Annotated in this window: 40 protein-coding genes and 1 other RNA gene (2 of these 41 only partly in view); 23 read left to right on the top strand and 18 right to left on the bottom strand. The window is 49.2% G+C overall.

Translation table 11 applies throughout. The features are described 5' to 3' along the window. From murG to rnpB, 11 genes are all read right to left on the bottom strand, one after another. On the bottom strand, positions 1-155 hold the beginning of the coding sequence (murG, locus tag B0D95_RS10615; RefSeq protein ID WP_078043879.1) for an undecaprenyldiphospho-muramoylpentapeptide beta-N-acetylglucosaminyltransferase. 949 nt of this gene lie to the left of the window's left edge; 155 of the gene's 1,104 nt are visible here — the first part of the coding sequence; its start codon is at positions 153-155; its stop codon lies off the left edge, out of view. Further along, positions 152-1,348 carry a putative lipid II flippase FtsW gene (ftsW, locus tag B0D95_RS10620; RefSeq protein WP_371453663.1) on the bottom strand — a complete coding sequence of 399 codons (1,197 nt, stop codon included), beginning with the start codon at positions 1,346-1,348 and terminating at the stop codon, positions 152-154. The genes murG and ftsW overlap by 4 nt, the downstream gene beginning before the upstream one ends. Then, positions 1,348-2,688 (bottom strand): UDP-N-acetylmuramoyl-L-alanine--D-glutamate ligase, encoded by a 1,341-nt coding sequence (gene murD / locus B0D95_RS10625; RefSeq protein WP_078043881.1) that lies wholly within the window; start codon positions 2,686-2,688, stop codon positions 1,348-1,350. Before murD ends, ftsW begins: the two co-directional genes overlap by 1 nt. A gap of 42 nt (positions 2,689-2,730) precedes the next feature. Next, entirely contained in the window at positions 2,731-3,813 is a 1,083-nt protein-coding gene (mraY, locus tag B0D95_RS10630; protein ID WP_078043882.1) for a phospho-N-acetylmuramoyl-pentapeptide-transferase, read from the bottom strand. Further along, positions 3,813-5,204: a UDP-N-acetylmuramoyl-tripeptide--D-alanyl-D-alanine ligase gene (murF, locus tag B0D95_RS10635; RefSeq protein ID WP_078043883.1), complete on the bottom strand. Its 1,392-nt coding sequence runs from the start codon at positions 5,202-5,204 to the stop codon at positions 3,813-3,815. The genes mraY and murF overlap by 1 nt, the downstream gene beginning before the upstream one ends. Next, positions 5,201-6,778: a UDP-N-acetylmuramoyl-L-alanyl-D-glutamate--2,6-diaminopimelate ligase gene (locus B0D95_RS10640; RefSeq protein WP_246841573.1), complete on the bottom strand. Its 1,578-nt coding sequence runs from the start codon at positions 6,776-6,778 to the stop codon at positions 5,201-5,203. The genes murF and B0D95_RS10640 overlap by 4 nt, the downstream gene beginning before the upstream one ends. Continuing rightward, the gene (locus tag B0D95_RS10645; protein WP_078043885.1) at positions 6,778-8,637 is read right to left on the bottom strand and encodes a penicillin-binding protein 2; all 1,860 of its coding nucleotides are present in this window, start codon (positions 8,635-8,637) and stop codon (positions 6,778-6,780) included. Before B0D95_RS10645 ends, B0D95_RS10640 begins: the two co-directional genes overlap by 1 nt. Next, a complete protein-coding gene (ftsL, locus tag B0D95_RS10650; RefSeq protein ID WP_078043886.1) occupies positions 8,634-8,993 on the bottom strand; it encodes a cell division protein FtsL in 360 nt (119 codons plus the stop codon). Before ftsL ends, B0D95_RS10645 begins: the two co-directional genes overlap by 4 nt. A gap of 87 nt (positions 8,994-9,080) precedes the next feature. Then, on the bottom strand, positions 9,081-10,010 hold the full coding sequence (rsmH, locus tag B0D95_RS10655; protein ID WP_078043887.1) for a 16S rRNA (cytosine(1402)-N(4))-methyltransferase RsmH: 930 nt from the start codon (positions 10,008-10,010) through the stop codon (positions 9,081-9,083). Positions 10,011-10,018: 8 nt separating this feature from the next. Then, positions 10,019-10,459 carry a division/cell wall cluster transcriptional repressor MraZ gene (mraZ, locus tag B0D95_RS10660; protein WP_078043888.1) on the bottom strand — a complete coding sequence of 147 codons (441 nt, stop codon included), beginning with the start codon at positions 10,457-10,459 and terminating at the stop codon, positions 10,019-10,021. Positions 10,460-10,835: 376 nt separating this feature from the next. Next, positions 10,836-11,218: RNase P RNA component class A (gene rnpB, locus B0D95_RS10665), an RNA gene on the bottom strand. A gap of 259 nt (positions 11,219-11,477) precedes the next feature. Here rnpB and B0D95_RS10670 point away from each other — a divergent pair. The 6 genes from B0D95_RS10670 (at position 11,478) to B0D95_RS10695 (ending at position 21,706) form a co-directional block, all read left to right on the top strand. Then, positions 11,478-13,859, top strand: a complete 2,382-nt coding sequence (locus tag B0D95_RS10670; protein ID WP_078043889.1) for a TonB-dependent receptor — start codon at positions 11,478-11,480, stop codon at positions 13,857-13,859. 143 nt (positions 13,860-14,002) lie between these two features. Then, positions 14,003-14,989, top strand: a complete 987-nt coding sequence (locus B0D95_RS10675) for a DMT family transporter (protein WP_244904857.1) — start codon at positions 14,003-14,005, stop codon at positions 14,987-14,989. A 113-nt stretch (positions 14,990-15,102) separates the two neighbouring features. Then, positions 15,103-15,807, top strand: a complete 705-nt coding sequence (locus tag B0D95_RS10680; RefSeq protein WP_078043890.1) for a heavy metal response regulator transcription factor — start codon at positions 15,103-15,105, stop codon at positions 15,805-15,807. Continuing rightward, positions 15,800-17,176, top strand: a complete 1,377-nt coding sequence (locus B0D95_RS10685) for a heavy metal sensor histidine kinase (RefSeq protein WP_078043891.1) — start codon at positions 15,800-15,802, stop codon at positions 17,174-17,176. The genes B0D95_RS10680 and B0D95_RS10685 overlap by 8 nt, the downstream gene beginning before the upstream one ends. A gap of 152 nt (positions 17,177-17,328) precedes the next feature. Next, the gene (locus tag B0D95_RS10690) at positions 17,329-20,544 is read left to right on the top strand and encodes an efflux RND transporter permease subunit (RefSeq protein ID WP_078043892.1); all 3,216 of its coding nucleotides are present in this window, start codon (positions 17,329-17,331) and stop codon (positions 20,542-20,544) included. Further along, the gene (locus tag B0D95_RS10695; RefSeq protein WP_078043893.1) at positions 20,537-21,706 is read left to right on the top strand and encodes an efflux RND transporter periplasmic adaptor subunit; all 1,170 of its coding nucleotides are present in this window, start codon (positions 20,537-20,539) and stop codon (positions 21,704-21,706) included. The genes B0D95_RS10690 and B0D95_RS10695 overlap by 8 nt, the downstream gene beginning before the upstream one ends. Positions 21,707-21,917: 211 nt before the next feature. On the opposite strand, the gene B0D95_RS10700 is transcribed toward B0D95_RS10695, so the two are convergent. Continuing rightward, positions 21,918-22,121, bottom strand: a complete 204-nt coding sequence (locus B0D95_RS10700; RefSeq protein WP_078043894.1) for a hypothetical protein — start codon at positions 22,119-22,121, stop codon at positions 21,918-21,920. 40 nt (positions 22,122-22,161) lie between these two features. Between B0D95_RS10700 and B0D95_RS10705 the strand changes: the two genes are divergently transcribed. From B0D95_RS10705 to B0D95_RS10745, 9 genes are all read left to right on the top strand, one after another. Continuing rightward, positions 22,162-23,322, top strand: a complete 1,161-nt coding sequence (locus tag B0D95_RS10705; RefSeq protein WP_078043895.1) for an AraC family transcriptional regulator — start codon at positions 22,162-22,164, stop codon at positions 23,320-23,322. A 136-nt stretch (positions 23,323-23,458) separates the two neighbouring features. Continuing rightward, the gene (locus B0D95_RS10710) at positions 23,459-24,739 is read left to right on the top strand and encodes a glycosyl hydrolase family 18 protein (protein ID WP_168172435.1); all 1,281 of its coding nucleotides are present in this window, start codon (positions 23,459-23,461) and stop codon (positions 24,737-24,739) included. Between the two features lies 1 nt (position 24,740). After that, positions 24,741-26,300 (top strand): tryptophan halogenase family protein, encoded by a 1,560-nt coding sequence (locus tag B0D95_RS10715; RefSeq protein WP_078043897.1) that lies wholly within the window; start codon positions 24,741-24,743, stop codon positions 26,298-26,300. After that, complete coding sequence (locus tag B0D95_RS10720) at positions 26,297-27,868, top strand: tryptophan 7-halogenase (RefSeq protein ID WP_168172436.1); 1,572 nt, start codon at positions 26,297-26,299, stop codon at positions 27,866-27,868. The genes B0D95_RS10715 and B0D95_RS10720 overlap by 4 nt, the downstream gene beginning before the upstream one ends. Positions 27,869-28,231: 363 nt before the next feature. Beyond that, positions 28,232-31,297: a TonB-dependent receptor gene (locus B0D95_RS10725; protein ID WP_078043898.1), complete on the top strand. Its 3,066-nt coding sequence runs from the start codon at positions 28,232-28,234 to the stop codon at positions 31,295-31,297. Positions 31,298-31,408: 111 nt separating this feature from the next. Further along, positions 31,409-32,956, top strand: a complete 1,548-nt coding sequence (locus B0D95_RS10730; RefSeq protein ID WP_078043899.1) for a tryptophan halogenase family protein — start codon at positions 31,409-31,411, stop codon at positions 32,954-32,956. 70 nt (positions 32,957-33,026) lie between these two features. Beyond that, positions 33,027-34,130, top strand: coding sequence for an acyltransferase family protein (locus B0D95_RS10735; RefSeq protein ID WP_078045714.1), 1,104 nt, complete (start codon positions 33,027-33,029; stop codon positions 34,128-34,130). A gap of 207 nt (positions 34,131-34,337) precedes the next feature. After that, a complete protein-coding gene (locus B0D95_RS10740; RefSeq protein ID WP_246841574.1) occupies positions 34,338-35,921 on the top strand; it encodes a carbohydrate-binding protein in 1,584 nt (527 codons plus the stop codon). 188 nt (positions 35,922-36,109) lie between these two features. Then, on the top strand, positions 36,110-40,030 hold the full coding sequence (locus B0D95_RS10745; RefSeq protein WP_246841575.1) for a LamG domain-containing protein: 3,921 nt from the start codon (positions 36,110-36,112) through the stop codon (positions 40,028-40,030). A gap of 104 nt (positions 40,031-40,134) precedes the next feature. Here B0D95_RS10745 and B0D95_RS10750 read toward each other — a convergent pair whose 3' ends face one another. The 3 genes from B0D95_RS10750 to B0D95_RS10765 all read right to left on the bottom strand — a co-directional run bounded on the left by B0D95_RS10750 (position 40,135) and on the right by B0D95_RS10765 (position 45,019). Continuing rightward, positions 40,135-42,126, bottom strand: a complete 1,992-nt coding sequence (locus tag B0D95_RS10750; protein ID WP_246841576.1) for an LTA synthase family protein — start codon at positions 42,124-42,126, stop codon at positions 40,135-40,137. 225 nt (positions 42,127-42,351) lie between these two features. Then, positions 42,352-43,668, bottom strand: a complete 1,317-nt coding sequence (locus B0D95_RS10760) for a glycoside hydrolase family 5 protein (RefSeq protein ID WP_246841577.1) — start codon at positions 43,666-43,668, stop codon at positions 42,352-42,354. Positions 43,669-43,864: 196 nt separating this feature from the next. After that, positions 43,865-45,019, bottom strand: a complete 1,155-nt coding sequence (locus B0D95_RS10765; RefSeq protein WP_078043901.1) for an AraC family transcriptional regulator — start codon at positions 45,017-45,019, stop codon at positions 43,865-43,867. Between the two features lie 226 nt (positions 45,020-45,245). Between B0D95_RS10765 and B0D95_RS10770 the strand changes: the two genes are divergently transcribed. Then, the gene (locus B0D95_RS10770) at positions 45,246-45,740 is read left to right on the top strand and encodes a heme-degrading domain-containing protein (protein WP_078043902.1); all 495 of its coding nucleotides are present in this window, start codon (positions 45,246-45,248) and stop codon (positions 45,738-45,740) included. A 696-nt stretch (positions 45,741-46,436) separates the two neighbouring features. Here B0D95_RS10770 and B0D95_RS10775 read toward each other — a convergent pair. Continuing rightward, positions 46,437-48,521 carry a peptidase domain-containing ABC transporter gene (locus B0D95_RS10775; protein ID WP_078043903.1) on the bottom strand — a complete coding sequence of 695 codons (2,085 nt, stop codon included), beginning with the start codon at positions 48,519-48,521 and terminating at the stop codon, positions 46,437-46,439. A 49-nt stretch (positions 48,522-48,570) separates the two neighbouring features. Next, complete coding sequence (locus tag B0D95_RS10780) at positions 48,571-49,113, bottom strand: hypothetical protein (RefSeq protein ID WP_078043904.1); 543 nt, start codon at positions 49,111-49,113, stop codon at positions 48,571-48,573. Positions 49,114-49,205: 92 nt separating this feature from the next. Between B0D95_RS10780 and B0D95_RS10785 the strand changes: the two genes are divergently transcribed. The 5 genes from B0D95_RS10785 to B0D95_RS10820 all read left to right on the top strand — a co-directional run bounded on the left by B0D95_RS10785 (position 49,206) and on the right by B0D95_RS10820 (position 54,523). After that, a complete protein-coding gene (locus tag B0D95_RS10785) occupies positions 49,206-50,165 on the top strand; it encodes a hypothetical protein (protein WP_078043905.1) in 960 nt (319 codons plus the stop codon). A gap of 46 nt (positions 50,166-50,211) precedes the next feature. Further along, on the top strand, positions 50,212-51,876 hold the full coding sequence (locus B0D95_RS10795) for a hypothetical protein (RefSeq protein WP_149867899.1): 1,665 nt from the start codon (positions 50,212-50,214) through the stop codon (positions 51,874-51,876). After that, positions 51,860-52,282, top strand: coding sequence for a hypothetical protein (locus B0D95_RS10800; RefSeq protein WP_078043908.1), 423 nt, complete (start codon positions 51,860-51,862; stop codon positions 52,280-52,282). The genes B0D95_RS10795 and B0D95_RS10800 overlap by 17 nt, the downstream gene beginning before the upstream one ends. Before the next feature lie 781 nt (positions 52,283-53,063). Then, entirely contained in the window at positions 53,064-53,738 is a 675-nt protein-coding gene (locus B0D95_RS10815) for a glycosyltransferase family A protein (RefSeq protein WP_078043911.1), read from the top strand. Between the two features lie 17 nt (positions 53,739-53,755). Then, positions 53,756-54,523 (top strand): hypothetical protein, encoded by a 768-nt coding sequence (locus B0D95_RS10820; RefSeq protein ID WP_078043912.1) that lies wholly within the window; start codon positions 53,756-53,758, stop codon positions 54,521-54,523. Between the two features lie 220 nt (positions 54,524-54,743). Here the strand turns inward: B0D95_RS10820 and rsmI are convergent, their stop codons facing one another. After that, entirely contained in the window at positions 54,744-55,598 is an 855-nt protein-coding gene (gene rsmI / locus B0D95_RS10825; RefSeq protein ID WP_078043913.1) for a 16S rRNA (cytidine(1402)-2'-O)-methyltransferase, read from the bottom strand. A gap of 108 nt (positions 55,599-55,706) precedes the next feature. On the opposite strand from rsmI, the gene B0D95_RS10830 reads away from it, so the two are divergent. Together B0D95_RS10830 and B0D95_RS10835 are read left to right on the top strand one after the other, a co-directional pair. Beyond that, entirely contained in the window at positions 55,707-57,608 is a 1,902-nt protein-coding gene (locus B0D95_RS10830; RefSeq protein ID WP_246841578.1) for a penicillin-binding protein activator, read from the top strand. A 39-nt stretch (positions 57,609-57,647) separates the two neighbouring features. Then, positions 57,648-57,671: the 5' portion of a YraN family protein gene (locus B0D95_RS10835; protein WP_078043914.1), read on the top strand. Its footprint extends 426 nt past the window's final position; 24 of the gene's 450 nt are visible here — the first part of the coding sequence; its start codon is at positions 57,648-57,650; its stop codon lies off the right edge, out of view.

Raw genomic sequence — 57,671 nt, forward strand, 5'->3', positions numbered from 1 at the left:
GCTGGCACCAGGCGCGTTTCAATACCACGCGCTGTACCCAGCCAATTAATCTGTGCGCCGCGTGTACGCAACTCATCGGCAACGGCTAAGGCGGGAAACACATGCCCGCCGGTTCCTCCTGCCATAATCAACACTTGTAGCGTTTTTTGTGTCATACACTGGCCTCCATGAGGCGAGTGCGCGGCACTTTTGTTGGCTCCGGCACTTCGGGTACATAACCCGCCAATTCCCATTGCACTCTCATCACAAACGCCATCAGCACACAGCAAATCAACAAACTACTACCGCCGTAACTGATGAAGGGCAGCGTCAGACCTTTGGTTGGCAACAACCCGGAGGAAACGCCCATATTGATGAATACCTGGAATGAAAACAGAATCGCCACGCCAAAAGTAGCAAGTGCTGCGAACATTTTTCCGGCCGCCAGATTTTGTTTGGCCACGTTAAAAATTCGCATGATCAGTGCAGCAAATAAACCCAGCAATAACACTGCACCAACTAATCCGAACTCCTCCGCAATAATGGCGAAGATGAAGTCAGTATGGGCTTCCGGTAAAAAGAATAATTTTTGCAAGCTATTGCCCAAGCCCAAACCGAACCACTCTCCACGCCCGAATCCAATTAAGGATTGTGTCAATTGATAGCCGGTATTGAATTGATCTGCCCAGGGGTCAAGGAAGGTAATCAAGCGCTGCATGCGGTATGGCGATAACACAGCAACCGCAGCAAGGCCGCCGACACCAATGACGATCAGTAATAAAAAGTGCAGCATTCTGACACCGGCAATAAACATCATGGCGAACACTGTTGCACTTAACACCACCGAACTACCAAAGTCCGGCTCCAGCAATAACAATCCAACAAAAACCCCGACAACCATGAGTGGTTTAAGAAACCCTTGCCACCCAAAATGTAACTCTTGATAGCGACGTGCGAAAAAGCTGGCAAAGAAAACCACGGCACAAAATTTGGCGATTTCAGACACCTGAATAGATATAACACCCAGGCTGAACCACCGCTGACTTCCGTTGACTTTTTTGCCTATGCCTGGAATAAGTACAATCACCAACAGGAAAATAGTGAACAACAAAAAGTGACCCGCATATTTTTGCCACACACTCATGGGCACACATACCACGAACCCTGCCAGGCAAATGCCCATCAGCATATAAACCGCATGACGTTTGGCAAAAAACCAGGCATCGTTATAGGTCAACGCCGCAAAAGAAACTGAGGCGGAAGCCACCATAATCAAGCCAACCGACATCAATGCAAACCATAGGCACAGCAGCGGCCAATCAATGCGTTGACTTAATGGAATGGCGTTGATTGAGGTGGCGGAGGTCATCATGATGCACACAGCTCCCGCACAGCCGAGCAAAATTTCTCACCACGATCTTCGTAGTTTTTAAACATATCAAAGCTGGCACAAGCCGGTGATAACAATACGGCATCACCCGCATTCGCCAGCGCAAATGCTTTATTAACCGCATCCACTATTGAGTCGGCATGTACGGTTGGTGTGGCAGAGGAAATCGCCTGTTCGATTACCGGTGCATCGCGGCCAATTAATACCACGCGGCTATTAATTGCGCGCAGTGCAGGGGTTAGTTCTGTGAAGTCCTGCCCTTTACCTTCGCCACCTAAAATGACAATTAACTGATGAGGGTCGCGCGCCAGACCGGATATAGCTGCAAGGGTTGCGCCGATATTGGTGCCTTTGGAATCGTTGTAAAACTCCACAGCATTTTTTTCAGCAACAAATTCACAGCGGTGACGTAAACCGGAAAAGGTTTTTAATGTTGCGAGCATGGCATCCATAGGGATAGCTGCTGCATCGCCCAGCGCCAGTGCAGCCAAGGCATTATCCACATTATGGCGACCACGAATTTTCAGCTCGCTGGCAGCCATTAATGGCGTAAGGTTTTTAGCAAGCCACTCAACACCATCACGCTGTATTAGGCCAAAGCCACCAAAATCGGCACGACCACCAAAATAGATGGGCTTAACGCCTGCGGCGAGCGGTGGATGAGTGAGCAGGTCGTTGCGATTTACCACAATGGTTTCCGCCCCAAAATACACACGCAATTTGGCAAGAATATAAGCGCGCATATTTTCGTAACGATCCAGATGATCCGCGCTGATATTTAAAATGGTTGCCACTTTGGCGTTAAGTTTGGTCACTGTTTCCAATTGGAAGCTGGATAACTCCATCACATAGAGCTCAACAGCATCGTCCAATAATTCCAGTGCCGGCGTACCTAAATTGCCGCCCACCGCGACATGAATACCGGCCGTTTTAGCCATCTCACCGACTAGCGTGGTTACCGTACTCTTTGCATTAGAACCGGTAATCGCCACAATTGGTGCTTTGGCGTAGCGCACAAATAATTCAATATCACCTACTACCGGAATACCGGCCGCACGTGCTTGCTCGATAGCGGGTGTTGCGACAGCGATACCGGGGCTAACAATAATTTCATCGCAAGCCAACAAGGTATTTGGATTCAACTCACCACATTCAATACTGACGGTGGGGAACTCACGCTTAACCTGCTCCAGATTCGGTGGCGATGAACGCGTATCCAGCAGGATAAATGCCTGCTGTTGTGCCGCCAAAAAGCGGGCAACCGACAAACCGGTAATACCGGTGCCGATAATCGCTTTAATCTTACTGGTGGCAATCATTTGGGACACAGACACGCACTCCACTATTAAACAGAATAGAAATTAACGAATTTTTAAAGTTGCCAAACCAATCAGCACCAGTACCAGGGTAATAATCCAGAAACGCACAATTACCCGCGGCTCTGGCCAACCCTTTAATTCAAAGTGGTGATGGATGGGAGCCATGCGAAAAATACGACGGCCTGTCAATTTAAAAGAGGCAACTTGCAAAATGACCGATACAGTTTCCAGCACAAAAATGCCGCCCATAATAAAAAGGACAATTTCATGGCGAACAATCACGGCGATTAACCCAAGTGCCGCGCCGAGCGCCAGGGCACCAACATCGCCCATAAATACTTGTGCGGGGTAAGTGTTAAACCACAGAAAACCCAGCCCTGCGCCCACCAGAGCGCAGCAGAACACCACCAATTCTCCGGCACCGGGAATGTAGGCGATGTGCAAATACTGCGAAAATTGCGAATGGCCAGCCAAATAGGCAATCACCGCCAAAGCACCGGCCACCATAACGCTGGGCATAATCGCCAAACCATCCAAACCATCGGTCAGGTTTACTGCATTGCTGGTACCCACAATCACAAAATAGGTAAACACTATGTAGAAAATACCCAGATCGAGCGCAACGTTTTTAAAGAAGGGAATAAACAATTGTGTTTCTGCCGGCGTTTGCGCGGTGTAATACAAAAACACCGCCGCACCAAAACCAGCTATGGATTGCCAAAAATATTTCCAACGGGCAGGCAAACCGCGTGAATCGCGTTTGGCAACTTTGCGATAGTCATCCACCCAACCTACCGCGCCAAAAATTGCAGTAACAATTAACACAACCCAGACATAGCGATTGGATAAGTTAGCCCAGAGCAAGGTACTGATAAAAATGGCCGACAAAATTAACGCGCCGCCCATGGTAGGGGTACCGGATTTACTCAAGTGTGATTGCGGGCCATCGTTACGAATGGATTGGCCGATACGCAATTCCGTGAGGCGGCGAATGAACCAAGGGCCAAGCAGCAACGAAATACCTAGTGCGGTGAGCACACCTAAAATGGCGCGCACCGTTAAATATTGAAACACTGCAAAACTGCGCAGGTATTCTTGTAAGTATTCTGCTAACCAGTACAGCATCAGTGTTTGTCTCCTGCTGATACACAGAGCTCACGTACGACTGTGTCCATTGCGGCACTGCGTGAACCTTTAATAAGAATGGTGGTTTTTTTGTTGGCAATGGTTTTTAAATGTTCAACCAATGCCGCTTTATCCTTAAAGTGTTCAGCGCCAGCGCCAAATGCGGTAGCAGCATTTTCACTGAGGGTTCCCACAGTAAATAAATGACTCAGTTTTTTCGTACGGGCGTATTCACCCAGTTCGGCGTGCAACTGCGGCGCTTCCGTCCCCAACTCACCCAAGTCACCCAGAACCAATACGCTGTGTTTCTTTTGCGCCAGCACATCAATTGCAGCGCGCACTGAACCGGGATTGGCGTTGTAACTGTCATCAATCAGCGCAACTCCGTTGATACCAACATGACGACTCATGCGACCCGCTACGGGGGCAAAATTGGCAAGCCCCTGCTTAATTTTTTGCAGGTCTGCACCCACCGCCGATGCACAAGCGGCGGCCATTAAGGCATTGCGTACATTGTGTTCGCCCTGTGCATTCAAGCTAACTTGCATGGCCTGGCCTTGCAGGTTGATAGCAAATTCCAAACTGTTCGCACTGGTTTGAATATCCTGCGCAAAACAATCGGCGTCGGCATCTTTAAAGGACACGCGAATCACACGACGATTCGTGAGTGTTGCCAACCAGTCAGGTGCAAAGCGATCATCCAAATTCACCACCGCTACACCGGTGGTAGGCAGCGCGGCATAAATTTCACCTTTGGCACGCGCAACACCCTGGATGGAACCAAAACCCTGGATATGCGCGGCCATGACATTATTGATCATGGTAATTTGTGGTTTGGCGAGCGAGCAAAGATACTCAATTTCACCAGGGCCACTCGCGCCCATTTCGATCACCGCAAACTCGTGATGTGCTTCCAGTTGCAGCAGCGTTAAAGGCACACCGATATGGTTATTAAAATTGCCTTTTGTGGCATGGGTTGAACCACACTCAGCCAAAATGCCCGCCAGCAATGTTTTTACTGTGGTCTTCCCGCTGCTACCGGTAATAGCAATAACCGGGCGCGAAAATAAACTGCGATTGAGTGCAGCAATTTGCCCTAATGCCAGCAGCGAATCGCTGACCACTAATTGCGGCAAGGCAATCTCGGGGAAAAAGCGCTCAACTACCAGAGCGCAAGGCTTTTTAGCAACCGCGTCCTGAATAAAATTGTGTGCATCAAAACGTTCGCCGCGCAGCGCAATAAATAAATCGCCTGCATTCAAGGTGCGCGAATCAATACTGACAGCGGTAAATTCTGCATCGCCTTGATGGCATTTTGCAGTGACTGCACGCAAGGGTTTGTGCGCAGCAATAAACTCTTCAACCCACTTTAATGTAAGAGGCTTGATCATGGTGTAGCCCCTTGTGACCTGTTGTCGTTTTCAGATTTGGCGATGCGTTTTTGCAACGCAATACGCGCTTGTTTGGTATCGCTAAATGGCAGGGTTTGGGTGGCGAAGATTTGATAGTCCTCATGCCCCTTACCCGCAATTAATACTATGTCGCCCGCCTTGGCCTGCTGCACAGCAAAATCAATTGCCTGCGCACGATCTGCTATCACCAAACAACCACTGGGGCGATTCATGCCGCGCAGAATTTCTCCGGCAATAGTGGATGGTTCTTCCGAGCGGGGATTGTCGTTGGTGACAATTACGTAATCGCTCAGACGTTCGGCAATGGTGCCCATTAGCGGGCGCTTGGTTTTATCGCGATCACCGCCACAACCAAATACCGTCCAGATATTGCCAGCCTTGTGTTGCTGAATCGCACGCAGCGTATTTTCCAGAGCATCGGGAGTGTGGGCGTAATCTACAATTACTTGAACTTGTTGCGCCTGTTGATCAACCACCACCTGCTGCATTCGCCCGGGCGCCGGCAATAAATCGGGCACACAGGCAACAATCGCATCCAGTGCAAAACCCTGAACCGCCACTGCAGCAATAATGGCCAACAAATTGCTGAGATTAAACTCACCCAACAATGGCGATTGAATCTTCGCCTCACCCCAGGGCGTAACTAAATGAGCGGTAACACCGAAGGCATTTAGCTCAATATCCTGAGCGTAAATATCTGCTGCTATTTTTGTTGAATAGCTCAGCGCGTTCACGCCCGCAGGCACTTTGCCTAACAGGCTTTTGGCCCAATCGTCATCCAGATTGAAAATCGTGGTGTGCAGTCCAGGCGCTTGTAATAATTGCGCTTTGGCATTGCCATAACTGGTCAGGTCGCCGTGATAATCCAAATGATCCTGCGTGAGGTTGGTAAAAATTGCAGTGTGGACATTTACATTGGCAACGCGCTTTTGTTGCAAACTATGCGATGAAACTTCGATAGCAATGGAGGCCGCACCATCATTGACCAACTCGGCCAAAATACGCTGCAAGGCAATTGGATCTGGCGTGGTCAAACCTGTGGAATGTAATGCACCGAGTTGCTGTGCAATGGGAGCCAATGCGGTGGTATCAAGCAAGCCGTAACCCAAGGTGCCAACAACGGCTGATTTGTGCTGCAAGCGCGCGAGCAATTGCGCCGCCAACAAACTGCAGGTGGTTTTACCGTTAGTGCCGGTAATACCAAGCAAATGCACTTTTTTGCTAGGCTCGCCAAAAAAGCGTGCCGCAATCGCACTGACCTGTGCGGAAAGTTGTTCTATGGCGATAACCGGTACATCACCCAACCAGGCAATGCCCTGCCAATTTTTATCGGCCTCAACCAGAATTGCACTGGCACCCAACTCGATGGCTTTGGCAATAAAATCGCGTCCATCTATCTTGTTACCGACTATCGCAATAAAAGCATCGCCGATTTTTAATTGGCGGGTATCCAGGCACAGATTGCGCACAGCAATAGTTGCGGCTTTTTCCAGCGCAACCCCCGGCAATATATCCGCGAGTGTTGTAGCGTTAATGGAATAATGAGTAGTCATCAGGTAGCTGACCTCCCATTATTTACGGCCGCTGTTGTTGTGGCGGATTTATCCGTTTGCGCGGCACCAGCAGGCACTTCTTTTTTAGCAGTTTTATCGACGACGCTTTTATTATCGTGCTGATAAATATTGTCAGGCGGCACTTGCAACATTCGCAGCGCATCTTCCGCTACTTTTGAAAATGCAGGTGCAGCAACCCAACCACCGTTAGTATAAATACCCGAGCCCTGCGGCTCATCGACAATCACCATGGCAACAATGCGCGGATTATCCGCAGGTGCCATACCAATAAAAGAAGCGATTTGTTTTTCTGAATAGCGACCATTAATAGCTTTATAGGCCGTACCGGTTTTTCCGGCGACCGAATAGGAAATGGCTTTTGCCCGTGAGCCTGTACCTTCAGCAGTCACTACGCGCTTGAGCATTTGCGTTACTTGATCGGTATATTTTTTATCGATAACACGCTCACCTTCAGGTGCATTGTCCACACGCAATAGCGAGACGGGGCGCTTCACACCACCGGAGGCAATCACACCATAGGCTTGCACCACTTGCAGCGGCGTCATGGTCATGGCGTAGCCGTAAGAAATATTCGCGCGCTCGATACGCTGCAAGGGTTTCAGTACCGGCACGTTGCCAGTGCCTTCACCGGGGAAGCCGGTGCCCACCGGTTGCGATGCACCCAAACGGGCAAACATATCGCGCACCGTATTAGTATCCAGCGCGAATGAAATTTTGGTCATGGCGATGTTGCTGGATTTGGCAATGGCCATGGCCAAATCCATCGCACCATAATTGCGGTGATCCTTAATAGGTTTGCTGCCCACCATAAAATAACCGGGGTTAGTATCGATAACATCTTCCGGTTTAAATTTGCCACTATCGAGCGCGGCGAGCACAACCCAGGGTTTCACCGTTGAACCCGGCTCGTATAAATCGGTAATAGCGCGATTGCGCAAACCATCGCCACGGGCGCGGCTGCGATCATTCGGGTTGTAGCTGGGTAAATTGGAAATGGCGAGCACTTCGCCAGTGAGCACATCGAGAATCACAATAGAACCTGCGACAGCGCTGCTCGCTTCCACCGCTTTTTTCAATTCGCGATGCGCGAGGTACTGCAAACGCAAATCAATGCTGAGCGTGAGGTTTTGACCTGGGCGCGCCGCTTTAACCAAACGCAATTCTTTTACTGTGCGACCACGCAAATCTTTCAGGACTTCTTTTGCGCCGTTTTCACCGGTGAGCCAGGCGTCGTACGCCAACTCCATACCTTCCTGACCACGATCATCCACATCCGTCATACCAACCAAATGGGCAGCCACATCGGCGGCGGGGTAATAGCGGTGATATTCAATTTGCTCGTAAACGCCGGGAATATCCAACGACAAAACCGCTTGCGCGGCTTCGGGTGACATTTGACGTTGCAGGTACATAAATTCTTTATTGGCATAACGCGCCAAACGCGATTCCAAATCCGCCTTATCGGCTTTAAGCGCCTGCGCCAGGTCGGCAATGCGGTGAGGGGCTTGCGACAAGACCTTAGGGTTGGCCCAGAGCGTAGAAACAGGTGTACTCACCGCCAGAGGTGAACCGTTGCGGTCAGTGATAACACCGCGATAGGCAGGAATAATTTCCGTACGCAGGGTGCGCGACTCGCCCTGATCCTGCAGGAATTCATAGCCTTTATCGGTATTGGGTAATACTTGCAGGCTGGCGACATGAACGATCAGCACACCCACCAACACGGCCAACACCAAACCAACGCCATAGAAACGCCAACGCGCCACTTTAAGCGGCTTGTGATCAGGCTTGGCGAGTGGGCGAGCGCGGCGCGGCTCAAAGGCAGAGGAACGGCTCATTGACCACCTGCCGCAGGCGCCTGCGCCTGACCGCGACCATCGATTATTCGGTCGCCGGAAATCATCACTATGTCTTCAGGGGTGGGCGCCATCATATTCAATTCGGAAATCGCTGCATTCTCAACGCGACCATAAGCAGCCCAGGTACTTTGCTCCAGCAAGTATTGCCCCCACTGGACTTGCAGTTGTGCCGCCTCGCGACGCAGGGTTTCCAGGCTATTCACATCGCGGCGCACCAATTGGGTAGTGGCCACCACCCCCAACGCAGATACCACTGTCGCCACCCACAATACCGCGACGATCAGCAATACGCTGGCCGCTGGCGGTTTTGGTTGTGATTGGAGACTTCTGTTCATGGAATCCCTGGCAATTTAGCGGTGAAGGTTCTGTGTAACTGACTGATAGTTGCTTTAGTTTTGATTCAATCGACGAACAATCGGGATTTACAATTTCTCGGCCACTCGCATCACGGCGCTGCGTGAGCGGACATTCGCACTCACCTCAGCGTCGCTCGCCTTGATTGCCTTACCGAGTGAGCGCATGCGTTTATTTAATTGGTCATCGCGAATTGGCAGCCCTTTGGGTACAGGGTCACCCAATTCCTGACGGCGAATAAACCGCTTTACCACGCGATCTTCCAGCGAGTGGAAGCTGATCACTACCAAACGGCCGCCCGGTGCCAATACCGCGAGTGCTTGATCCAATACCGATTCAAGATCACCCAGCTCGTTATTCACATGGATGCGAATCGCCTGAAAAGCGCGGGTTGCCGGATGCTTACCCTTTTCCCACGCCGGATTTGCCTCCTTGATCACTTCTGCCAAATGCTTGGTGCGTGTAAACGGTTGCTTTTGGCGCTCGGCGATAATGGCGCGCGCCATGCGCTTGGCAAAACGCTCCTCACCAAACTCTTTAAGCACCCAGGTAATTTCGTCTTCGTCTGCGCTGTTAACCCAATCCGCCGCACTTTGGCCTCGGGTTTGGTCCATACGCATATCGAGCGGGCCATCCTGCATAAAGCTGAAGCCTCGCTCGGCTTCATCCAACTGCGGCGATGACACGCCCAAATCCAGCAATACGCCGGTCACCTTGCCGGTCATATCGCGCTCACTCATCAGCGCGGCCAATTCGGCAAACGACCCATGGGCAATCGCAAAACGCGCATCAGCACCAAAGCGCACTGTGGCGGTGGCAATCGCCGCGAGGTCTTTATCGATCCCCAGCAAGCGCCCTTCGGCGCCCAACTGCTGCAGGATCAAACTGCTGTGACCACCGCGCCCGAAGGTGCCATCCACGTAAAAACCGGAGGTATCGGTAACCAGTGCCTCTACCGCCTCGTTCAGGAGCACGGTGATGTGTTGAGCGTCAGACACGTAGATACCTAGAAAGAAAGATTTTGTAATTCGGCTGGCATATCGCCATCGGTTGATTGATCCATGAGCGCGTTCCAGCTGTCTTCATTCCACAGCTCCAACTTATTGCCCAAACCAACCAACATCAGTTTTTTATCCAGATGCGCAAAGTCGCGCAGAGTGGGGGGGACCAGAATCCGGCCGTTAGCGTCCATCTCCAGATTCACCGCCTGCCCCATAAAGCGGCGCTGAATCTTACGGACTTGCTCACTGCCAGCGGGCAATGCTTGAACCTTGGCGAGCACGGGCTCCCATTCAGGTTCGGAATAAACCAGCAAGCAGCGTTCGTACATGTGTGCTGTCACCCACAAACGCCCGGCGCTGGACGACAGCAGCGAATCGCGAATGCGCGCTGGTATCGCCATGCGACCCTTGGGGTCCATGCTAATGGAATGACTGCCTGTAAACACTTTTCACCACTTGATGGGATTACTTTTCACAAAAAACCACAAAAAACCACAAATACCCACTTTTCCCCACGGTGCTCACTATAAATCGGAGCAGGTCAAAGTCAAGCGAGCTGGCGCGAAAACATGGGTAATTTCACGGGAAAAATCAGGAAAAATCGGCGAACAAGAAGGGAAATGACACAATACCACCGCCACAAAACGCAACTTAAACAATCAAAACAAAGCGATAGCGCACAAACCTAATGTAAAACATTAAGTTTGAAATTATTTCGCGGTAATAAGCAGGGATCTTTAGAAGGATTCGGTCTAATTCGACCTTGAAGAGAACAGCAAACCACAAACTACACATCACATACTGGCAAATAAAGCGGAATAAAGTCGGAGTCAGCCGATAAGCCGGGTTCTGTCGTGGACAGTCATTCATCTGGGACCAGTGTCACCACTGGCCTCGAGCGACCTACCCGCCCTCGATACGGGCCGCATCATTGAGGGCCTATTTGGTCTTGCTCCGAGCGGGGTTTACCATGCCGCAGCCTGTTGCCAGTTGCGCGGTGCGCTCTTACCGCACCCTTTCACCCTTACCGTCACTCTTGCGAGTGCTTAGGCGGTCTACTCTCTGTTGCACTTTCCGTAGGCTCACGCCTCCCAGGCGTTACCTGGCGCTCTGCCCTATGGAGCCCGGACTTTCCTCCCCGATGCACCACACAGCACTCAAGAGAGCCATACAGTTAACATCGGAGCGACTGTCGGGCCGACTCCGAGGCGGCACATTAACTGCCCACGGCGACAAGTGCAAGCACAACAATTGCCCGGGATTGGTTTTAATTTGTCGCCAATTTCCTCATTCATATCAATAACAAGCTCTATATCGATGGACTTATCGCTAATTGTCACCCAAAAGGGTTTTTAGCTGGTATTTTTGCCGCCTTAGTCTATTAATTAACACTGATCAATTACTTGTTATAACAGATCATCTCCCTGAATCGGATCTCACAATAAAAGCCCAGGAGAACTTCCAGTGAAAGCGTATCAACACAACTTTCTTGCTATGGCTATTGCGTTGCACATAGCTGTACCCGCCGCCGCACAAAACAACAGCCCCGCGCTGGAAGAAGTGATGGTCACCGCGCAAAAGCGCGAGCAAAGCCTGCGTGATGTGCCTATTTCAGTTAGCGCACTGTCCAGCAAAAAGCTGGAGGATGCTGGCATTACCAGTATTGAACGTGTGGCGGACTATATTCCCGGTTTCAATATGACTCAAACGGGTATTGGCACCAATATCGCTATTCGCGGTATCAGTTCCGGCGTAAACCCCGGCTTTGAGCAGTCGGCGGCGCAGTATGTGGATGGCATTCACTTTGGGCGCTCGCAATTGTCGCGGGCACCGTTTCTGGATTTGGAGCGCGTAGAGATCCTGCGTGGCCCGCAAAGTATTTTATTTGGCAAAAATTCCACTGCCGGTGCGATCAGTATCACCACTGCAAAACCCGGCAGCGAACACGAAGCCAAGCTGACCGCGCTGTATGAACCCGAACACGGAGAGAAGGATATTCGCCTTGTCCTTTCGGGCCCTATTAGCGACACAGTGGGCGGGCGGCTCGCGATTTTACACAGCAGCATTGATGGTTTTATGGAGAACACAACCCTCGGCCGCGATGAGTCGGGCGATGAAAATCGGGTGATCCGCGCAACACTGGAGTGGCAGCCCAATGACCTGTGGGATATCACGCTTAAATTGGAAGATGGTTCGTTTGACAGTGAAGGCCGCAACATTGAGGTAGTTAAGCCCATCGAAATCCCGTCGCAGCAAACCGGTGTTGCTACGCCCTATGCGAATGCGCTGCAATTTTTTACCCAGGGCCAGTACTTACTGGATACCACTCATGACTGGAAGCGCCAGTCCAATGGCGATTTCAGCTATAACGACACTGAAAATGTGACCCTGACTATTGAGCGCGAGTTGGGTGAACACACCCTGACGGCCATCACCGGCTATAACGCTTACACCTATGATGAGCTGTGCGATTGCGACTTCACCGGCGCACCGGGCTTTAATATTTTGTCGAACGAAGACTACAGCCAGGTCAGCCAGGAAATTCGCATCGCCTCGCCAGAAGATACCCGGTTCAGCTATATCGGCGGCCTGTTCTTCCAAAGCAGCTCGATGAAGTTCCACGACGCCATTCGCGTTCCCACCGATAGCTTTATTGCGACCGCTTTTACATCACAACTGGGTGCAACCGCCGCCAACTTGCTGCGCGGTGCCGCGTCCAATCGCGAGTTTGAGCAGGACACCGATCTAGCGGCGATCTTCGCCCAAGGGACCTGGAATGTGACTGACTTGTCGCGTGTGATTGTAGGCGCACGCTACACCGCCGAAACCAAAGAGGCGACGCGTACCCAATACCACGTCAGCAATGCCGGTGTCGCCTTGCCGCAAGGTGGCCCAAGCGATCCCTACAACATTATCTGGAGCCAGTTCAAAATCGACCCGCACTCAATCAGCGGGGATCGCGATGAATCCGGCTTTACACCACTGATCACCCTGCAACACGACTTGAATGGCACCGATATGCTCTATGCCAGCTTTACCACCGGGTTTAAATCCGGCGGTTTTGATGTGCGAGCCAATGCCGCACCCAATGAACTGGATGGCGTTTACCCCGCTATTGAGGGCACCTGGGAATTTGAAGAGGAAAAGGTTAACAACTACGAAATTGGTGGCAAATTCGTACTGGCAGATGGTGCTGCTGAGTTAAATGTCGCCGCCTTCCGCTCCGAATTTAAAGACATGCAAACCAGCCAATTTGACGGCAGCCTCAGTTTTAATGTCACCAATGCCGGTCAGGCAGTTGTGCAAGGGCTGGAAGTCGATGGGCGCTGGGCGCTTACAGACAATATCCTGCTGCGCGGTGCGGGTGCTTACATCGACTTTGAGTACACCGATTTCCCCAATTCCCAGTGTTACTTTGGCCAATCCATTGCCGAGCGCAACCCCACCAACCCAGATGTATGCGATGCCACGGGTAAACGCCGTGAGTTCACGCCGGAATTCCAGGGCAACCTGGGGATTGATTACACCATTCATTTCAGTAATGGCTTGCAGTTGGTCAACACCCTTGACCTGATCTACAGCGATGACTACCTGACCACTCCGTCACTTGACCCACGCTTCACCCAAGACGCCTACACCAAGATCAACGCGCGTATTGCACTGAGTGACAACAGTGAAAAATGGGAACTGGCGCTGATTGGCAAAAACCTGACCGATGAATCCATCATCCCTTACGCTAACGGGCTGCCAGTGGCATCCGTAGTCACGCGCGGAACGGGCTCTGGTTATTACGCCTTTTATGAACGCCCCAGAAGCGTAGCCATTCAGGGAACCATCCGTTTTTAATCCTTCAATTGGAAGCTTCGCAGCCTCCATATACCCCAAGGGCGCTACGGCGCCCTTTTTGTTGACGTTTTCACTGCCAGCAACGAGCCACAACTGCTATTATTAATACGACTTATTTTTGCGCTGCGATTGGATTACGAGCAATGAGCGATTCCCCCGCCGGACAAACTCCGGAGCCACAATCCAGACCCGAGGCCAGCCCCTCAGTATCCGCACAACCGCAGCACTCACACCTGCCACACAATATCCTCAAGGGTTTCCTGCTCGCTGCGGCGGCATTATTCCTGTTTACCTGCATGGACAGCATCACCAAATACCTGACGAGCCATTACAACGTGCCCTTTGTGGTGGCTATGCGTTACCTGGTTCACTGCTCTGTGATGTTGATTATCCTCGCACCGCGCCATGCCACCCAACTGGTCAAAACCCAGCGTACAGGTCTTGTCGTCTTGCGCGGCCTGGCACTCACGCTGTCATCCCTGTGTATGGGGATGGCGCTACAGCGCATGCCGTTGGCTGAAACCACTGCGATCAATTTTCTCGCGCCCACACTGGTAGCACTGCTCGCCGGTTCCCTGTTGAGTGAACGGATTGGTGGCTGGGGCTGGGTGGCGATAGTGACGGGGTTTATCGGGGTGCTGTTAATTGCGCGCCCCGGTGGTGGACTGGATGCACTGGGGGTATTTTTTGCGCTGATGGCCGCCTGCGCCAATGCCACCTACCAGTTGCTGTCGCGGTTACTGGCCAGTACCGAAAAAGCTATCGCCCTGCTGTTTTACACCGCGCTGATTGGCTCGATTATCTTCGGCATCGCCCTGCCCTGGTACTGGGAAAACAAAACACCGAGCACACTGGAATTCATCCTGCTGCTCAGCATGGGCCTGACCGGTGGGCTGGGCCACTACCTCTTTACCCTCGCCTACCGCCACGCACCCGCTTCGGTGCTGGCGCCCATGACCTATTTGCAACTGCTCTGGGCAGGGCTAATGGGGTGGATGATCTTCGGCACAATCCCCGATGGCACCAGCCTGATTGGTATGGCAGTTGTCGCCGTATCAGGTTTGATCATTGCGTTTAAATCCCGCTTCACCAAGGTCACTCCCACCAAGCCCGAGTCAGATCAACTTTAAGCCTCGCGTCAATAGACACTTTCTGACAAAAATGTCAGCCAAATGTTGGGTTTATGTTGGACAGAGACAGTTACACTGGGTGCAGTTGTTGCCAGCGATGGGGGATTTTCAAAATGCGTCTACTTCTCGTCGAGGATGAAGAAAAAACCTCGTCTTACATCAACCGCGCCATGAGCGAATTGGGATTCATGGTTGATGTGGCAGACAATGGCATAGATGGACTGCACCTCGCACAAGAACATGACTACGACGCGATAATTCTGGATGTCATGCTGCCGGGAAAAGATGGCTATGCCGTACTCGAAAGGTTGCGGGCAAGCAAACAGACGCCGGTACTGATGCTCTCGGCGCGCGGTTCGGTGGATGAACGAGTCAAGGGATTGCGCAGCGGCGCGGACGATTATTTAGCAAAACCTTTTTCACTGATTGAATTGGTAGCGCGCATTCAAGCGCTATTGCGTCGCCGTCATAGGGATGGTGCCGATGTCACTCAATTACAGATAGACGACCTGCACTTGGACTTACTGGCACGCCGGGTAACCAGAGCCGGGCAGCGACTTGAATTGACCGCCAAAGAATTTGCGTTACTTAGCCTGCTCGCGCGGCGACAGGGGGAAATCCTCTCCAAAATGATGATCGCTGAACAGGTGTGGGACATGAACTTCGATAGCGATGCCAACGTTGTGGAAGTGGCGATCAAACGCCTGCGTGCCAAAATCGATGCGCCCTACCCCGTCAAATTGCTTCACACAGTGCGCGGCATGGGCTACGTACTGGAAGCACGGTCAGAATTTCCGCGTCCAGGCCACTATGAATAAGTTTTTTATCAGCCAGTCTATCGCTGTTCGTCTTGCGCTGATGTTCGCCTTAACGGCCGTCGCCATTGTTACAGTCTCGGCACTTATGCTGCGCCAGTCATTGCAGAACTCCTTGCGTCAGCAAATACATCAGGAACTACAATTTCGCCACAGTTTGATGGTGCCTTACATTACTGCGCGCGAATCCCTTTCCGACTGGTCAACCGTAGAAACCAAACTGGCAAACTGGACTACTGTTGAAGGTGGCCATACCCACTATTGGGTGCTCAGCGACGACCCGCGCTATCGTGTGGGCGGCGAACCGCTTGAAGGGGTTGATTGGGCGAAACAGCCCAGCGGATTTTCCCGCATACCGAAAGAACCCTGCGCACTGTACTTGCTGATTACTGAAATTCCCGCCAAGGGCGATCGACCTGCCGTGCGCTATGTCGCCGCGCTCGACTCCACTCCCTATATGGGAACACTGCAGGCATTCACCCGCACCATGGTTTTAATTTCTGTCGTAGGTATTGCACTGGTTGCCCTGCTCGGATTTTTTGTGGCACGTATTGGTTTGCTGCCGGTCAACCATCTCAGCCAACAAGCGCATCACCTCGCACCGGGTAATCGCGGTCAACGGTTAAATACCAAAGCCTTACCGGTAGAATTGCAAGTGTTGGCAGAGTCGTTTAACGGTGTGTTGGAGCGACAGGAAATTGGCTGGAACCAATTGGAAAGTTTTAATGCCGATGTCGCACACGAATTGCGCACCCCGCTCACTAACTTGATTGGCCAGACCCAGCTGGGTTTAGCGCGACAACGCGAGCAGCACGAGCTGGAGGATTTGCTGCAATCCAATCTGGAAGAGTTGGAGCGCATGACCTCTATTGTTAATGACATGTTGTTTTTATCCCATGCCCAAGCCGGTGAACAGGCTACTCAATTGAGCGAGGTATCGCTGCGGGAGGAAGCGCTAAAAACAGCGGAGTACCTGGAGCCATCCTTCCTGGAAAAATCCCTGCATCTGGTCATCGAAGGCGATGTGCAAGCGCGAGTTGATCGCCGGTTATTTCATCGTGCGCTGGCAAACCTGCTCAGCAACAGCGCGCGCCACGCAGCAGATAACACTCATGTGACCGTCAGCTTGCAAGAAGAAAATGGTTTTGCACTAATCAGTGTTGCCAACAAAGGGGAGCCTATTGCCGCACAGCACATTACCCGCTTATTTGAACGTTTCTACCGTATAGATGCCTCGCGGGCGCGCAGTGATATGCACCATGGTCTGGGCTTATCGATTGTGCGTGCTGTAGCACTCATGCACCACGGCGATGTATTTGCTCGCAGCAATAATGGTATTAATTGTTTTGGTTTTTCGATGGCGCTTTATTAAAAAAGGTAAATCATTCTCCACCTGCAAGATTCTGACAAACCTGTCAGTAAAACGTCAGCCTATCGACCTATTCATCCATCTAATATGTATCAAGATTACGTGTGCCTATTGGGCAATTTATTGAACTCACTCTACACACCAGGGAGGCATAATTGAAAAGCCTGATTCGTATCACCTTGCAAAAGCCACTTACGTTTATTGTGCTGGCGATATTGATTGCAGGCTTCGGAACCCTTGCCGCACTGCGTATGCCGGTGGATATTTTTCCCGCCATTCGCATTCCGGTGATTGCCGTAGCATGGACTTACAGTGGCCTTGCGCCGGAGGATGTCGCTAACCGCATCATCACCCCCTACCAGCGCGCGCTAACCACCACGGTGGCCGATATTGAACATATCGAAAGCCAGTCCATGACCGGCATGGGCATAGTGCGGATTTACTTTCAACCCACAGTGGATATTCGCACCGCCAGCGCCCAGGTAACGGCGGTATCACAAACCATGTTGCGTACCATGCCGCCGGGCATAACGCCGCCATTTATTGTGAATTACGATGCCTCCACCGTGCCGGTATTACAAATCGCCCTCTCCGGTGAAGGCTTGAGTGAACAGCAACTCAATGATTTGGGTACAGCGCAAATCCGCCCCCAATTACTCACACTGCCCGGTGTGGCAATGCCTTTACCCTCGGGCGGTAAACAGCGTCAAATCCAGATCGATTTAAACCCTGTTGCGCTCCAGTCTTACGGCTTATCCGCTGCGGATGTGAGCGCGGCGATTGCCGCCCAAAACCAAATCAGCCCAGCCGGGTTTATGAAAATCGGCGATCAGCAATACAACGTAAAACTCAACAATGCGCCGGATTCCATTCAAGGCTTGAGTGACATTCCCATCAAAGTCGTCAATGGCGCAACGATTTATATTCGCGATGTCGCATCGGTGCGCGATGGCAACAGTCCGCAACAAAATGTGGTGCAGGTTGAAGGCACCCGCTCGGTGTTACTGACGATTTTGAAAAACGGCGCCGCGTCCACCCTGTCCGTGGTGGAGAGCGTTAAAGAAGCACTGCCACGAATTACCGCCGGATTAGGTGATTCACTCAGCGCATTGCCCGTGGCGGATCAGTCTGTGTTTGTGCGCGCCTCCATGATGACTGTGGTGCATGAAGCGCTTCTGGTCGCGGCACTGATTTCGCTGTTAATTTTGCTGTTTCTGGGGTCATGGCGCGCAACCGTCATTGTGGCGGCATCCATTCCGCTGTCTATTTTCGCGGCGATCGCCGTGCTTAATGCTTTCGGGCAAAGTTTAAATGCAATGACACTTGGCGGCCTCGCCATTGCTATCGGTATTTTGGTGGATGAAGCCACAGTCACCATCGAGAATATCGAGCGTCATTTGGGTGAAGGTAAAAGCGTTACCCAAGCGATAATGGATGGCGCATCCGAAATTTTAATTCCGGTATTTGTAGCATTGCTGTGCATTTGTATTGTATTTGTGCCCATGTTTTTCTTGCCTGGCATATCCGGCTATTTATTTGTGCCTATGGCGCTCGCCGTGGTGTTTGCGATGGTGGCATCATTTTTGTTATCGCGCACTGTAGTGCTAACCATGGCGATGTATTTATTAAAGCCGCATCACTTTGGTGATGAAATACCACCCTCCGCTGCCAGGCGGAAAACTATATTTACTCCGTTTATCCTGTTTCAGAAAAACTTTGAGCACCGCTTTGAGCAACTGCGCACGGCCTATACCAAATCACTCGCGGGTGTACTTGCCACACGCAAATTATTTGCCATTGGTTTTATGGCATTGGTACTGGTGTCATTTTTACTGGTGCCATTTTTGGGGCGAAACTTTTTCCCCGCCGTAGACTCCAGCAGTATTTTGATGCATGTGCGCGCACCGGCCGGGATTAAAATTGAAGAGAGTGCCGCACGTTTTGAATTAATTGCACGCGCGGTACGCGAATATATTCCTGCCGACGAATTGGACGCTATTATCAACAACGTCGGCATGCCGGTGAGTATGCTGAATATGATCTACAACACCTCTGGCACCATCAGCGCACAGGACGGCGACATGATGATTAGCCTCAAACCGGGTTATCGCGCGGCCAAACATATCGCCCGTTTGCGCCAGGAATTGCCCGCGCGTTTTCCCGGCACCAGCTTTTCATTTTTACCGGCGGACATCACCAGCCAGATTTTGAATTTCGGTTCCCCATCGCCAATTGATGTGCAAGTGACAGGTCGCAACCTGGCGGCAAATCGTGACTTTGCACAAACACTGTTGCGTCGCATCAATAATATTCCCGGTGTGGCCGATGCACGTATTCAGCAACCGGAAAGTGCGCCACAACTGAATATTACTATTGACCGTTCGCGCATTGGTCAATATGGCTTAACCGCACGCGATGTGACCAACAGCCTGGGCGCCTCGCTGGCGGGCACCCAGCAAACTGCACCGGTGTTTTACATTAATCCAGCCAATGGTGTGTCTTATCCGGTTGTTGCACAGGTGCCGGAATATTTAATGGCAAGCATCAGCGATCTGGAAAATATTCCCGTCTCCAGTATCGCCAGTGCGAGCGACAACTCACAAAGTTTGGGAGGGCTGGCAAGCATTACACGCTCGACCACCTTGCCGGTAGTATCGCAATACAATATCCAGCCGATGATTAATATTTTCGCCACCACCCAAGGCCGCGATTTGGGCTCAGTTGCCAGCGATATAAATAACATCATCGCCGAATTGGACAGTGAACGTCCTGCGGGAACCAGCGTCACCTTGCGCGGCCAATACCAAACCATGAATATCGCCTTTAGTGGGTTGGGTTATGGTTTGCTCGGCGCCATTGTGTTGATTTATTTTTTAATCGTAGTGAATTTTCAAAGCTGGAAAGATCCGTTCGTTATTATTTCTGCATTACCCGCTGCTCTCGCCGGTATTGTGTGGATGCTCTTTGTTTCTTTCACGCCATTATCTGTGCCCGCCTTAACCGGGGCGATTATGTGTATGGGTGTCGCCACCGCAAACTCCATTCTTCTGGTCAGCTTTGCGCGTGACCGTCTAGCCGAAATCGGCGATCCGCTCCAAGCGGCATTGGAGGCCGGTTATGTGCGTTTGCGTCCGGTACTCATGACGGCTCTGGCAATGATTATTGGCATGATTCCTATGGCGCTCGGCATAGGTGAAGGAGCGGAGCAAAATGCACCTTTAGGTCGCGCTGTTATTGGCGGTTTAATTACCGCCACAATCGCTACTTTATTTTTTGTGCCTGCCGTATTTAGTTTGGCCCATCGTCAACACATAAATACATCTGCAAACAACTCGACCAACAATGCGGAGTTAATGCCACACAATGTCTAACCAACACATTCCAGTCCCCATGGTTGATTCACACCAGTTTCGTCGCCGATTAATCAAACAGGGCATTATTATCAGCGTTATTGGTATTGCGCTCGCTGGCATGGGTATTTGGCAGCGCAGTAATGCCACCGCACAGCTCGCACAGGTTGCGGCCCAATCGGCTATACCGAGCGTGTCAGTCATTACCGCCGCGGCCAGCAATGAAACCGACACCCTGGTTCTGCCCGGCAATTTGGAGCCGCTGAATAGCGCGGCCATTTACGCGCAAACCAATGGCTACATCAAAGAATGGTTGGTGGATATTGGCGATGCCGTAAAAAAGGGGCAGCTATTGGCAATATTGGACGCACCGGAATTGCTACACCAGTTAGCGCAAGCGAAAGCCGCTTACGCCACCGCACTTGCCGAGCAACATAATGCGCAGAGCATGGCTAATCGCGCTACTCAATTAATGAAGCGCGATAGCGGCGCCATTTCCCGCGAAACAGTGGAGCAGCGCGTACGCGATGCAGAGGCCAAAAAAGCCGCCGCCGATGCAGCAATTGCAAATGTAAACCGTCTGGAATCACTGCAAGCGTTTACCAAACTCACCGCCCCCTTTGACGGGCAAGTCACCAGCCGCACCGCACAAATTGGCGAATTAGTGGTTGCCGGCACATCAAGCGCCAAGCCACTCTTCACCATCTCCGACACCCGATTGATGCGTGTGTTTGTGCACGTGCCACAACATTACGTGACCCAGATACAAGCCGGTCAACACGCTGAACTATCACTGCCCGAACACAGTGACAAAACCTTCCCCGCCGCCGTCACCCGCAGCACTCGTGCCGTGGATGTCACCTCGGGTTCAGTGCTGGTCGAATTGCAAGCCGACAACACCCAGGGCGAATTAATGCCCGGTGCCTATGCCCAAGTCAGCTTCACACTCCCCAATACCCAGGATCGCATTCGCGTCCCCGGCAGCGCCATTTTGTACCGCGACCAACAACCTGCCATCGCCACCATTGACGCCAACAATATTGTTCAACTCAAACCGGTAAAAATCGGGCGAGATGAAGGCACAAGGGTAGAAATAGTGGCAGGCATTACAGCAACTGACCGGATTATTACCACACCACCAGACGCGATTCGCAGTGGCGATGAAGTGCGGGTCGTTGAGTAATAAAGCGATAAGCATTACATAGGCGCAAACACTACAGCCAACACAACACGCACAAAAATAATCACCCACCACCCTGCGGTGACGCACATTAGTGCACAACCGCAGACAGCAGTATGTAGCAGATGATATAGCGCCATAACCCGCACTCGCGGCAAACAGTGCAACTAACCAGCGCTGCTGTTTCCCCACTCAAGATTATTCAGTACTTCCCTTAATCGGCACGGGATTTGCCAGACAAACCGCTGGAGAGGGCGAAATTACGCCCACGATTGACAACGTTGTCCAATGAGGTGTAATTTGGCACAGCCAAGGGCTCGGCCTTTGGCTCAGGTGACGAACAATAACTCAGTGGGTGCAGACGCAAGCCCTTGCGCGCGTAGTAATACGTGAGGCGATAGATGCTGCGCGAATACAAATACGTTATCTATGATGACCCGCGCTATCGGTAGACTCATATGGTTGAAATAGCACTGTTTAATATCAACGATATTTCGCTGCTGTTTAGCGGCTTTCACGCGTTGGTTCTGGCGAGCCTGTTATTTTTTTCGCAACAACAAGGGCGAATCAAGCAGCTCTATTGGCATTTTTTGGCACTGTTTTTTTTCCTGGGCGCACTGCGTACTTTTGATACGCTGGTCTATTGGAATATTAATGTGCGCGATACCCTGTCACTGGTGTCAGCCAACTTTTTCTTTTTGTTTGGTTTTGCCTTTTTCCTGCAAGGGCCGCTGTTATTCTGGTTTACCCGCGCCTCTATTTTTCGCGATTTCGCCCTCACCCGGCGCGATGCCCTGCACCTGCTACCGGCGGTGTGCTACCCGATTTATATTTACCAGATATTCCACCAACTGACGCCCGAGCAAAAGCTGCTTTACATCCACGATTGGGCCCATGTCACTTCCGACCCTTACTTTGAAGGCTTGATCTGGGCGCAGCGCGTGGCGCTCTTTACCTACAGTGCGCTGTGTGTGTACCAACTCCATCAATACCTGCATCACCTGCGCGCCCATCACTGCGTGTTAAACCGTGTCGATTTACAGTGGCTGAAACTGCTGCTGATCGGTTTCTTCTTCCTGAATAGCTGGACCATGATGACGCTGGTGGATACCCGCTTTATCCACTTGTTTGACGCGGAATTTCTGGGCGAATTTGAAAGCCATTTTTATCTGATTTATATGAGTGCACTGGTTGTGTATTTATTAAAAAACTCGAACGGGTTTTCCGATATTCAAATAGAGCACACCATCGCCCCTGAACCACCGGCAGAAGTACCGCAACAACAATTGGTAGAAAAGCTGACCGATTTTATGGAACAGAATAAACCCTACCTGGAACCCCACATTACGGTTGAGCGCCTGGCGATTAAATTAAATGTGTCACCCAAGCTGCTCTCCTGCACCATTAATAATCAATTGCATATGAATTTTTTTGAGTTGATAGGCACCTATCGTGTCGCTGAAGCCAAAAAGCGTTTGGCCGATTCAACCCTGGGCCAACAACCGATTAGCGAGATCATGAAAAGCTGCGGCTTTAACAGTAAATCGGTCTTTAACCAAGCGTTTAAGAAAACCGTTGGTGTTACCCCCAGTTACTACCGACAACAACACTTGCTGTGAGTGTATTTGTCCCAGGTAATACTTTTGGTAGTTCAGGTTTTTGTTTGGGTTTACCGGTAGCACAGGGTGTGCTGAAGCTGTTACTAATAAAATCCCGCTGCAAATGGGTGCAGTGAGGTCAATAGCGGAGATACCTGTGGTGACTACTCATCATTCTATAATTAACGCCTGCGGGCGACGCCTCGCCATTGCGTTCGGCATTGTTTTACTCTGTGTCAGCTCTATCCAACTCTGGGCGACCCACGCCCATGCCGAAACCAAAGTGATTGGTTACATCGCCAGCTTTACCGACATGAAAGCGGCGATTGATAAAACCGATTTAAGCAAACTGACCCACATCAATCTGTCGTTCACTAACCCTGATGCACAGGGAAAATTAGTGGAAAACGGCACTATGACGTGTATGCCCGGAATGCAAGGCGGCAATGTCAGCGCCGCTGAGGTGCGCTATGTTATCGATAAAGCACAAGCCGCTGGTGTGAAAGTATTGGCATCGGTAGCGGGCGGTGTTATTCCCGCCTGCTCGGGCAATTGGGAAACCCTGTTGCAGCCGGCAAATCGTCAGGCACTGGTCAACAACCTGATTGCCTTTATGGAAGATTTTGGTTTGGATGGCATTGATATTGATATCGAAGGCGTACTCTTAACCAATATCGATAACGCCGGAAATTACACCCCCTTTATCCAAGAACTCTCGGCGCAACTGGTTGCCCGTCAAAAATTATTAACCTGCGCCACGGCTTCTTACGTGGGCGGCATGATTCCCGAATCCTCCATTGGCTATTTTGATTTCGTCAACATCATGTCCTATGACGCGATTGGCCCAAGCTGGGGTCAAGCCGGTGCCGAACACTCTACCTACGCCATGGCCGTGGACCATGTAAACATCTGGAAAAATCGCGGCCTGAGCAAAGAAAAATTAGTCCTGGGTGTGCCTTTTTATGGTTACGGATTTGGCAGTTATAAATCCGATTACACCTATGCCAGCATCCTTGCCGAATTCGGGGCCGACGCCGCCAATCGCGATCTGATTGGCACCGCCTGCGCAGGGTGCAATTACATTACCTACAACGGCGCAGCCACCATCAAAGCCAAAACCAAACTGGGTTTGGAGCAAGGCTCAGGCGTGATGATTTGGGAGTTGTCGCAAGACGCTGCCGCCGCCAATAGTTTGCTGAAAGTGATTGATGATGAAATCAAACAAATCGCGACCGGTTCATCCTCTGCCGCCAGCAGTTCAGTTGCAGCCAGCAGCAGTGCACAGCCCGCATCTTCTGCAGTAGCCTCCTCGGCAACCACGACTGGCGATAGCAAATCTTCCGGTGGTGGTAGCTTGGGTGCAATAAGCACCTTGCTGCTGTCGCTGTTATTGTCGCTACGTGTTTTATGTTTCACTCGCACCGCGCACGCGCGTTGAGATGACATCCCATACCTTGCGCAATGTGGTAATTGTTGGTGGTGGCACCGCAGGCTGGATGACTGCGGCAGCCCTTGCAAAATTTTTGCCCCCGCAGCAATACCACATTCAGTTGGTAGAGTCCGATGCAATAGGCACAGTTGGTGTGGGTGAAGCCACTGTGCCACACATCCGTTTTTTTAACCAAGTGCTGGGCATCGACGAAAATGAGTTTATGCAAAAAACCAATGCCACCTACAAATTAGGCATTGAATTTTCTCACTGGGGAAAACGGGGCGACCGCTACATCCATCCGTTTGGGATTTATGGGCAAGCGCGCAACGACATCAGCTTTCATCACTATTGGCTCAAACTGCAGCAATCCGGCGATCCCCATCCCATTGGGGATTATTCTGTTGGTGTAGTTGCCGCTTACGCTGAAAAATTTGCTTATCCCCATCGCGACACGCATTCCCTATTTTCCAAATACAGTTACGCGTTTCATTTGGACGCATCGCTTTACGCCAGTTTTTTACGCGACTACAGCACAACACGCGGTGTAACACGGGTGGAAGGGAAAATTATCCGCGTGGAGCAACACCCCGATAGCGGTTTTATTCGCGCGGTTGAATTGGATTCGGGAGCGCAATTGGCCGGTGATTTATTTATTGATTGCTCTGGCTTTCGCGGCTTGTTAATTAGCGACACCTTAAAAACGGATTTTGAAGAGTGGAGCCACTGGCTCCCCTGTGATCGCGCTATTGCAGTTCCCTCCAGCAAAACCCGCGAACCCCTGCCTTATACTAAAGCCATTGCCTGCACGGCGGGTTGGCAGTGGCGAATTCCCTTGCAAAACCGCACTGGCAATGGACAGGTGTATTCCAGTCATCATATTAGCGATGATGAAGTAGCCCATAACCTGTTACACAATCTGGATGGCGAACCACTGGCCAATTTACATTATTTGCGTTTTAAGGCCGGGCGACGGGTGCAGTCCTGGAATAAAAATTGTGTGGCGATTGGTTTATCCAGCGGTTTTCTGGAGCCATTGGAATCCACCAGTATTTATTTAATTCAAATTGCCATTATGACACTGGTTGAATGCTTCCCCGATGCGGCGATGGAAGAGACCAATCGCCATGAATTCAATCGCACCATGGCCAATGAATATGAACGCATTCGCGACTTTCTGATTCTGCATTACCACGCAACACAGCGCGATGACTCCGCCTTCTGGAATGATTGCCGCACCATGATCATCCCCGAAAGCCTGCACTACAAAATGCAACTGTTCCGCGAGCAGGGACATGTTGAACGCTACAAACAAGGCATGTTTTTGGAACCCAGTTGGGTGGCCGTGTATATGGGGCAAGGGATTATCCCCACCGCTTATCACCCGGCGGTTAACGCACTGGACATACAACACCTGCGCGATTATTTGCACAGCTTGCGCAACACTATTGCCACGGGCGTTAATGCGATGCCGAGCCACACCAATAGCATCCAGCGTTACTGCAATAATCCGCACAGCGAAACAACATGGCCACCGGCAGCTATGAGTTTGTACGGAGTGTTTTCATGATGTCACCTGACACTCAATCGCTCAAACGCATTGTCATTATGGGCGGCGGCCTGACGGGTTGGACAGCGGCACTTGCTCTGGCAAAAGGGCTGCGCGGTTTGGGCATAGACATTGTGGTCATAGATCACCCCGCACACCGGCAACTGGATTTACACAATGAGGCAACAACGCCTGCTTGCGTTGCTTTTCACCGCTGGTTAGGGCTGGCCGAAAACGAACTGGTTGCCGCCACCGGAGCCAGCTTTCAATTGGCAAGTTATTTTAATGCCTGGTCTGATGCTCGACAGGCGTATTTTATGCCTTACAACGATCACGGTTTTATGCTGAATCGTATCGACTTTTCGCACTATGTTGTTAGTCGCCACTTACAGGGCCATGCACTGGCCTACGATGATTATTCACTCGCGGCCGTTGCAGCAAAACGCGGGCGCTTTTGTCACCCATCGGTTCAGGAGTCGTCCCTCCTGTCCACACTCTATTATGGATTGTGTTTAAACACTGCCAGTTACGCGAATTATTTGCGCGAATTTGCACTGCACTTAAAGGTAATGCATGTGGAGGCAGAAACCGTCGCCATACAACAACACCATGACGGCAATATTGCATCCCTCCACCTCGCGCCACTCGGTAACGCACAACACTATTCCGGGTTAACAGCTAACGGGGAAATTACGGCTGATTTTTATCTTGATTGCAGCGGTGCACAGGCAAGGCTCATTGAAAAGCAACTCGATGTGGCCTGGCAATCGCGAGTAAATACCTTGCCGATGACCCATGTTGTGAGTCATGCACGCCATATAGCCCTCAAGCAAACGCTGCCCTCGCATCGGGAATTACGCACAGCGGCAGCAGGTTGGATACAAACACTGGGCAGCCAAACCCACTGCGAGCAACAATATTTTTATCACGCCGATTTCACCAGCAGCGAACTCGCCGTACGTACACTGGGTGATGCTGAAAATGCGCAGGTCAAACCTCTGCGCAGTGGGCGGCGCGCCAGCTTTTGGTATAAAAATTGTCTGGCACTGGGTGAAGCCGCAGGCAGCATGGGCCCCTTGGGCGCAGGTCATTTGCATTTGGTGCAGAGCGCGCTGTTGCGCTTTCTCCAATTGTTACCGGCGCACTTACCGGCTCACTATAACGCCGCCGAATTTAATCGCCTCACTCACCTTGAATATGATCACATCGAGGATTTTCATGCGCTGCATTACTACCTTGCCGCGAATAATCGCCATGCAAAAGCCAGTAACGCAAAAACCAACAACGATTTTTGGCAGAATATTCACACCAATCCATTAACGGATCGTCTGGCTTACAAGTTGGAGTTATTTAAGCAGCGCGGTCACATTCCTTTTTATGAAGGCGAAACCTTTTCCGCCGGGATGTGGACATCGCTACTATTGGGCAATGGTTATTGGCCTGAGCGCACCAACCCCTTGATTAATACGATGGATGCACACTGGGTTGAACAACAATTGGAGTCCATGAAAAAACGTATAGCCGCGGCTGCCAATGCTATGCCGGAGCAGGCGCTGTATTTACACCAGCAACAACTGAGTCACACCTAATCACACTGCCTTATTGATCCCGCTTCTTGCTATCATTCCCCGCTGATTTATTCTGCTGTGCTATTCCATTATCGTATTCCACTATCGCATTCCACTGTTCTATTCAACAGCTCTATTCCGCGGCGCCACAGCCAATCGATTTCCCTATCACACTTAACCTGAATACCAGGTTCGACTTTACGCCGACGTGCCAGGTTTGACTTTTAGTAGATTTGGTTCGAGTTTTTTTGCCTTGTAGAACCCCAAAAACACGGGTGCTAGATTCGGAAATGGCTTGATTTACTGCGTTTTTGTGACAATGGGTTACACATTACGCACAACACCAAGCCATTTACTTATTCGTGAAAATTAAAGGGGTTGGTTATGGGTTACAACACAGATGAGAAAATAATCGGGCAGCGATTTAAAAAATCCCTGCTGGCGATGTCGATAGTGGCGCTAAGCGCGCCGGTCTTTGCACAAACAAACACAAATCAGGATATTGAAGAAGTAACGGTGCAAGGTATTCGCACCAGCCTTGAGGATGCACAAGCACTCAAGCGCGACGGCGATACGGTGAAAGATGTGATTACCGCATCGGATATCGGTGCCCTGCCAGACAAGAGTGTGACGGAAGCGTTGCAGCGTGTACCCGGCGTAACCGTGGGCCGTTTTGCGGCGCCCACTGACCCAAACCATTTTGCAGCGGAAGGACGCGGTGTGTTGGTGCGCGGGTTGGATCGTGTGCACAGTCAGTTCAACGGGCGCGAATCCTTCAGCGCGGGCAACTGGACGTCGGGCTTGAGTTATGAAGATATCCCGCCCGAATTGGTGGGCACGGTTGAAGTTATCAAAAACCAAACATCGGATATTATTGCCGGCGGCATTGCGGGCACGGTCAATTTGATCACACGCAAACCACTGGATATGGATGGCCGCAAAATTTTTATGTCTGCCAAAAGCAGCTACGGTGATTTGGTCGACGACTGGTCACCATCCTACTCGGGTTTATTCAGTGATCGCTGGGATACCGACGCCGGTGAGTTCGGATTTTTAATCAGCGCCTCCACCTCGGAATTTACCGCCCGTGGCGATGGCATTAACCTGACCAACTTCTACGAGCGCAGTGCCAACCAAACGGAATTCCCCACCCTTGGCTCCACCGAACTGCCGGGTTATGCCGGGCAAACGCTCTACATGCCTACCGGCCCCTGGGTGCAAACGGCAGATTCCACTCGCGATCGCACTGGTTTTGATGCAGCACTGCAATGGCAAAACACCGATCAAACCATCAAAGCCACCGCCGAATTTATTCGCTCTGCCTCGGAAGAAAGTTGGCGTGAGCGCGTGCTGTTTCCAACCACCAGTTCACAAGGTTTTGATGCCGACCTGACCAACGCGGTACTGGTCGGAAACGATGCAACCTTTGATGAAAAGGGTTTCTTTACCAGCGGCACCATTACCTATCCGTGGAATGTGGCTTACCTGGCATCCTCGCGCGGTGATCGCACGGAAAGTATTGTGGAAGACGCCAGTTTTAATCTGGTTATTACCCCCGATGACAAATGGAAAATCGAGCTGGATTACCAAACACTGGATACCACTTACGATCGCGAAAATAACACCATCAACAATCGCTTTGCCATGTCGGATGTGTACCTCGATTTGCGCACCAAAGTTCCCACCGTAAAATTTTTGGGAACCAATGCCAGCGGTGGTGTACCGGATTGGTGTCCACCAGGAGCAAACCCCGGCACAACCGATTTGTCTGACCCTGCCGGTGCGTGTGATTACTATCAAGTGTCGATCATGGATACCAATGTCGATGCCAAAGGTTCCATGGATTCATTCACCGCCGATGTGGAATACCAAATTGACAGTGGCTGGTTAAAATCCATTGCCGGTGGCGCCTATTTTTCAGATATAGATCGCACCACACAGGACGATGAATACATTAACTGGGGCGCCGTGTCACACACCTGGGGCACAGCACCCACTGCCGGCATGGCGGGCAACCCGGAGTTGTATGAAACCGTCCACTTTGGTGGTGACTTTATGGGCGGCAAAGGTTTAACGGGCGATAACCGCGCCTTCCTGTTCCCACGCATGAGCAACACCCAAGAGAAAAATTTGTTGGCTTACGATGATTTTCTCATGGAAAACGGTTTGAACAATGGCGGCTGGTTCAATCGCAGCAAACGCGTCACCATTGATGGCCAACCCGCCGATGCCAAAGGCTATTTACCCCACGAAACTGTGACAACGGCAATTGATCGCCAGGAAGCCTATGTGCGTTTTGATTTTGCAAACGACGAATTGGCCATGCCGATCAAAGCCAACCTGGGTTTGCGTTATGTAAGCTATGGAGTGAAAGCAACCGGCACTTCACGCTTTAATGCGCCGGGCCTGGGCGATGTTGCGCAGGAATATTACGAGCAAAACTTCCCCACCTATGCGCAATTTTTTAATGGCGATGGTTCAACCATTAATGTTGCTGAACCGAAAACCTACACCACTACCTTGCCCACACTGAATATCAGTGTGGGTGTTACCGATGAGGTCATCGCGCGCGTGGCGTTTTCCAAAGCGATCTTTTTCCCCTCGCTTTACGATATGCGCAATACCGTCAATTACAATGCCGCCGTTACCTCAACGGATGACCCTGCCAATCCCGGCACCATTATCGATATGAAAGTCTCTGCCAACGGTGTAGGTGGCAACCCCAACTTGCAACCGGAAGAGTCAGATCAAATCGATTTAACTGCCGAATGGTATTTCAGTCATGTGGGGTCATTAACGCTGAGTTTGTTCCACAAAGACATCAGTAATTTATTCCGCGAACGCAATTACCAAACCACCGTGACCAATCCTGTGAACGGCACCACTATGGATATGTTGGTGCGTCGCCAGGTGAATGAAGGTGAAGGCACGATTCAAGGTTTCGAAATTGCCTACCAACAATTCTATGATTTCCTGCCCGGATTCTGGAGTGGCTTGGGCACGCAATTTAACTACACCTACATCTCACAAGACGATCTGGAAGATGCCACATTAGGCACCAGTGTATCGGTGGGTGGCGATCGCAATGCGTTCCGCAATTTCAACAATTTGCCGCTGCCCGGTTTGTCAGAAAAAACCTACAACGCGGCACTCATGTATCAATACGAAAATATAGAAGCGCGCCTGGCCTACAACTGGCGCTCCGAATATTTGCTCACCCGCCGCGATGCCAACTCCTTTGCGCCCATTTACAGCGGAGACCAGGGATATTTGGACGCATCCATTTGGTACACGGTGAACGACAATATTCGTATTGGTATTGAAGGCAGTAACCTTCTGGATGAAATGACGCTGACGCGCACCCAGTTCAATCAGGACGGCATTACCACACCGAAAAACTATTCGCTGACCGACAGACGTTATGCACTGTCACTGCGGGCGACGTTTTAATTAATCACCGGTTGTGACTTTACAAAAACATCGCACGTTATAGCCCTGCGCTCATGGCGTGCAATGTTTTTTTAACGGCCAGGCACAGCAGTATCCAGTGGGGAGCGCGCAATGCATACACACGAATTTGCACCCGATCATTCATCAGAAGACAACAGCATTACCGATATTTTAATTGTCGGCGGAGGCACCGCAGGCTGGATGGCCGCCGCGGCACTATCCCATGTCTATAAAAACAACCCCTGCCGCATCCGGTTAGTGGAGTCGGATCACATAGGTACCGTCGGTGTCGGTGAAGCCACTATTCCGGTCATTCAAAAATTCAACCAAATGCTCGGCATTGATGAACATGATTTTATTAAACACACCCAAGGCACCTTTAAATTGGGGATTGAATTTGTAAATTGGGGCAGCTTGGGCAATGCCTATATACACCCCTTTGGCTCCTACGGCATGAGTATGGGCTATTTAAGTTTTTATCATTATTGGTTGCGGTTGGCAGATGCCGGGCACACACAAAACCCGGGCGAGTTTTCTATTGCTATTCAGGCGGCATTGCGTGGCCGCTTTATGCCACCGGCCAACATTCCCAATTCACCGCTGTCGCAAATTGCCTATGCCTACCATTTTGATGCGAGCCTTTACGCCAAGTATTTACGCCATTTTGCCCAAGAACGCGGTGTAGTGCGCATTGAGGGTGAAATTGCACAAGTCCTATTGCGTAGCACAGACGGTTTTGTGGATAAGCTGCTATTAAAAAATGGCGAAAGCCTCAGCGCACAATTATTTATTGATTGCACCGGGTTTCGTGGCCTGCTGATTGAACAAGCCATGAATACCGGCTATGACGATTGGTCCCACTGGCTCCCTTGCGATACTGCCGTAGCAGTCCCCAGCCATAACATCTCCGAACCGCGTCCCTACACCCGTTCCACCGCCCACAGCGCCGGGTGGCAATGGTCTATTCCACTGCAACATCGCACGGGCAATGGCCATGTGTTTTGCAGTAAATACATGGATGATGAACAGGCAAAAAAAATACTGTTGGAAAATATTGATGGCGATGCGCTGGCCGAACCGCGTTTTATTCGTTTCAAAACCGGTATGCGCCGTAAATTCTGGAATAAAAACTGTGTGGCCATGGGCTTGGCCAGTGGCTTTCTGGAACCGCTGGAATCCACCAGTATTCACCTGATTCAATCCAGCATTTCCAAATTAATTGCGCTGCTACCCACCACTGATTTTGAGCAAAGCACAATTGACAAATACAACGAGCTACTCACCGCTGAATTTATGTTTGTGCGCGATTTTATTATTTTGCATTACAAGGTTTCCCAACGTACCGATTCCGACTTTTGGAATTATTGTCGCCACATGCCAGTACCGGAGAGTTTGCAAAAGAAATTGGATTTGTATGAAGCCAGTGGCCGCTTGTTCCGTGATAACAATGAATTATTTGATGAAGTGAGTTGGTTTGCGGTGATGCAGGGGCAAGGCTTGCGCCCGCGCCACTATCACCCACTGGCTAATCAAGTGGAGGCCAATGAATTTCATCGCATCATGCAGGAAATTAAGGCTGTGGTACAACGCGCTGCCGATGCCATGCCAACCCACGCGGAATATATTGCCGCGCATTGCGCTGCATCTAAAAATCATTAACCAATCGCTATTTTTACAAGCCGTTTTTAACACCGGATCTTTCTACCTTTTATTTTGGATTGCGACCCAGATGACAGCATTAACAACACTGAATTCAACGCGTTACCTGGCGCTTGATGCGCTGCGCGGTTTTACCATTGCCATGATGATTCTGGTCAACACCCCAGGCTCATGGAGTTTTATATACCCACCGTTTGCCCATGCCGATTGGCATGGCTGCACCCCCACAGATTTGGTGTTTCCCTTTTTTCTGTTTGTTGTGGGCTCGGCGATGTATTTTTCATTGCAAAAACATGCGCTGCGATTATCACTACCACTGGCGCTAATGATTCTGCGACGCTCGTTAATTATTTTTGTACTGGGCCTGATATTTAACGGTGTGTTAGGCGGTTGGGAGGATTTGCGCATTATGGGCGTGTTACAGCGCATCGCCCTCGCCTATGCCATGGCGGCATTTATTGTGCTGGGTGTGACACGCACGGGAGTGTATTGCATCGGCCTCTGTTTATTACTCGGTTATTGGTTATTGCTAACCATGAACAACCATGCCGATCCCTATGGATTGCACACCAATATTGTGGTCGAGTTGGATATAGCTCTGCTTGGCGCCGAACATATGTACAGCGGCAAAGGCGTTCCATTTGACCCGGAAGGATTACTCAGCACCCTGCCTGCGGTTGTGAATGTATTAATGGGTTTTGAACTCACCCGATTTTTAGTGGTACAACCGGATCGCCTTGGCAGCCTCTACCGCTTGTTAGCGTTGGGTGCACTTGGCATTTTATTGGGCTTGGCCTGGAATATATGGCTGCCTATTAATAAATCACTCTGGACCAGTTCTTTTGTAGTGTACAGCGCCGGTTATTTTTGCCTCGCACTCGCGTTATTTGTGTGGATTGTGGATATCAAAAAAATACAGTGGTTATCCGCGCCATTTATTATTTACGGTTCCAATTCCATTTTTATTTATATGCTGGCGCCGTTTTGGGTTCATGGCTACACCTACATTCACACCAATGCGACAGGCACCACACTCTATGAAGGATTATTTCTGCAATTAGCCACATTCTTGCCACCAGCCATGGCCTCGCTGGCGTTTGCACTGCTGCATGTCATGCTGTTTTGGTGTGTGAGTTGGGTGCTCTACCGCCACAACATTTTTATCCGGGTGTGATGCTTGCAATTTTAACCCTGTGACCCCTGTAGCGAAAATGTGTTTCACTTTTTTGCCCCATGTTCGACTTTCGTGTCATCAGGTGTGACTTTAGGTTTGTCGATTGTTGCCGTTTTTAGCCGGTGCTAGCGTAGTGAATGCGCACCAATGTTAACCCGTCGTACTCATTGGACGTTTTAACCTACACAACCTTAAGGATTAACGATAATGAATGACTTTCCGATCACCCATGGTTTATCCGCCATTCGTAGCTTATTACTTAAAAAGTGGCACTGCTGTGCAGGGGCAGCGAGCTTGTTGGCAGTCACTTTTTTTGCACCACAGGGCATGGCACAAACGCAGCAAATTCTGTTTGATGATTTTAATTACTCCAACAATACCCAGTTAAGCAATAACGGCTGGCGTGTGCGCACCTGGGCCGGTGGACCGGGCTTGGCCAATGGCAGTTGGAGCGCCAATAATATTTCGTTTGTGACCGACCCGGCATTGCCATCCAACAAATTTATGCGCCTGAAAGCAGGCACCAATATCAACGGCAATAATATTGCCAACAACAATTCCACCACGGGCAGTGTGTCTCAGGCAGAAGTCGCGCGTGTTGAACAAATTTATAAAAATGGTACCTGGGCTGCGCGCATGTATTTTAATGACGCGCCCAGTACCGGCCCCGATGGCGATACCGTAATCCAAACATTTTTTGGTTTAACGGATTATATTGAAGGTGCTGAACCCTACAGTGAAATCGATTTTGAATACCTGCCCAACGGCGGTTGGTGGACAGGTTCAGCAACGCCGAGTATGTGGTCGGGAACTTATCGTATTGTTGATTGGAGTGATGAGAGCAACCACGGTGTCACGCGCACACAAGGTAGTTTGCAAGGCTGGCATACACTGGTCATGCAAGTGACCGATGGACATATTGCGTTTTATATCGACGGCGCTTACCAAACCTCTTTCAGCGGTGCAGTCGCGCCTGATTATCCAATGTATTTAATGTTCCAATTGTGGTTTAGCAACGATTGCTTTGATGCAGCGTGCAATACGCGCGGCTATCTTAAAAACAGTAATTACCGCGAATATTATGAAGATGTGGACTGGGTTTATTTTGAAAAAGACAACCTGGTACCGCCCTCGGAAGTTCCACAAAAAGTGGCAAGCTTGCGCGCCTCTGGCATCAACTATGTACAAAATATTAATAACAATAGCAGTAGCTCAAGTTCAAGCAGTGCGGCAGCGCAACAGTGCAATTGGTGGGGCACGCTCTACGCGATTTGTACCCACATCAACAGTGGTTGGGGCTGGCAAAATAATGCCGACTGCGTCGGTATCCAAACCTGCGCAACCTTATCACCACCTTATGGTGTGGTTACTGCCGGAAGCTCCAGCAGTGCCGCCTCCAGCAGCGCCGCGTTTTCGCGTTTGATCCAGGCAGAAGCTTACACCGCCATGAGTGGTGTGCAGTTGGATATCACCACCGATACCGGTGGCGGACAATATGTAGGTTGGATTGAAACCGGCGATTGGATGAGCTACGCCAATATCAATTTCCCCAGCAGCGGCACCTACAAAGTGGAATACCGCGTTGCCAGCCCCAGTGGGGCCAGTTTGTCGCTGGATTTAAATGCCGGCGTCACCCAATTGGGGCAAGTCGCTATTCCTGCCACGGGCGGCTGGCAAAACTGGACCACCGTGTCACATACGGTTTCTATCACCGCAGGCACTCATAGCCTGGGCATTTACGCACCAGCCAGTGGCTGGAATATCAATTGGCTGCGCATCACCAAACTTTAACCCCACGGGTTTTTCTCTCCCGATGTCCTCCCGGACTTTGCGGATCTGCATGCAGATCCGCTTTTTTGGTTGTGACTGAATAAAAAGGCACTACACTCAACACCTATAGCCAGCACCTACTGGCACTCCATAACAATAAATCACTGAATCGGCAAACCATAACCCATAACGATCTGGAACCTGATTCAATGACACGGTTTTACTGGTTACGCCCTGCCACACTGTTTTGTGTATTACTCCTTAGCTCCCTGATCTTTAGTTCCCTGATCTACAGCACCTCAGCATTCGCTGCACCGGAGCTGTTGTTTTATGTCTCCGCGCGCGACAGCCTCACGGCGGATCAGGCCGGAGGCGATGCCGAGCCTAACTTTCGCGATGGCATTACCCGCACTCACACCGGTATTCAGGATGCACAGGGCAATCAAGGCTGGGCCATTGAGTGGGCAGATGAAGGCGTGCTGAGCTGGAATGCGCCGGGCAATATCTACGCCCAACGCGGTACCCTGAGCTTTTTCTGGCGCGCCGGTTACCCATTGGGCGAGGCGCCGTTTGTGATTTTCCGCGTGGGCTATGCCGATCACAGCAGTTGGGACATGGCCTGGCTGCGCATCGACTGGAATGGCAGCGGTTTTGATGCCTTTGTTACCGACGCCAATCTCGCCCGCACTCGTGTCTCCTACCATTTGCCAACCAAACCCGCACCGCAGCAGTGGCTGCATATCGCTTTCAGTTGGGATGAACAGCGCGGTGTGATCCTCTATGTGGATGGCACAGAAGTCGTGCGCAAAACCCTGAATGCACCGGGTAATTTTGACAGCGGCCTGGATCAGTTCGGGTTGGCTGGACGAGTGCTATCGCCCCATCAGGTACAAAGCCGCTACAACTTTTTGCGCGGCAGCCATATTGCCGAGCTGCGCATTTATGATGCCATGGTGGATGCCACTGAGGCCGCCGCGCTGGCCGCCAATAACGCACTCACAACCAGCACGCCCAGTCAGATCGCACAGAATGAGGCGCAGCAGGCCTGGGCCTATCGTCATGGCTGGGAGCAGAACACACCACCACCCCTGCTCAAACCCGGCACCAATCGTTTTCGCAAAGTGGAACTGAGCGATACCCGCGATTTAAAACAATGGATGTGGAAAGCCACCGACGGCATTGCCGAAACAACCTGGCCGGGGGTTTACAACCGTTCACGCTTACCGGGACGCAGTGATTACTTTCAACTGCCGGATTGGAATACCTATGTGGAAGGCGGTAAACACTTTGATATTTACCTGCCGGACGAGCCCATTAATCGCGTGGAAATTCGCGGCGCCGCCTATGGCGAACTGCAGTATCGCGCCAGTGCCGATGAGCGTTTTAAAACCCTGCAACGGCGCCCGCAAGGCAGTGTGCGTAGCGTGTATGAATTGCCTCCTCTGCAAGGCGGCCAACTGCGCTTTAGCAACCGCAAGCAAGAGACACCAATCCAGGAATTCTGGGCCTATAAGGTCGATACCAACCCCGAGCCGCAAGGCAGTGTCACACTGCGCTATCGCATTCGCGCCGACGCCGCACCGGACTTTGACAATCTCGCCCCACTGCGTGAGTTTATTGCCGGGCGCCACCCTACCGCCGAGCGCGATACCGTGATTGCTGCACCGCGCGGGGCGACACTGCGTAAACGCGACAGTTCCCATGACAATGCCCCTGACAACTACAATGGGACACCCGTGCAAAATCAACCACTGGTGCATGTACTGATTCCCGCCAGCCTAAGCCACGCGCCGGCGGGTAAGGCACTCACCCGCAGTTGGGCCTACGGCTGGGAAAATATGCACCATGGACTGGACGGTATCGCCATCGACCTGCCAGCCCTCAGGCTCAAACCCACCCACAAGGGCGGGGTAATCCCGCTCAACATCCGCGTGAAAGATCCCCTCTGGCCAATGCGCGATATGCTGGACATCTCCGTCTCGATCAAGCCCAACCAACCCTATACCCTGTGGCTGGACCTGCGCGATCGCATACTCACCGATGACAGCCTCTATTTCACCATCGCCTCCGCCGCACCGGAATTCAACAGCAGCCTGCTTAACGATGCTGAGGTGCGCCTGATTTTCAAACCCCGCGCCCAGGCACTGGCCGAACATAGGGCCGACCGCTTTAACCAGGTGCGCGATAACTGGGGCTTTTTGGTGGAGGAACACACTACCTCCCAGCGCCAGCAACTCTACCGCCGCGCGCACCGCGACATTAGCGACCTGCTGCGGGTTGACCCGGACCACACTCTGGGCCGCCTTTACTGGGCCTACATGAGTTACGGCAACCAAGGCCTGCCCGATTTCACCCAGCCCACAGCGCCGGCAGGAATCCCGCTCTGGGCCTTTCGCCAAACCGAAGAACTGAAGCTGGTGCGCCACCAGATCAATTGGTGGATTGACCAGCGGCAAGTGGACTATGGCGATTTTGGCGGCGGGATTTCCGACGACTCCGATCTGGTGCAACAATGGCCCGCGCTGGCGCTGATGGGAGTTGATCCCGACAAGATCAATCGCTCCATCACGGCGCTGGCCGATGCCGCCTATCGCAACGGCATGTTTACCAACGGCTTGGGCACCATTGAAACCGATGAGTTGCACGCCTATGAGGAAGGCATCAATACCAATAGCGCGCTGCTGTTGCTCAACTGGGGCCAGCCTTGGGCGGTCGAGCGTTTGATGGAAACCGTGAACGCCTTGCACACCATTATCAAACCCAATCCACAAGGCCATTGGCTGTTTTCCAGCAACTGGTTCAGCGGTAAAAAAATCTACGGCGAAGGCAATTGGGAATGGCAAAAGCCCTACTCTTTTCCGATTATGCACCCCGCCATTATGCTCGGTGAATTTAACGCCGACCGCCGCAGTCGCAACCTAGTCACCAAGCTCGCCGACGGTTACCTGGCCTATGGCTACACCGCAGACGATGGCCAGTGGACACTGCCCAATGAAATTAACTGGCGCACCGGCGCCACCCGCGGCGGCGAAATCCATCGCGGTGCCGGTGCCGGCGATGTCCCCACCTTGTTTTGGAGCGCATGGCATTGGACCAACGACGCCAAATACTTGCAGGTTATCGACAACCGCATTGCGCGCGCGGGTCTCGGCTCACTCTCACGTCTGAATGACAATGTGACTGATCAACTCGGCAAGCGCGACACTTGGGGCAAAACCCTCACCGCTGCCGCTGGCCCCGATAGGGATTTTGAAAACTTTATCGCCTGGGAAAATACCGGCGATAAAGCCTATCTGGAGCAGTTGTACGCCGACAATATCCGTCAAAAATCCCAAAGCATGTATTTCAATACCGAGGGCCATTGGTGGAGCGACCGGGTAGATTCCCGACATGAATTGTTACAGCGCGCCCGCTTGGGCGGCATTGCACTGAGCCGCAACAGAACTTACCCCGGTCATAGGGTCAGTTGGCGGTTTGATGACCCCGAAGGCGCGGTGCAAGTGGCACTGCTCATGCCCCGGGCGCAGCAGGAAAAATTTAAAGTCATCGCCTTCAATATGAGCGATAAGATTCAAACCGCACAAATGACTGGCTGGAACATTAGCGCCGGACGCTGGCAGTTACGCAGCGGAATAGACACTGACGGCGACGATCATATAGATACTCCGCTTTCCCAGCGCGAATTCGATTTTGAAAAAACACGCAGCCTTCAGGTGAGCTTTCCACCCAAACAAACCCTGATTCTGGAGATGGAATTAGTTGCCGCTGGCACACCGGTGGAAGTGCGCGCTGACCTGGGTATAGGGCGCGGCGATCTTGTGCGCACAGGGCAAAGCTTGCAGGTAACCGTGCACAGCCTGGGCCACAAAGACACACCCGACGCAATCTTATTGTTGGAAACACTTGATGGAAAAGTCATCGCACAACACAAGATACCGCCACTGCCCGCGCCCACAGCATTACTTCCGCAGCACGCGCCAGTAACACTCAGATTGCCGCGCGATATAGATGTGAAAAATACGCAAGTGCGCGTGGCATTAAGTGAGGATAACGATGGCAATCAAGAAGCAGAAATCACCCAGCTCAATAACACAGTGCTGCTGAGTGATAGTGAGGAAAACCGAAAGTAGCTATTAAAAAATAACCCCGCGTAAAAAATAACCCCGCGGTGAATACCAGCGGGGTTATTGTTGTTGATGAGCGTAACTATTAATTCACGCCATTGGGCGCCGGGCTAATTCACGCCAGTGGGCGCCGGGCAATGGGTGCCGTGACCGTATTTGTGCTCGCGGTATAAATAGGACGGCAATTGCACCAGTGCCAGCGCCTTGCGTTTTTCTTCCTCATCCGCCGGGCGCTGCAATACCAAATCCTTGCTCGCCTCATCGTAATTGGCAATGACTGCGCTGGCATCCGGTTTCAACAGGGTTATTTTTTCCGGCTCCATCAGTGCAAAGTAATCTTCAAATTGCAATATGGCGCGACCAGGGCTGGAGGGATCCATCATAAAATCGCGCCCGGTCATTGCATGGCAACTGGACACGCCCATCAGCGATAACAAGGTCGGTGCTAAATCAATCTGGCTTGCCAATTCACTGATGCGCGCCGGTTTAATACTGCCGCCCAACACCAAGCCGGGAATTTGGAACTTTTCCACGGGAATCAGGTTATCGCCATACACCCGGTTATCGTGGTCAGCCACCACCAGAAATACAGTGTCCTGCCAATAATCACTTTGTTTCGCCGTTGCAAAAAATTGCCCCATAGCCCAGTCAGCATATTTCACTGCATTGTTCACCACATCTTTGGGCTGCTCATGCAGATCAATGCGACCATCGGGAAATTCAAAGGGCTCGTGGTTACTGGAGGTAAAAATCAGCGAGAAAAACGGTTGGCCACTGCGATGCAACTCAGAGAGTTGTTGATGAGCTGTATTGAATAAATCTTCATCACTCGCGCCCCAGCTACCAATAAACACAGGATTCTTGATCTGGTTTACATCCACAATCTGGCTAAAGCCATTGCCGGTAAAAAAGCCGCGCATATTGTCAAAGTGCGCCTCACCGCCATAAATAAATTGCGTGCTATACCCCGCGCTCTTAAGCACGGAGGCGAGGGTTGTGAAATCCCGCTGGCTTTTGGACAGCTTCACCACACTCTGCGCAGGTGTTGGCGGATAACCGGCGACGACGGCCTCTATTCCACGTACGGAACGCGTGCCGGTGGCATAGAGTCGCTCAAACCAAATGCCCTCATCCACCAACTTATCCAACTCGGGCGTCACCCCCACACCGCCAAGTGCGCCCACAAAAGTGGCGCCCATACTTTCTTGCAACACAATCACCAAATTCAAGGGTTTGGCTGGTGCGTTCACCGCACGCTGGTAATGGAAGGTGGGGAATTCCTTATCGGCAAATTGATAACCTTTAAGCCAGGGCCAATCCAAACTGCGCGACAGCATTTCATCGACTGGCAACTTGCCATAAATTTCACTGGAGCGCGCTTCGTGCTTCATGTTGTAAATCGCATAGAGCACCGAATAACCTGAGTTAATCACCAGCGAATTCACCATGGCATCGCCAGTAATAGCGAAGAACGCCGGGTTGGCCGGGCGGTGATCGGTGGTGGAGCGAATACCCATAAACACGCATAAGAAAACGAGTGGCCAGAGCACCAGATTCTTGCGCCAGGACCAAACCGTTAAATGCGCATCGCGCACGCGCAAGAGTTTGAACAGCAAGGCACCAAACAGGACAGTTAATGTAGTGCCGCCAATGAACGCGCCGGTAAAACCAAACAACAAAGTCGACAGCACTTCTTTGGGGTAACGAAGGTATTCAACAAATAACCGATTGGGGCGCGCATCAAACTGCAATAAAAACGCCGGGGTCGCCAGCTCGATAAACACTATCAGTGCGAGCCCGAGCCAGGCCCAATAAAAGGTGAGCGAAAACCAAAACCGCCGCCAATACGACAAGAAAGGTACTAACAACACCGCGGGCATCGCCCACAGGCAAATCAAAATGAGGTCGGCGCGCACGCCTTGCAGCAGAATGGCAACCAGTTGGTCCGTTGCCATCACCCGTTCAGCTTGCCACAACACCAATCCGGCGCGGCTCACGCTGAGCAAAATTAATCCAAACACTGCCATGCGGAATAAATACACATAGGGGCCAGTAACATTCCCCGCCGACAGCCAATCCTTATTACTCTTATTATTCATCATCCACCCAAACCTGTTTAAAGAACATACATCCCGGAAAATCTAGCAAGGAAAACTTAAGACAAACTTAAATTACCATGCTGAACACGGGCTGGACACAGAGCGCCGCTCAAAATAACGAATATTCAAAGCAAGCGAGGGGATATAAAAAAATGTCAGCCCTCACGCACGAAATGAGAGCTGACAAAGGAGAGAACCAAAACGATCAGAGGACTAACGCTGTAATCATTACTGCGCCGCAGCAGAACTGCTGGAAGAACTAACCTTTCCCGCACCGAGCAGCAGCGCATCCAACACTTGTTGGTCTGCCACTGTCAGTGTGTTGCGATTCAATAAACTGCCGGTATCCCACACAAACGGCAACAGACCAGTGCTGTTGGCGCGTTCAGTGACATAGCGGAAATAATGCGCGCGCGACGCAAGATGCAAACTGAGCGCATCGCCAGTGAGATTGTCGCGACGCATTGCGCTAAATTCACCCAGTACAACCGGAATACCTTGATCGACGAATTTGGCTTTCATGCTGTTAAACAGCTCATCCACGGTTGCCTCTTCGCCCCAGGTCGCATTGCGTTCGGTATCGGTAGTGGAATGAAAATCAGCGCCCCAGTAATAAGCCTGTTTCCCCCAGGCTTCATCCTTGGTCATGAGCGTGAAATTGTAGGGCGTATAGAAATGCACTTCGGCCATTAATTTGTTGGCGACACTGTCGTCAGGCATACCATTCCACAACTCATCGGTATCTTCGATATCGGTTAAAGGCCCCTGCAGGACTAATACCCGGTTGGCATTTTTACCGCCGGTAGCGCGCACGGCATCCACGAAGGTTTGGTGGTAAGAATCCAACACCGCCATTTCTTCAACGTTATGTACATTAGGTTCATTGGCACTGGCAAATAGCAGGTGCTCATCAAAGTCACGCAGGTGGGTGGCGATTTGCTCCCAATAGGCTTTTTGTTTGGCGTTGTTGGCCTCTTGTTTGGCGCGCGTGACGTTGTTTTCCAGCCAGCCGCCATCCCAGTGGATATTCACAATCACATAGAGCCCATTATCCACCGCATACTGCACCACTTGCTTCACACGGTTGAGCCACTCGGCGCTGATAGCAGCAGTTTGCTGGTTGGCGTATTGATTCCAGGCGACCGGCAGGCGAATGGCATCAAAGCCGCTGTCCTTGACCAGCTTGATTTGCGCCTCGGTGATCAGCGGGTTGCCCCAGGCAGTCTCGCCGCCAGTGGCCTCCATAGTATTGCCAAAGTTGAAACCCAGTTTGATCTTGCTCGCCAGTTGCACCGCCGTACTGCCCATACCGATTGCGTCGGCAGCCAGCGGATTGGTGTTGTAACTGGGATAAGAAGTGACAGCCGCCGATGCGCTGGAGCTAGCAACAGAGCTGGGTAGGCTGGATGGTATGGCGACCGATGATGCCGCACTGGTGGCGCTGGAAAGGCCGGTTGTGGGAGTTGATCCACTGCCACCACCACCGCCGCAAGCAGAGGTTAGCGATACCATCCCCAGCAGAATGGCTGCATTTATTATTCTCATAACGCGTATCTCAATACTTATTATTAATAGGGGTCGTGCTTGACCGACCAGCCAGAATGGGTGGCGGCCGTTTCAACCAAGCCTATTTAAAACAAGGAGATACGGATAACGTTTTTCCAAAAAAGCCTATCAACTTGCAAAAAGTTGAAGTTTTTTTCATTTTTGTTGAAGTGAGCGATGCTTTTTTAACCATCGATTAATGTTTATTACACAAACTCTTGAAGGTTTTGGGCGTACAGCCATATTCCTCCTTAAACAACTTATTAAAGTAGGACACATTTTTGTAACCCACGGAGTAGGCAATTTCCGCCACATTGGCCTCCTCCTTTTCTGCCAACAACCGCGCCGCTTCCGTCAGGCGCAGCTTGTTTAAATAGCCGGTAAAGGTGAACCCCAATTCGGCCTTGAGGATATCGTTAATCTTGGTCCGGCTTACGCCAATCCGGGTCACCATCGTATCCAGGTTCAAGTCGGCATTGGCATATTCGGTTGCCATAAAACGCAAAATTGCATCGGTATCCTTATCCCGTTGCGGCTCCACAGACAACTGCTGGTAAGCCACCAGCGGGCGATCTTTTTGTAAGCGGCTGCGCAATTCGCCAATCAGGGCGCGAGTATGCTGGCGAAAAAACCACACGCCATAGCCGCCCCACGCAATCGCCAAAAAGACACCAAACAAATAGAGGTAACGCCAATCCTGTCCATGCAAGGTAATTTCATTGAGCTGGATGCGCGTACTCATCTCCACCGGGCTTTGCGCGCTGCTGCCAAACAACAGCTTGGGCACCTGATTGAGCCGGTACTCCTTCATGGATAACTTGAGGTGAAACCGCTCCAACCACCACTGCGCCGTCTCCAACCGGGTTAAATCCAACTCGGTGTGGCTCCAGTTTTCATCGCACGAGAAAAATGCCGACGGCGAGCGATAGCTCAAGTGATCGTTAGGATCGGTGATTTTTTCATCCACTGTCTGCAAACTAAAGCTGAGCACATTGGCAGGCACACATTTGGCGCTAAAGGAAATCGTCTGAAAGGAAGATAAATCAACCATGGTTGGCTTACCGGCCGTATCGGTAAACACCAGCGACGCCGATGCAAACGGATGCTCAGCCTGAGTGGACACCATCATCTCCACATCAAGGCTGTAATTGGCATCGTGTATTGTTACCGATGAACGCCCGCCCCAGTAGAGATCATCCCCCGGCTCAGCCACCCAGGGCAGCTCACTCTGTGGTGCCGGCAAGAGTGGCAAATGCAGGAAAGTACGCTGCACACACACATAACCGACCAGCGCGCTGACAACCAGCAAACACGCCAAACCCAGCAGTGCTTTTTTATAGAATTCCAGCATGGTAAGGGAATCACCGGCAAGTAAATGGGGGGCGACAATTTATTATTGAAAGAAGCCCAACGCAAGAAGACAACTGCCAGCATAAGATTACTGCCCACCGCACAATAGCACCAGTGAAATCCGGTATTAATGATGCGCACCGGCAAAGGCCGCTTGAAAGCACAGACCCGCACCGCCAGAATAGCCCCAACACGCCATACCACAAGCCTTTAGCGAAGAGCGCACCATGAACAGCGAGATACTCAGTACATTATTAGCCCAGGAAGATGAACTGCAACTGCACTACTTCAATAACCAAACCGCGTGGGAATTGGGCAGCCTCATCAAAACCGCCGCCGATCAAAACGCCGCGCCCATCGCCATCGAAATTTACGCATTTGAGCATGTGCTGTTCAGCTACTTTATGCCCGGCACCAACAAAGACAATCACGACTGGATAAAACGCAAACGCCAATCAGTGATGCGCTTCAGCCACAGCTCCTACTACACAGGCCAATACAACGCCGCTAAAAATCGCAACTTTGAAACCATTCCCTATTTGGACCCCAAAGAATACTGCGCCCACGGCGGCTCATTTCCGATTCGCTTAAAAAACAGCGGACTGGTCGGCGCAGTGACCGTATCAGGCCTGGCGCAGGAAGTGGATCATCAAATGGTGATCGATGCATTGCGGATAATTGTGGCGAAGCAAGCGAGGGAAGCGAGGGAAGCGACCAAATAACTCAGGGATATTCAACTATAGAAAATCCCTAGGTAGAGCTAAATTTACATACCTTACTACTTTGAATAACTCATGAGAAACACCTCTTGCTTAAATAAGTCGAGCCGCAGTCGTAGGTGAGGGAAATCCGAATCAAATTTAGTTCGATTCGAAGGAAAGATTTATGCGTTTAAGTGCGCCTAAGTAATAATTAAACACTTAAACAGATTTATTTAAAACACATTGAATGGTGTGGGCCAATTAGTTACTAGCAAGTTTTGAAAATCAAACCGATCGGTTAACTAAATTGTAATTCTTTGCTTGGTCTTAAATAAACTGGATAAGCATCTATTGGCAATAAAAACACGAACATAATAGGTCTATAGTTTCGCATGCTTGCATTACCCCATCCAGAATTTCTCTGGATGGGGTAAATATGAGCAAAAGAAAAACTACTTAAACTTTTCCTACGCTCAGTCAATCATCAAGCGCAGGCGCAAAACGTACCCTGCGGGGTGGTGTAAGTGTTGCAATCTTTGCCACAACCTGCGCCCCCTGCTGTTGATAACAATTTTGCAATTTCTGCTGTTGTAAGTTCACGCATATTAAATCTCCTTAGTATTAAAGTAAGTTTTCGCATTCCCGCGAAGCCGATTCCGGCTCACCATACATGGTTCATCCACAAATGGTTCATCCACAAATGGTTCATCCATAAATTCATGATAAATATATAACTCTATCTGCGAAACGAAGAGTCTCTTTTCGATGCGCGATAACGACTCTAGTGATATCAAGTTGTTTGATGTTAGTGTTTATCTTTTCTTCATTTGCAAGATCTAAATGACTGCTAGCTTCATCTAAAAAAAGAATTTTGGGGTCTTTAAATAAAGCTCTAGCAAGTAATACCCTTTGTTTCTGACCACCTGATAACGATGATGAACCACCTCCAATTTGGGTATAGTATCCCATTGGTAGAGCATCAATTTCATCGTCTATGCATGCGAGCTTTGCGCAGTATTTTATCTTCATTAAATCAGGCGATGCTTCGAAAAATGCGATATTTTCAAGGATCGAACCGGAAAGTAAGCTATCCTCCTGAAACACTGTCGAAATATACCTTCTGTAATTATTGTTAACGCTCAATGGCTTTTCATCAATCGTAATTTCACCTTCAACAGGATTTTTTAGACCTGTTAAACACTTAAGTAGTGTAGTCTTTCCTACCCCAGATGGCCCGGTAATTGCCAAAAACTCTCCTGGCTCAACTGTGAAGTTTAAATTTCTAAAAACCCATGAATTAGATGTGCCGTAGCGAAATCCAAGATTTACAATATTTATTTTCCCGGCAAAAGAGTCATTGTGAACTTCTGGCGACAATTGCATAGACTCATGTATCTCTTGCTTTCCATAAATTACATCTGAAAGCCTATCAATATGAACTCCTATTAACTTCATCTCAGTAAACTGCCGCATGAATTTCTCAAAGGAATCTATAAATCGAAGCTTATAAGCAATGAACGCAAGAAGTAACCCAAGAGAAATTTCTCCTTCAATTGTAAGTTTGGTTCCAATATAAAGAACGACAACGTTTTCGATACCGAAGATAATTAACTTAAGTGTTGACAGGCTGTTTCGCAATGCATTCAGCTGTAGATCTTTGTTGATGAGATTAACAAGCTTATTCTGCCACATGAACGATCTTTGCTTCTCTTTTTGATAGATCTTTATTGATGGCACCGATCCAACAGATTCAATTAAATGCTGATTACAACGCGCTTCAGCTTTGAGCTTATCTACATTTAGCCTTTTATTTTTATTAAAATTCAAATAATTATACAAGCAATATATAGAAGTAAAAATTAAAACAATTAAAGTAAGCTTTGGATTAATCAATATCATAGCAATTATAGTAATAAATACCATAATTGAATCCACAAGCGAACTAATAAAACTATCAGTCACTGTATTTCTTATTTGTTCCGCTGAATGAAATTTAGAGAGTATGTCCCCTGCGTGCCTTTTTTCAAAAAAATCAACAGGTAATTTTATTAATAAATCGAAAATCTTGGTTGTTAGCTGAAATCCAAACCTAGCGGATAGAAATGTAATAATCTCGGATCGCAAGTGCTCACTTGCCGCGTGAAAAAAAACAATAAAGACAAATGCCAGAAGCAAATAATCCAGAATCTGAATGTTTCCTTTTATAACAATATCATCGGTGATTGATTGCAAGAAAAAAGGAGTTAATAGCAGGCAAGCCTGTATAAAAAATGATATTAAAACTACTTGTAAAGCATTCAAATTGAAACCGGCAAGATGCTTCTTTAGAGCCCAAATGTTAGGTCTCTTTGATTGACCTGAATTTTGCTCAAAATCAATATTAGGGGAAAACTCAATCGCTATACCAGTAAATTTTTCATTTAAAACTTTAGCGCTATAAAATTCTTTTCCCGTAGCTGGATCAAAAATTACAGCCCCTTTTTTCTTCATTTCTTTTAGAACTACAAAATGATCCATCCCCCAATGCAGAATACACGGTGCACGCAACTTGTTTAGGTCGACAAGATCCAGAGACAAAACTCTAGGAGTTAGAGATAACTTCTCTGCGAGTTCAGTAAGCGATTTTATACTGATGCCTTGCGATGAACCAGGGAAGCGCTCTCTAACCTCAAACAATTCCAAATTTGCACCATAATAATTTGCAATCATCACCACACAAGCAAGACCGCATTCCATTGGCTCTTGCTGTAGAACAAGCTCCAAAGAAGGCCTATTCAGTTCAAAAAAACTCTTATAAAACATATTTCATACACTTTTTATTTACTATGAAAGCGTGAAGGTTTCAGGCCGCTTAGATTGATGTGATTCCTAGCTTCATATTATTGCGAAGGCGAATTACCTTCCCGTTTTTCATTGGCATTGTTTTGACGCGTGCTTTTAATAAGTAAAATGGCCCGGGATAATTATCCAAAGATAAAAACTTTGGATCGATTTCATCAGCAAAAATAATCTCGTTATAAATTTCGAAATCACTAAGGATAACGAAATAATTTGTGCGGTTTTCATTAGTAAAAATTTCTGCATTTATTGAAATATTTTTTTTAATCGCTTCAACCTGATCATCTTTTAAATAGAAAACCCCGTAGAACTGATTTTGAAATCCTGAGGGCAATGCATCATTAAGTGAATTCGAATGGACGTAACCGTAAACAATAGGTTTTTTTTGCAGGTATAGAGATCGGTTCGAATAAAAGAAAAGCCCGATAATAAAGAAAATGGAAAGTAAATAGACAGACCAAGTGTGACTATATGCAGGACTCAAGTGAAAGACTGTAGAGTCATATTTTGTGGCGCTTAAAACCGCTTCCTTCCTGAATAATTCTTGCGAGTCCATAAATAAATCCGTTATATTGATAATGACAATTTCTCCAGCTCGTCAAGCTTAATGCAAGATGCATGGGGCAGCAATAAAAAAAAGGATCAATAATGGATTTATATGTAATAGCTAAGTTTGGCTTCTGGAGTTCGCTAAGTTTGATCTCAACTCTTTTATGTTTTTCCGGAATATCAAAAGTTAGCCCTATTTTTTCAGATATAAAAAAAACAAAAAATTATAGTGATAATGAAAAATTCAAAGATCGAATTATCAATTTTACTAAGACCCCGAAATTCGGTATAGCGTTATTATTCTTTGGGCTTGGTGTTTTATTTATTGAAGGAACACCATTTAATTTGTTGATCGTAGCATTAGCAATATTTACTTTGATTGGAATAAAGATAAGCTCTTCATCTGATGAAAATTGTGAATGTTTTGGGAGCTGGGCTGGCAAAAGAGCAACACTCGCCGCACAGGTAACGCTCTTTCTGGCATGTATTTCTGTGCTTACATTAGGAGCCCCATTAGCAGCCGCACCCTCCTCATTTCCATTTATTGTGCATTTGGGATTATTCATATCTTCGATAACTATTTGTTTTATTATCTTCACTCCGAGCATGATTAAGCATTTTAGGAAATCCAAAAATACAAACGATCCAGATCACATGCATGTACCAAACATTGCACAAGATCAATTCCTTGGATTCGATAATGAAGCCTCTCGCGATTTGGCATGGGCACTAAAGATTGGAAAGCCCATTTTTTTGATTTTCAGCAAATCAACATGCCCAGCCTGCGAAAGTTTTCTTGATAGCTTCAATCAAACAATTGAAGATAATTCACATCATTTTACGTTCATACTTATTTCTGATAAAACCCACGTATATAAAAGATTTTATGATCTTAAAGTTTTGCAGGATGCAGACCATTTATTTTTAAAATCTATATCAAATGAATTTTTTCCATCAGCCTTATGTATAAATAATAATTCTGGCTTACCCCTAACCCCAGTATGCCAAGGCGTGGATAGGATCAACCTGTTATTTAGGCTTGCTCTAGGGGCCATCTAGTGCACATAGATGTAAGAATTGACTCTGCAAATACACAGGAACACCTATGCTGCCAAAAGATTTTTCGCATATGCTTTTGCCATTCAAGGCAAATTCTGTATCTGATTTAGATGTTTTGTGGATATCTCACGATGATAGATCCGCAAAGCGGTTTGAATGCGATCATTTTAAGAGCTTATGCGGAGTTACTGCCAATATTTCAGTACCAGTTAGAAGCGATGGCGGCATTATCGAGTATGTTGCTGAGCGTTACGGCGGTGATGGCGCTGCAGGAAATGGCGGTGGGGCACGATGTGGAAATCACCCAGCTGGATTTCAATTAAAGGGGATAGGGGTCAATCCTCTATTAGGTCAATCTGCGAAAGGTAGATATACAACTGGTACATTAGACTTATTAGATGGATCAATCGAGTGCTTGTACTCGAACGTTTTAAACGAACTTTTGCCCATCGGAACTATTCGTTGTCGAGCGCTCTTGCGCCTGAATGGAGTATCTTCTAGCAGTTCATTGGAGGGGCGATCAGAGGTGCTCCCTGCAGTGATACTTATTCGCGATCTCGCCATGCGACCAGCTCACTTTCTTAGAGCCAGAGGATATCATCCGTTAGCGGATTTTGAAGCAGAAATTACGCCTGATATTGAAAGGGTTTGTTCGGTAATGCAAGAGTTAAATCAACGTTTGGGCGGGCAAGTTGAGTTTATCCATTATCTGTATAAATTTTTGCATGCATCCTCAAAACAATTCTCATTTGCCAAAATAAATGGAATTTGTCATGGCGCTATTTCTCCATCCAATCTTTCTATGGACGGACGTTGGCTAGACCTTACATGTGCCTCATTTCTGCCTGGTGGAAAAAATTATTCGGTTAACCCTTCAACAGGATTCGTACCATTCTTCAATGAAAAAAATCAAGTTAAGCTGTATTCAGGAGAACTGATTCATTTATTTAATAAATATAATGATTGCTCAATACATCATAGCATCCTAAACCAGTCCTATCAGGACCATTTTGATGCATATTCAAAACACTATTTTTGGAAAGAATTTTTATTATCAAGCGAAGATATTAATGCTATTTGTGAATCACATGAAGGTGAAGAGATATTTAGACAAGCGCTATTAGAAATTGAAAAGGATAAAAAAGTAATTTTTTCCAGTCCAGAAATCATGGGAAGAAATGATGTGTATCTTCAATTCCTGAGATCAATTCTAGGGCTTGATCCGTGGCCTGCAAATAAGCTTTCAAATCTAGTTAATATTATCTTCGGTAAAATATTCAATAACAATCCTGAAATTATAAAAAGGTTCAAAATAATTTCATATCTTAGAATACTAAGTAAGCGAGTTGTTTTCTCATACTTTTACAGACAAAACCAAATAAAAATAATTTCATCCATCATTGATACTGATATAGAACGTATAGGCAGTCATATTGATTACTGTGGCAAGCTTGTGAAATTTAGCGGTTTCGCAGATAAAAACTCTAGCGTTATATTACAAAATGAGTTTTTTACAATAACGTTACGTGAAGATTTACGCTCAATTGAGCTTAGTTGTGACAATCAAACTCATCAAATTCAATCCGAATTTAATGTGCCCGACTTTCACTCTGATTGCATCAGGTTTAACCCTTTCGGCCTTTCCAAGCTCATCTTGGAGCACATAAATAAATTTGTTACGAGAGGGAATTTTTATGATGTCATTAGCTGAGGCCGTATTAGTAAAATCATTCAATCGCGAAGCTATAGATTCTGAGCTAATAAAAAAGCTATTTATTGCAGATCAGCTTGATCAATTGAAGTTATTTAAAGATCTTAACGGTAATTCGATCGGCTATGTCTGCTTCGCATTGATTGATCAATTCACTCTTAAAAACATTTCAATAAATAATGGGGACATCCTATTTCCCTACGAATGGAATGAAGGCCAAATTTTTTTTGTTGTAGATTACTCTTACCACAAAATAATGAGGGAAATTTTTTTTGAATCATTTGTTGACTTCACCAAGGATAGAGATTTAATTTTCTATAAGATCAATAAGGTTTGTAAAATTTCTTCAAAACGTAGATTTAGTAAACTTATGAAAATAGATTATGTTCTTTCGGAGGACAAATGACCAAAAGCGTCTACGTAATTACACCTTCAATAGGCAGTAAGCACTTGGATAGATGCATACTCTCCGTGAAGACTCAGACTTATACCGATGTTAAGCATATTGTTGTACTTGACGGCGTTTGTCTTTTAGATGAGCACAGTAGTGTTTTTGATGGCGTGACAATTATTAGGTTGCCATTCAATACCGGGGCGGGGGGTATCTCGGTGGACTTATCTACGACGCAGTATGCAGTATATTTTGTGATGGATATATTGCATTCCTAGATGATGATAATTTCTATGACCCCAATCACATTGAGAGCTGCGTAAATTTTTGCGAGAAATTTGAACTTGATTGGTGTTATAGCCTTCGAAAATTAGTTTCATCATCTGGAGGTTTTTTATGTTTTGACAATTGTAACAGCCTCGGGTATTGGCCTTCATATGACGGCTTTTATCATCACATAGATACAAATTGCTATTTTTTGCGAGGAGAAATAGCTAACAAGGTTACACATAGCTTGAGAAGAAAAGCATACATAAAGGGCCAGCAGGAGGGTGATAGAGCGCTTACGAAGGCGCTTTTGAGCCACAACTACAGATCCATTTGCACATCAATTTACTCTGTTAATTACATGATCAAGGGACATCAACATTACAGCGACAAAGAAGTACTTAATTACTATCTAAAGGGCAACAAAATTATGGAAAATATTTACAACATTTACCCTTGGGCGACAATGAGGTGTGAGGGCACAATGTCTGAGCACCCTTCAATGGCATACTCGCTGGGTGGATAATTAATGAAACCATTAGTTTCTTGCCTTTGCGTAACCAAAAATCGTCCTGATAAATTAGCCCGAGCGATACAATGCTTGAGATTTCAGACTTATTCCAATATAGAGCTTGTAGTTGTTTACGAAAGCAATGACTTAGCTACAGCCAATATAATATCAATCCATAAAGATATTCGCCTAAATGCTATCGTAGTTGATGCAGAAAGGAATCTAACTTTAGGCGAACTTAGAAACATTTCTATTGAGAGCGCAGCCGGGGACTTCTTCTGCCAATGGGACGATGATGATTGGTATCATCCTGAAAGAGTTGAGTTGCAGCTGAGAGAAATTCTAGAAACTGGAAAAATGGCCTGCTTGCTTAGCAGATGGCACATGTTTGATTCGATAACCGGACAATTTTATCTATCCCATTATCGCATGTGGGAGGGAAGTATACTTTGCAATCTAAACAAATTTAGAAATAAAATGATAGTGTATCCTTCAATTTCTAAAAGCGAAGATACATCGGTAATCGAAATTCTTCATTCAATGGATGAGGTTTGTTTGTTAGATCTTCCATATTTATATATATATACTTTTCATGGCTCTAACACATGGGATGTGGAGCATTTTAAGATGAATTGGAACAAAGGGATTCCAATATCTTTTAAAGATGTAAGTGAATTCTACGGAATTTCTTGATAATCAGGATTCTTGATATGAACATTAATAAGTTTACTTCCACAATATTATTCTTTAAAAAAATTTCCTTAGTTATTCTGCCTTTGTCTATTGCTAGCTGCTCCGTTAATCCGCGCGTACATCTTTATTATTCGGATGCGTCTACTGATAAGAAGCAACAACTTGTTTCATTTCTGAAAGAATATGATTTTAATGTAACGGAATTCTACAATACCGCGCCTGATCTTGAAGAAGGCAACTATATTGTTTATTACCCGGAAAAAAACACTGAAAAAAGTGCTGAGCACATCAATCTTGCTCTGCTTCGCTCCAACCTTTCAGAGGCCCAGATGGAGCCTTACAGGATCGGAAATGGGATTGGATCTCATGAATATACAAAGGGCAATATCGGTCTTTACATCATAAAAAAGAACTCAGTTTCGAATGATGTGATTGAGGACAAAGCTAGTCAGTCGTTTGTTGATTTCACCGGAGAGCAATTCGGCTCAAAAGATTGTAGTAGTGCATTTCAAATTGAATTTTATGACGATGGCAGAGCTATTTTTATATATGAAGAATCATCAAAAAAGCATTCTGAAGCAAGGTGGGAATTATTGGGATCAACTCTGATAATAAAAAAGTTATTTGGTTCCAGTAAGTTTCAGGTAAAAACTTATACTGTAAGTATAGCTGAAAATACCGTTACCGTGACAGATCTATTACCTGTTAATAGTAAAAAGGCTCCTTTTAATTGCACCTACAGCACATATTACAAAGAAGGTATTTATAAGCTGCCGTCATCATGAGCTCTTTGGTACGCTCAACTCGGTTCACTTAGGTCTACTAGTCGCGAGCTGATCTGACACTTCAGCGTGAAAGAAGAGAGTTACCAGTTTTGAATATGGGTGGCGAGTTCCGAAAAAAACCACCAAGGTCTGGGAAGCCCAATCGATGCTTACGCCTGAAAGTTAAATTTTGTATCCGCGCATGCGCGATATCATTCTTGATTAAAGTTTATCACTTCCGCTATTCCCCCTGCTGCAACGCCCAGTCGTATAAAAAATTCTTTTTCAGCCCGGTGAGTTTTGCGCCGAGGCTGGCGGCTTGTTTTACGGGGAGTTCTTCCAGCAGCACTTTCATGGTGTGCATTTGGGCGGGGGTCATGGCTTCGTTTTCGGGTTTGGGGGCGCCGTGGACGAGGAGGACGATTTCGCCGCGTTGTTGGTTGGTGTCGCTGGCGACCCAGGTGGCGAGGTCGGCGACGTTATCGCCTTTGATGGTTTCAAAGGTTTTGGTCAGTTCGCGGGCCATAACCACTTCGCGCTCGGGGCCGAAGACTTGTGCCATGTCTTGCAGGGTTTCCAGTATGCGATGCGGGGCTTCGTAGAAAATCAGGGTGCGCGGGTCGGCGGCCAGGCTTTGTAGCTGGGTGCAGCGGGCAACTTGTTTAGCAGGCAGGAAACCTTCAAAGGCGAAACGGTCTGAGGGTAAGCCGGCAGCGCTGAGGGCTGCGATCATGGCGCAAGCGCCGGGCACGGGCACAACCTGGATTCCGGCTTGGCGGGCGCTGCGCACCAGACGATAGCCTGGGTCTGAGACCAGCGGAGTGCCCGCATCGGAGATCAGGGCGATAGAGTCTCCGGCATGCATGCGGGCGATCAGTTGTTCGGTGCGCTGCTCGTCACTGTGATCGTGATAGGCAATACAGGGCGTTTTGATATCAAAATGGGACAGTAAACGTGAACTGTGGCGCGTATCCTCAGCGGCAATCAGCGCTACTGTTTGTAGTGTTTCCACCGCTCGCGGTACCATATCGCCCAAATTGCCAATTGGGGTCGCCACAACATAAAGGGTGCCTGGGTTGGGAGCGGGACTTGTCATAGCGAATTCCGAAAAAAGTTGAGATCCAAGCCGGATAATGTACCGGCTCTGTGATGCTGAATATTCACTGCAGTTTTTTCACCGCATTTTTCACCGAGGTAAGTAGGCATGCCGAAAGGGCTATTTGTGCGCAGTTTTTTTCATCAGATTGCCATTTCCAAACGACTGGTGCCGTCGCTGACTGCCGCGTTATTACTGGGGTTGAGCGGATGTAGCAGTACGCCACCGCAAACCACCGGTAAACCCGCCACAACGCAAACCCAACCGGCAGCACTCAGCGCGAGTAAGTTGTTGCAACTGGCCAATCAGGCGCAATCGCCCGAGCGGGAGAGCCTGGTATTGCAAGCGGCGCAGGTGTACATCGAGAGCGGGAAATTCAATCGCGCCCGCGATTTGCTGGTGGAGATGAATACCGATGCCTTGCCGGATCAAGCCTACATCAAGCACACCGATTTACTCAGCGCCGTGGCCTTGCAGGAAGGCTCCAATTTTCTGGCGCACGGCATTCTAACCAAGCCGCGCCTGGAACAACAATGGCACGCCATGGACCCGGCCACGGAAATCTCCCTGCGCGACAAACGCGCCCAGGTTTTTGCACTGTTGGGAGAACCGCAAAACAGTGTGAATGAACGCATCCAAATCGCGGCCTTGTCCGGTAATAAAAAGCTCTTGCAAGCCAACCAGGATGCTCTGTGGCAAAACCTGATGAGTATTCCGTTTGCCGAATTACAGCAATTATCGCTCAGCGGCATGAGCGACACCGCACGGGGCTGGTACAGCCTGGCGGCAATCAACAAAAATAACCAAATCGATCTGGAGCAACAGCGTGAGCAATTGCAATTGTGGTTGCGCGACTGGCGCCAACATCCCGCCCATAAAAATTTACCCAGCGATTTAAAACTGCTGCAGAGTTTGATTGAGCAGCAGCCGAAACAAATCGCCCTGTTGCTGCCAATGCAGGGCAAACTCGCCGAAGCAGGCGAAGCTGTGCGCGATGGTTTTTTTGCCGCCTATTTCCAGGCGCTGGGCAATGGCCGCCACACGCCGGAAGTTCGCCAATATGACAGCAGTGGCGATGTGCTTGCCGCTTATCAACAAGCCATCGCCGAAGGTGCTGATCTGGTGATTGGCCCGATTGATAAAGAAAAAGTGACCGAGCTGAGCTTGATGCCATCGCTGGAAGTACCGGTGCTATCGCTCAACTACCCGGATACACCACCCGCCCAACCGCTCAAAGGTTTCTACCAATTTGGATTGGCGGTAGAGGACGAGGCGCGGCAAGTGGCGCGGCAGGCATTTTTGGAAGGCCATCGTCAGGCGATGGTGATTATTCCCTCGCAGGAATGGAGTGAACGCAGCGCCCGCGCCTTTACCAATGAGTGGGAGAAGCTTGGCGGTGTAGTGGTGAATCGCAGCCAATTCCAGAGCGGCGCCAACTATTCAACGCTGGTGAAAGATGCCATGCAGATTGAAAGCAGCCTGGTGCGCAATCGCGAAATGCAGGAACTGCTCGGTGTACCGCTGCAAACTTCGCCGCGCAGCCGTAGCGATGTGGATATGATTTTTCTGATTGCCGATCCGGCGCAGGGGCGTCAAATCAAGCCGACCTTCGCCTTTCACTACGCGGGCAATATCCCCGTCTACGCCACCAGCCAGATTTACTCTGGCCAGCCCAACCCCAAAGCGGACCGCGATTTAAACGGTGTGCGCTTCAATACCATGCCCTGGCTATTTGATACCAACAACCCGGAAAAACAAGCCGTGGCGCAACACACCAAGTCCGCTGCCGTTTATGGCCGTTTACACGCCTTGGGTGCCGATGCTTTCCGCTTGTACGCGCGCCTGCCCCAACTGGAACAGGTGCCGGATATGCGCATTTTTGGCGCGACTGGTGCGCTGCATATGCTTGAGGATGGACGTATCGAGCGCGAGCAAATCTGGGTGCGATTCCGCAATGGCGAAGCACAACCCCTGCCGATGGTCATCAACCAAAACGAGCAGCAATATTAAACCGCAACAATTCACCTGAATAATAGGAACTATAAGGATATGCACCGCAACAAGGACGCTGCA

Origin of the sequence: Cellvibrio sp. PSBB023, from assembly GCF_002007605.1 — a bacterium.
Classification (GTDB): domain Bacteria; phylum Pseudomonadota; class Gammaproteobacteria; order Pseudomonadales; family Cellvibrionaceae; genus Cellvibrio.

Excerpts from the sequence above, each read along its gene's own strand:
- B0D95_RS10760 (WP_246841577.1), bottom strand. The coding sequence starts at position 43,668 with ATGAGAATAATAAATGCAGCCATTCTGCTGGGGATGGTATCGCTAACC.
- B0D95_RS10725 (WP_078043898.1), top strand. The coding sequence starts at position 28,232 with ATGGGTTACAACACAGATGAGAAAATAATCGGGCAGCGATTTAAAAAA.
- B0D95_RS10800 (WP_078043908.1), top strand. The coding sequence starts at position 51,860 with ATGATGTCATTAGCTGAGGCCGTATTAGTAAAATCATTCAATCGCGAA.
- B0D95_RS10780 (WP_078043904.1), bottom strand. The coding sequence starts at position 49,113 with ATGGACTCGCAAGAATTATTCAGGAAGGAAGCGGTTTTAAGCGCCACA.
- murF (WP_078043883.1), bottom strand. The coding sequence starts at position 5,204 with ATGATCAAGCCTCTTACATTAAAGTGGGTTGAAGAGTTTATTGCTGCG.
- mraY (WP_078043882.1), bottom strand. The coding sequence starts at position 3,813 with ATGCTGTACTGGTTAGCAGAATACTTACAAGAATACCTGCGCAGTTTT.
- B0D95_RS10730 (WP_078043899.1), top strand. The coding sequence starts at position 31,409 with ATGCATACACACGAATTTGCACCCGATCATTCATCAGAAGACAACAGC.
- B0D95_RS10830 (WP_246841578.1), top strand. The coding sequence starts at position 55,707 with ATGCCGAAAGGGCTATTTGTGCGCAGTTTTTTTCATCAGATTGCCATT.
- B0D95_RS10680 (WP_078043890.1), top strand. The coding sequence starts at position 15,103 with ATGCGTCTACTTCTCGTCGAGGATGAAGAAAAAACCTCGTCTTACATC.
- B0D95_RS10675 (WP_244904857.1), top strand. The coding sequence starts at position 14,003 with ATGAGCGATTCCCCCGCCGGACAAACTCCGGAGCCACAATCCAGACCC.
- B0D95_RS10775 (WP_078043903.1), bottom strand. The coding sequence starts at position 48,521 with ATGTTTTATAAGAGTTTTTTTGAACTGAATAGGCCTTCTTTGGAGCTT.
- B0D95_RS10795 (WP_149867899.1), top strand. The coding sequence starts at position 50,212 with ATGCTGCCAAAAGATTTTTCGCATATGCTTTTGCCATTCAAGGCAAAT.
- B0D95_RS10815 (WP_078043911.1), top strand. The coding sequence starts at position 53,064 with ATGAAACCATTAGTTTCTTGCCTTTGCGTAACCAAAAATCGTCCTGAT.
- B0D95_RS10705 (WP_078043895.1), top strand. The coding sequence starts at position 22,162 with ATGGTTGAAATAGCACTGTTTAATATCAACGATATTTCGCTGCTGTTT.
- B0D95_RS10685 (WP_078043891.1), top strand. The coding sequence starts at position 15,800 with ATGAATAAGTTTTTTATCAGCCAGTCTATCGCTGTTCGTCTTGCGCTG.
- B0D95_RS10765 (WP_078043901.1), bottom strand. The coding sequence starts at position 45,019 with ATGCTGGAATTCTATAAAAAAGCACTGCTGGGTTTGGCGTGTTTGCTG.
- rsmI (WP_078043913.1), bottom strand. The coding sequence starts at position 55,598 with ATGACAAGTCCCGCTCCCAACCCAGGCACCCTTTATGTTGTGGCGACC.
- B0D95_RS10735 (WP_078045714.1), top strand. The coding sequence starts at position 33,027 with ATGACAGCATTAACAACACTGAATTCAACGCGTTACCTGGCGCTTGAT.
- B0D95_RS10785 (WP_078043905.1), top strand. The coding sequence starts at position 49,206 with ATGGATTTATATGTAATAGCTAAGTTTGGCTTCTGGAGTTCGCTAAGT.
- B0D95_RS10640 (WP_246841573.1), bottom strand. The coding sequence starts at position 6,778 with ATGACTACTCATTATTCCATTAACGCTACAACACTCGCGGATATATTG.
- B0D95_RS10750 (WP_246841576.1), bottom strand. The coding sequence starts at position 42,126 with ATGATGAATAATAAGAGTAATAAGGATTGGCTGTCGGCGGGGAATGTT.
- B0D95_RS10695 (WP_078043893.1), top strand. The coding sequence starts at position 20,537 with ATGTCTAACCAACACATTCCAGTCCCCATGGTTGATTCACACCAGTTT.
- B0D95_RS10820 (WP_078043912.1), top strand. The coding sequence starts at position 53,756 with ATGAACATTAATAAGTTTACTTCCACAATATTATTCTTTAAAAAAATT.
- B0D95_RS10720 (WP_168172436.1), top strand. The coding sequence starts at position 26,297 with ATGATGTCACCTGACACTCAATCGCTCAAACGCATTGTCATTATGGGC.
- B0D95_RS10715 (WP_078043897.1), top strand. The coding sequence starts at position 24,741 with ATGACATCCCATACCTTGCGCAATGTGGTAATTGTTGGTGGTGGCACC.
- B0D95_RS10740 (WP_246841574.1), top strand. The coding sequence starts at position 34,338 with ATGAATGACTTTCCGATCACCCATGGTTTATCCGCCATTCGTAGCTTA.
- murD (WP_078043881.1), bottom strand. The coding sequence starts at position 2,688 with ATGATTGCCACCAGTAAGATTAAAGCGATTATCGGCACCGGTATTACC.
- ftsW (WP_371453663.1), bottom strand. The coding sequence starts at position 1,348 with ATGACCTCCGCCACCTCAATCAACGCCATTCCATTAAGTCAACGCATT.
- B0D95_RS10770 (WP_078043902.1), top strand. The coding sequence starts at position 45,246 with ATGAACAGCGAGATACTCAGTACATTATTAGCCCAGGAAGATGAACTG.
- ftsL (WP_078043886.1), bottom strand. The coding sequence starts at position 8,993 with ATGAACAGAAGTCTCCAATCACAACCAAAACCGCCAGCGGCCAGCGTA.
- B0D95_RS10745 (WP_246841575.1), top strand. The coding sequence starts at position 36,110 with ATGACACGGTTTTACTGGTTACGCCCTGCCACACTGTTTTGTGTATTA.
- B0D95_RS10645 (WP_078043885.1), bottom strand. The coding sequence starts at position 8,637 with ATGAGCCGTTCCTCTGCCTTTGAGCCGCGCCGCGCTCGCCCACTCGCC.